39 protein-coding genes are annotated in these 54,001 nt (G+C 70.2%); 26 read left to right on the forward strand and 13 right to left on the reverse strand.

The genetic code is table 11. The features are described from left to right. Together KF737_RS18905 and KF737_RS18910 are read left to right on the forward strand one after the other, a co-directional pair. The coding region (locus tag KF737_RS18905; protein WP_296458698.1) for an FAD-dependent oxidoreductase at positions 1 to 933 on the forward strand (933 nt) is incomplete at its 5' end. Between the two features lie 54 nt (positions 934 to 987). Beyond that, positions 988 to 1,407, forward strand: a complete 420-nt coding sequence (locus KF737_RS18910; RefSeq protein WP_296458701.1) for a DUF6491 family protein — start codon at positions 988 to 990, stop codon at positions 1,405 to 1,407. A gap of 57 nt (positions 1,408 to 1,464) precedes the next feature. Here the strand turns inward: KF737_RS18910 and KF737_RS18915 are convergent, their stop codons facing one another. From KF737_RS18915 to KF737_RS18930, 4 genes are all read right to left on the reverse strand, one after another. Then, positions 1,465 to 4,482: a TonB-dependent receptor gene (locus tag KF737_RS18915; RefSeq protein WP_296458704.1), complete on the reverse strand. Its 3,018-nt coding sequence runs from the start codon at positions 4,480 to 4,482 to the stop codon at positions 1,465 to 1,467. Positions 4,483 to 4,841: 359 nt separating this feature from the next. Beyond that, a complete protein-coding gene (locus tag KF737_RS18920; RefSeq protein WP_296458706.1) occupies positions 4,842 to 7,265 on the reverse strand; it encodes a TonB-dependent receptor in 2,424 nt (807 codons plus the stop codon). Next, complete coding sequence (locus tag KF737_RS18925) at positions 7,262 to 7,807, reverse strand: TonB-dependent siderophore receptor (protein WP_296458709.1); 546 nt, start codon at positions 7,805 to 7,807, stop codon at positions 7,262 to 7,264. Before KF737_RS18925 ends, KF737_RS18920 begins: the two co-directional genes overlap by 4 nt. A 216-nt stretch (positions 7,808 to 8,023) precedes the next feature. After that, positions 8,024 to 11,056: a TonB-dependent receptor gene (locus KF737_RS18930; protein ID WP_296458712.1), complete on the reverse strand. Its 3,033-nt coding sequence runs from the start codon at positions 11,054 to 11,056 to the stop codon at positions 8,024 to 8,026. 512 nt (positions 11,057 to 11,568) lie between these two features. On the opposite strand from KF737_RS18930, the gene KF737_RS18935 reads away from it, so the two are divergent. From KF737_RS18935 to KF737_RS18945, 3 genes are all read left to right on the forward strand, one after another. Continuing rightward, positions 11,569 to 11,898 (forward strand): STAS domain-containing protein, encoded by a 330-nt coding sequence (locus KF737_RS18935; RefSeq protein ID WP_296458714.1) that lies wholly within the window; start codon positions 11,569 to 11,571, stop codon positions 11,896 to 11,898. A 71-nt stretch (positions 11,899 to 11,969) separates the two neighbouring features. Beyond that, the gene (locus tag KF737_RS18940; protein ID WP_296458717.1) at positions 11,970 to 12,893 is read left to right on the forward strand and encodes an MBL fold metallo-hydrolase; all 924 of its coding nucleotides are present in this window, start codon (positions 11,970 to 11,972) and stop codon (positions 12,891 to 12,893) included. A gap of 46 nt (positions 12,894 to 12,939) precedes the next feature. Beyond that, positions 12,940 to 15,084: a CHASE2 domain-containing protein gene (locus KF737_RS18945; protein WP_296458719.1), complete on the forward strand. Its 2,145-nt coding sequence runs from the start codon at positions 12,940 to 12,942 to the stop codon at positions 15,082 to 15,084. 281 nt (positions 15,085 to 15,365) lie between these two features. Here the strand turns inward: KF737_RS18945 and KF737_RS18950 are convergent, their stop codons facing one another. Both KF737_RS18950 and KF737_RS18955 read right to left on the reverse strand, forming a co-directional pair. Then, complete coding sequence (locus tag KF737_RS18950) at positions 15,366 to 15,965, reverse strand: OmpA family protein (protein ID WP_296458723.1); 600 nt, start codon at positions 15,963 to 15,965, stop codon at positions 15,366 to 15,368. After that, on the reverse strand, positions 15,962 to 16,372 hold the full coding sequence (locus tag KF737_RS18955; protein ID WP_296458726.1) for a FecR family protein: 411 nt from the start codon (positions 16,370 to 16,372) through the stop codon (positions 15,962 to 15,964). The genes KF737_RS18950 and KF737_RS18955 overlap by 4 nt, the downstream gene beginning before the upstream one ends. A gap of 28 nt (positions 16,373 to 16,400) precedes the next feature. On the opposite strand from KF737_RS18955, the gene KF737_RS18960 reads away from it, so the two are divergent. The 5 genes from KF737_RS18960 (at position 16,401) to KF737_RS18980 (ending at position 22,216) form a co-directional block, all read left to right on the forward strand. Continuing rightward, entirely contained in the window at positions 16,401 to 16,850 is a 450-nt protein-coding gene (locus KF737_RS18960) for an ATP-binding protein (RefSeq protein WP_296458728.1), read from the forward strand. Beyond that, positions 16,847 to 17,545, forward strand: a complete 699-nt coding sequence (locus KF737_RS18965; protein WP_296458731.1) for a DUF1345 domain-containing protein — start codon at positions 16,847 to 16,849, stop codon at positions 17,543 to 17,545. Before KF737_RS18960 ends, KF737_RS18965 begins: the two co-directional genes overlap by 4 nt. Positions 17,546 to 17,842: 297 nt before the next feature. Next, the gene (locus tag KF737_RS18970; RefSeq protein WP_296458734.1) at positions 17,843 to 18,946 is read left to right on the forward strand and encodes a PEPxxWA-CTERM sorting domain-containing protein; all 1,104 of its coding nucleotides are present in this window, start codon (positions 17,843 to 17,845) and stop codon (positions 18,944 to 18,946) included. Positions 18,947 to 19,138: 192 nt separating this feature from the next. Beyond that, entirely contained in the window at positions 19,139 to 20,257 is a 1,119-nt protein-coding gene (locus tag KF737_RS18975; protein WP_296458735.1) for a PEPxxWA-CTERM sorting domain-containing protein, read from the forward strand. A gap of 6 nt (positions 20,258 to 20,263) precedes the next feature. After that, on the forward strand, positions 20,264 to 22,216 hold the full coding sequence (locus KF737_RS18980) for a toll/interleukin-1 receptor domain-containing protein (protein ID WP_296458740.1): 1,953 nt from the start codon (positions 20,264 to 20,266) through the stop codon (positions 22,214 to 22,216). Positions 22,217 to 22,514: 298 nt separating this feature from the next. On the opposite strand, the gene KF737_RS18985 is transcribed toward KF737_RS18980, so the two are convergent. Further along, the gene (locus KF737_RS18985; RefSeq protein WP_296458745.1) at positions 22,515 to 22,988 is read right to left on the reverse strand and encodes a helix-turn-helix domain-containing protein; all 474 of its coding nucleotides are present in this window, start codon (positions 22,986 to 22,988) and stop codon (positions 22,515 to 22,517) included. Between the two features lie 118 nt (positions 22,989 to 23,106). Here KF737_RS18985 and KF737_RS18990 point away from each other — a divergent pair, with 118 nt between their 5' ends. Continuing rightward, a complete protein-coding gene (locus KF737_RS18990) occupies positions 23,107 to 24,984 on the forward strand; it encodes an FAD-dependent oxidoreductase (RefSeq protein ID WP_296458748.1) in 1,878 nt (625 codons plus the stop codon). A gap of 71 nt (positions 24,985 to 25,055) precedes the next feature. Then, positions 25,056 to 25,544 (forward strand): globin, encoded by a 489-nt coding sequence (locus KF737_RS18995; RefSeq protein WP_296458751.1) that lies wholly within the window; start codon positions 25,056 to 25,058, stop codon positions 25,542 to 25,544. A 299-nt stretch (positions 25,545 to 25,843) separates the two neighbouring features. On the opposite strand, the gene KF737_RS19000 is transcribed toward KF737_RS18995, so the two are convergent. Beyond that, positions 25,844 to 27,637, reverse strand: a complete 1,794-nt coding sequence (locus tag KF737_RS19000) for an adenylate/guanylate cyclase domain-containing protein (RefSeq protein ID WP_296458754.1) — start codon at positions 27,635 to 27,637, stop codon at positions 25,844 to 25,846. A 237-nt stretch (positions 27,638 to 27,874) separates the two neighbouring features. On the opposite strand from KF737_RS19000, the gene KF737_RS19005 reads away from it, so the two are divergent. The 5 genes from KF737_RS19005 (at position 27,875) to KF737_RS19025 (ending at position 37,032) form a co-directional block, all read left to right on the forward strand. Further along, positions 27,875 to 28,417 (forward strand): RNA polymerase sigma factor, encoded by a 543-nt coding sequence (locus KF737_RS19005; protein WP_296458758.1) that lies wholly within the window; start codon positions 27,875 to 27,877, stop codon positions 28,415 to 28,417. Between the two features lie 94 nt (positions 28,418 to 28,511). After that, complete coding sequence (locus tag KF737_RS19010; protein ID WP_296458761.1) at positions 28,512 to 29,489, forward strand: FecR domain-containing protein; 978 nt, start codon at positions 28,512 to 28,514, stop codon at positions 29,487 to 29,489. Positions 29,490 to 29,521: 32 nt separating this feature from the next. Then, positions 29,522 to 31,903 (forward strand): TonB-dependent receptor, encoded by a 2,382-nt coding sequence (locus tag KF737_RS19015; RefSeq protein ID WP_296458763.1) that lies wholly within the window; start codon positions 29,522 to 29,524, stop codon positions 31,901 to 31,903. Positions 31,904 to 32,940: 1,037 nt separating this feature from the next. Further along, on the forward strand, positions 32,941 to 35,262 hold the full coding sequence (locus KF737_RS19020; RefSeq protein WP_296458767.1) for a TonB-dependent receptor: 2,322 nt from the start codon (positions 32,941 to 32,943) through the stop codon (positions 35,260 to 35,262). A 78-nt stretch (positions 35,263 to 35,340) separates the two neighbouring features. Beyond that, positions 35,341 to 37,032: a sulfatase-like hydrolase/transferase gene (locus tag KF737_RS19025; RefSeq protein ID WP_296458770.1), complete on the forward strand. Its 1,692-nt coding sequence runs from the start codon at positions 35,341 to 35,343 to the stop codon at positions 37,030 to 37,032. 366 nt (positions 37,033 to 37,398) lie between these two features. On the opposite strand, the gene KF737_RS19030 is transcribed toward KF737_RS19025, so the two are convergent. Continuing rightward, positions 37,399 to 38,664, reverse strand: a complete 1,266-nt coding sequence (locus KF737_RS19030; protein ID WP_296458774.1) for an MFS transporter — start codon at positions 38,662 to 38,664, stop codon at positions 37,399 to 37,401. Positions 38,665 to 38,854: 190 nt separating this feature from the next. Between KF737_RS19030 and KF737_RS19035 the strand changes: the two genes are divergently transcribed. From KF737_RS19035 to KF737_RS19055, 5 genes are all read left to right on the forward strand, one after another. Next, positions 38,855 to 39,535 carry a TetR/AcrR family transcriptional regulator gene (locus tag KF737_RS19035; RefSeq protein ID WP_296458779.1) on the forward strand — a complete coding sequence of 227 codons (681 nt, stop codon included), beginning with the start codon at positions 38,855 to 38,857 and terminating at the stop codon, positions 39,533 to 39,535. Between the two features lie 85 nt (positions 39,536 to 39,620). Further along, positions 39,621 to 40,799: a glutathione S-transferase family protein gene (locus tag KF737_RS19040; RefSeq protein ID WP_296458782.1), complete on the forward strand. Its 1,179-nt coding sequence runs from the start codon at positions 39,621 to 39,623 to the stop codon at positions 40,797 to 40,799. A 10-nt stretch (positions 40,800 to 40,809) separates the two neighbouring features. Beyond that, positions 40,810 to 41,475, forward strand: coding sequence for a glutathione S-transferase N-terminal domain-containing protein (locus KF737_RS19045; protein WP_296458785.1), 666 nt, complete (start codon positions 40,810 to 40,812; stop codon positions 41,473 to 41,475). Continuing rightward, positions 41,472 to 42,467 (forward strand): glutathione S-transferase family protein, encoded by a 996-nt coding sequence (locus KF737_RS19050; protein WP_296458788.1) that lies wholly within the window; start codon positions 41,472 to 41,474, stop codon positions 42,465 to 42,467. Before KF737_RS19045 ends, KF737_RS19050 begins: the two co-directional genes overlap by 4 nt. Before the next feature lie 5 nt (positions 42,468 to 42,472). Continuing rightward, positions 42,473 to 44,044 (forward strand): long-chain-fatty-acid--CoA ligase, encoded by a 1,572-nt coding sequence (locus KF737_RS19055; RefSeq protein WP_296458790.1) that lies wholly within the window; start codon positions 42,473 to 42,475, stop codon positions 44,042 to 44,044. A gap of 170 nt (positions 44,045 to 44,214) precedes the next feature. On the opposite strand, the gene KF737_RS19060 is transcribed toward KF737_RS19055, so the two are convergent. Beyond that, positions 44,215 to 45,240 (reverse strand): glutathione S-transferase N-terminal domain-containing protein, encoded by a 1,026-nt coding sequence (locus tag KF737_RS19060; RefSeq protein ID WP_296458793.1) that lies wholly within the window; start codon positions 45,238 to 45,240, stop codon positions 44,215 to 44,217. Between the two features lie 136 nt (positions 45,241 to 45,376). Between KF737_RS19060 and KF737_RS19065 the strand changes: the two genes are divergently transcribed. The 4 genes from KF737_RS19065 to KF737_RS19080 all read left to right on the forward strand — a co-directional run bounded on the left by KF737_RS19065 (position 45,377) and on the right by KF737_RS19080 (position 49,986). Next, the gene (locus KF737_RS19065) at positions 45,377 to 46,279 is read left to right on the forward strand and encodes a peptidylprolyl isomerase (RefSeq protein WP_296458796.1); all 903 of its coding nucleotides are present in this window, start codon (positions 45,377 to 45,379) and stop codon (positions 46,277 to 46,279) included. After that, complete coding sequence (locus KF737_RS19070; RefSeq protein ID WP_296458798.1) at positions 46,276 to 47,292, forward strand: HupE/UreJ family protein; 1,017 nt, start codon at positions 46,276 to 46,278, stop codon at positions 47,290 to 47,292. The genes KF737_RS19065 and KF737_RS19070 overlap by 4 nt, the downstream gene beginning before the upstream one ends. 20 nt (positions 47,293 to 47,312) lie before the next feature. Continuing rightward, positions 47,313 to 49,262 carry a DUF3604 domain-containing protein gene (locus tag KF737_RS19075; RefSeq protein WP_296458800.1) on the forward strand — a complete coding sequence of 650 codons (1,950 nt, stop codon included), beginning with the start codon at positions 47,313 to 47,315 and terminating at the stop codon, positions 49,260 to 49,262. A 70-nt stretch (positions 49,263 to 49,332) separates the two neighbouring features. After that, positions 49,333 to 49,986 carry a TetR/AcrR family transcriptional regulator gene (locus KF737_RS19080; protein ID WP_296458805.1) on the forward strand — a complete coding sequence of 218 codons (654 nt, stop codon included), beginning with the start codon at positions 49,333 to 49,335 and terminating at the stop codon, positions 49,984 to 49,986. A 174-nt stretch (positions 49,987 to 50,160) separates the two neighbouring features. Here KF737_RS19080 and KF737_RS19085 read toward each other — a convergent pair whose 3' ends face one another. The 3 genes from KF737_RS19085 to KF737_RS19095 form a co-directional block, all read right to left on the reverse strand. Next, positions 50,161 to 51,144 (reverse strand): nitronate monooxygenase family protein, encoded by a 984-nt coding sequence (locus tag KF737_RS19085; protein ID WP_296458807.1) that lies wholly within the window; start codon positions 51,142 to 51,144, stop codon positions 50,161 to 50,163. A gap of 135 nt (positions 51,145 to 51,279) precedes the next feature. Further along, the gene (locus tag KF737_RS19090) at positions 51,280 to 52,317 is read right to left on the reverse strand and encodes a phytanoyl-CoA dioxygenase family protein (RefSeq protein ID WP_296458810.1); all 1,038 of its coding nucleotides are present in this window, start codon (positions 52,315 to 52,317) and stop codon (positions 51,280 to 51,282) included. 68 nt (positions 52,318 to 52,385) lie between these two features. Next, positions 52,386 to 54,001: ShlB/FhaC/HecB family hemolysin secretion/activation protein (locus tag KF737_RS19095; RefSeq protein ID WP_296458813.1), on the reverse strand; the 1,616-nt coding region annotated here is incomplete at its 5' end.

Consider the following 54,001-nt stretch of genomic DNA (forward strand, 5'->3'; position numbering starts at 1 on the left):
GCGGCGCTGGTGACGCCGCGGCTGGACGCCGGGCTCGGCGAGGCGGCGCGGCTGTTCGCCCAGGCCTTCGGGCGGGCGACGGGGCTCTATGCCGACATCGGGGGCGCGGTCGTCGCCCGCGGCGTCCTGCAACTCGCGCCCGAGGCCCGCGACGCCGAGCGCTTCGGCAGGATCGTCGCGTCCGACGTCTTCGAGCCGGGAAGCCTTGCGATGCTGGACCCGGAAGCCGTCGCCGCCCGTCTGGGCGAGCCGGCGCCGGCGGCGCTCGACCAGGCCGGGGCCCTGGTGGTCGATCCCGCGCCGATCCTGGCCGCCTGGGCGGGCGAGCCGATCCGCGCCCGTGTCGCCTGCCTGGAGTGCGACGGGGAGAGCTGGCGGCTGCTGGACGCCGGGGGCGGTGAGATCGCCCGCGCCGACGCGGTGATCCTGGCCGCCGCGCTGGCCTCGCGCGACCTCGTCCCCGGCCTGCCGCTGCGGCCGGTGCGGGGCCAGGCGACGTTCGCGCCCGGCCTCTGGGCGCCGGCCGCGGCCTGGGGCGGCTACGTGCTGCCGACCCGCGACGGGATCCTGTTCGGCGCCACCCACGACCGCGACGACGCCGGCGCGGACCTCCGCGCCGGCGACCACGCCCGCAACCTCGACACCCTGGCCGGGGCGCTGCCGGCGCTGGCCGCCCGCGCCGCCGCCCTGCCGCTCGACGGCCGAGCCTCGGTGCGCGCGACGACGCCCGACCGGCTGCCCGTCGCGGGCGCGCTCGGCCCCGGCCTCTTCGCCCTGACCGGCTTCGGTTCGCGGGGCTTCTCGCTGGCCCCGCTGCTGGCCGAGCACGTGGCGGCGCTGGCGCTGGGCGCGCCGTCGCCCATCGGCGCGGCGGCCGCGGACCTCGTCGATCCCGGCCGTTTCGCCCGCCGCGCCGCGCGGCGCGGTTCCTAGGGTGCACGGGCGCGCCTATATTGCCGGGGTCGGGGGACGGCCCGAGGACCGAAGATGACCCTGAAGCTGCTTGCCCTGCCCCTCGCCGCCGCCGGCGTGGTGGCGCTCACCGTCGCGCCCGCGGCGCTCGCCAGGTCGCCGGCCGAACCCGCCGCTGCGGCCAAGGCCCCGGCCAGGACGCAGTGCTTCTGGACGCGCCAGATCAACAACTTCGCCTCGGACGACGACCGCGTCGTCAACGTCCGGGTCGGCGTGAAGGACGTCTACCAGTTCGAGATGTTCGGCCGCTGCGACGAGGTGGACTGGGCGCAGGGCATCGCCGTGCGCTCGCGCGGCTCCAGCTACATCTGCTCGGGCCTGGACGCCGAGATCATCGCACCGTCGACGCTGGGCCCGCACCGCTGCCCGGTCCGCACCGTGCGCAAGCTGAGCGACGACGAGATCAAGGCGCTGCCCAAGCGGGCGCGGCCCTGACGGAAAGGGCCCCGGAAACGCTCCGGGGCCCCATCCACGCCCTCTCCCGGGTCGGGATCAGAAGCGCTTCTTCACGCCGAACTGGAAGGTCCGGCCGAGGAAGTAGGCGTTCGTATAGTCGTAGTTGTACTGGCTGCGCGTGAAGGGCGGGTCCTTGTCGAAGACGTTCACGACGCCCGCCGTCACCTGCACGTCGCCCCACGGGATCGTGCCCGTGTAGATCAGGTCGTGGGTGACCTCGTCCTTGGTCTTCAGGAGCGAGGCGCCGACGATGTTGGTCGTGCCGCTCTTGAAGTGGGTGGTCCAGCGCAGGTTGTGGCCGTTGCGGTTGAACTGCACGTAGCCGTTCGAGCGCCACCGCGGATACGAGTAGAAGGCGCTGAGCAGCTCGGACTTGCCGGCCCGGTCCAGCGCCGCGGCGATGGTGAAGCCGTCCAGGGTGACGAGCGCGCCGCGCTTGTACTCGATCGTATAGGTGCCCTCGACGCCCAGGGTCAGGTCGCCGTCCCAGAAGAGTTCGGGGAAGACGTAGGTCGCCTGGAAGTCGACGCCGGAGGTGTCGACGCTGGGCCCGTTGATCAGGTTCGTGGTCACGGCCAGCAGCTTGGCCGGCGTGCAGTCGTCGGTGGCGGGATTGCCGTCGTCGGCGAACTGGAAGCGGGCGCGGAACGTGGCGTTCGCGCACTGCCAGGTCGACGCCGTGGCCGACGGGAACATGGTCGACACCAGGGCGGCGGCCGTCTCGTTGGTCAGCTCGTCCTTGAACTTGAACTTGAAGTAGTCGACCGTGGCCCGGAAGTTCCCGACGGTGACGATGGCGCCGACGTTGTAGGTGTCGGCCGTCTCGGGCTTCAGGTTCGGGTTGTTGTTGGTCAGCACCGGCCGGTAGAGCGAGCCCACGCCCGGCAGGTTGAACTGGGCCAGGTTCTTGGTGAAGCCCGGCGTCACGTCGCGTTGCAGCGGGGCGCGGAAGGTTGTGCCGGCCGAGCCGCGCAGGGCCAGGAAGTCGAACGGCTGGAAGCGCACCGAGATGCGCGGATTGGTGGTCGAGCCCACCGAGCCGCCGTAGTCCTCGAAGCGGATGGCGCCGTTGATCTCGAGGTTGTCGAGGATCGGCACCTTCACTTCGGCGAACAGCGACTTCACGTTGCGGTCGATGTCGAGCTCCTGGAGCGCCGAGTAGAAGGTGTAGGCGCCGGTGCCGCCCGAGCAGGTCGGCAGGCCGTCGCCGTAGGGCAGGCTGTCGACGCAGGGCGCGCTGTTGATGTCGTAGAAGTCGGGCGCGTTCACCTGCAGCCGGTCGTAGCGCCACTGCGCGCCGGCCGCCCAGCCGATCTTGCCGCCGGGCAGCTCGAGGGGAAGCTGGCCGTTGAACACCACCTCGCCGACCGCCAGCTCGGTGTAGGTGTCGGCCACGAGCTGGATGTGCATCCAGTCGAGCACTTCGGTGCTGTTCTGGACGTTGGCGTTGAAGAACGGGTTGGTCAGGCCCAGCGCCGGGTTGCCCGGATAGGCGTTGGCGAAGGGGTTGAACCACAGGCAGCCGCCCTGGCCGGGCGTGCCCGTCACGGGATTGCAGCGCGGGCCGCCCAGGCCGCGCAGGGCGAGTTGCAGCCGGGTGACCGAGATGTCCGGGCCCGCGCCGCCCTCGCCGTGGTTGCGCTGGTAGGTGGCCGACACCGTCATGCCGATGTCTTCGAAGATCTTGCCGCGCAGCGAGCCGCCGACGCGGAAGGCGGTGGCCTGCCGGCGCTGGTGGTCCGCGCCGTCCTCGAACAGCGGGTTGCCGCCGTAGCCTTCGGGACGCCACAGGGTCTGCGAGGTGATCGCCCCGTTGGCCGCCGCGTTGGCGCAGATGGCCGCGTTGGCCCCGGCGCAGTTGGCGGGCACGGCCAGATAGGCGAGCAGGCCAGGGTTGTTGGCCGGGATGTAGAAGCGCGACTGCTGGTTCAGGCCCACCGCCGGATAGGGCGACGTGCCGCCGCCCGGCGAGCCGCCGGACGCCAGGATCGGTGTCGGGAACTGGGTCGTCGACTGCGCCGGAGACACCCGCTCGGCGTCGACGGCGTGGCGGGCCCACAGGACCTCGCCGTGGAACAGCCAGTTGTCGGTCAGCTCGAAGTTCAGGTGGCCGAAGACGGCGTAGTGGTCCTCGTCGTTCACCAGGTTGTCGAACTGGGTGAACTGGAAGCGGCAGCCCGAGGTGGGCGCCGCGGCGTTGGCCAGCACGCCGCCCAGCTCGGTGCAGCCGTTGTCGAGGAAGCTCTGCGTGAAGCCGCCCGTGGCCTGCGGGTTGGCGAGCTGGGCCGCCGTGCCAGTCTGGAAGACGCCGGGGTTCGCGGCCGTGGACCAGCCGCCGAAGTTGTTCTCGGCGAACGGGCGCAGGGCCCAGTCGCGGTCGGTGGTGCGCAGCTCGCTGCGGCGGCGATAGGTGCCCGTGATCAGGGCGTCGCCACGGTCGAACTTCCAGCCGTGCGCGAGGTTGAAGTCGTAGTCGCCCTTCGAGCCGTCGATCAGCGTGTAGTTGCCGGCGACCTCGAAGCCCACGAGGTCGCGTCGGGTGATGAAATTGACCACGCCGCCCACCGCGTCCGAGCCGTAGGTCGCCGCGGCGCCGTCCTTGAGGATCTCGATCCGGCCGATGGCGATGCTGGGGATGAAGTTGATGTCGACCGCCTCGATGGCGATCGCCGCCGGCGAGTTGGCCATCCGCTGGCCGTTGAACAGCACCAGCGTCCGCGCCGAGCCGAAGCCCCGCAGGTTGACCGTAGCCGCGCCCGCGGCCGTGCCGAGGAAGCGGTTCGACTCACCGATGGAGCTCTGGGCCGCGGTGATGTTCTTGACCAGGTTCACCGTGGTCGGCGAGCCCTGCTTCTGCAGGTCCTGGGCGCCGATGACGTCGACCGGCTGGGCCGCGTCCTCGGGCGTGCCGGCGATGTAGGAGCCGGTCACGATCACTTCCTCGACCTCGGCCGGAGCCGATGCGGCCGTCTGGGCCGCTGCTGGATTGAAAAGTCCGAATGAAAGAGCCACGGCCAGCACGGAGCCGCCGCAGAAATAGCTGCGCTTGATCATGAATGTTTCCTCCCCCGTGGGCCGTCCGCGTCTAACGCGCGGAATTGCCTGGCCCTCCGGCGGGAGGATGATTGGCGCAAATTTGGGATTGCGCCAGAGAAATTACCGTTGCGGCAACATACCCGACTTCTGAATTTCAGGGGAAGACCCATCGTGGGAATCTTCGAGTGGATGCCGAGGAGAGGCGGTTAAAACCGCACCGGACCTTCGAAAAATGCCTTTTGAGCATCGATCATTTTGAGGGTGTCCGGGATGCGGCAAACACCGGTCTGTGGGAATTGTTGGGAAGGACAAAAAGAAGGGGACGCCGGTCGCCCGGCGTCCCCGATATTCGAAAATGCGCCCGTGGCGCGGTGTCGTCAGAACTTCTTGCGCACCCCGACCTTGAAGCTGCGGCCGTAGGGGTTGCCGATGAAGGGGTCGTAGTCCGCCTCGAGGCGCGCCGCGGACGGGTCGCGATCGAAGATGTTGAACACCGACGCGCTGACCGTCGTGTCCCAGGGCAACTGGAGACGATAGGTCATGTCGAGGGTGTAGAAGTCCTTCACCCGCAGGCCGGACGTGGTCAGCAGGCAGTTGGTGGCCGTGCCCGCCTGCGCATTGGCCACGTTGCAGTTCGCGGACGAACCGGTCTGCACCGTGGTCGGGCCGCGGTTGTCCGTGGCGCCGCCGACATAGGTCAGGTCGAAGCGCAGGTCGTGGTTCTCACGGCTCCATTCGGCATAGGCCGCGCCCCGCAGCTTCGACACGGTGCCGGGGAACCGGTCGTAGTTGGTGAAGCCCAGCGCGCTGTAGGCCGTCGACACCAGGACGCCGTTCAGCTTGAACTCGCCGATGTCGTACTTCACCAGCCGGCTGAACGAGAGGCCGGTGGTGATGTCGCCGCCGAACACGTCGCGCCAGCGGTAGTCGATGCTGCCGTCGATGCCGGTCACCTTGATCCGCGGACCGTTCACGGTGTCGGACCGGACGCGCTGGATGTCGTTGCCGACCGTCACGCCCTGGGTGCAGGTGTTGTTGTTGTTGAAGGTGATGAGGTCGCGCAGCGGGCTGCCGCAGTTGGCGAACTGGGTGCCGTTGCCGACCCCGCCCACCGCCGTGGCCACGATCTGCGCCGGCACGGTCGTGATCTGGTCCTCGACGTTGAAGTGCCAGTAGTCGACGATCACCCGCAGGCCGGACCGCTCGAAGATGCCGCCCACGTTGTAGGTGAACGCCTTCTCGGGGCCGATCGCCGGGTTGCCGGTGAAGTCGACCGACTTGAAGTTGTTGCCCGCCGCCTGGATGCCGCTGAGGCCGGTGACGGCGTTCGACGAGCGGTTGCCCGGGGTGGGCCCACGGAAGGTGGTGCCGACCGAGCCGCGCAGGGCGAACTCGTCGATCAACTGCCACTTCATGGCCAGCTTCGGGTTCACGGTCGAGCCGGTCTGGCCGCCGTAGTCCTCATAGCGGATCGCCGCCTGGGCGTTGATCTTGTCGGTGATCGGCAGGCTGGTTTCGGCGAACACGGCGTAGACCGAGTCGTCGAGCTGCTGCGGCGTGCCCTGGCCCAGGAAGATGTAGGGGCCGGTCGGGAAGGCGCAGTTGGTCTGGCCGGCCACCGGACAGGGCGCGACGCGCGAGTCCTGGAACGGGCTGCGCAGCGAGGACTGGAAGTCGGTGGCGCGGTACTGCGCCCCGGCCGCCCAGCCGACGGCGCCGCCGGGCAGGCTGATGCCCAACTCGCCGTTGAAGACCAGGTCGACGACCATCAGGTCCTGCCGCTGCTGGGTCTGCGAATTGAGCTCGTAGATCCAGCGGATCAGCTCGGGGCTGTTGGCGTTGGCCGAGACGTAGCCGGGGTTCGTCAGGCCCAGCGCCGGGTTGCCGGCGTAGCCGTTCGAGAACGGGTTGAAGTAGAGGCAGCCGTTGGCGCCGGGCGTGTTGCCGGTGCAGTTCGGGCCGCCGAGGCCGTTCAGCGCGCGCTGGAGGCGGTCGATGAAGATGTCCGGCGTGGACTGGCGGTTCTGGGTGCGCGAGTAGCTGACGCCCAGGTCGTAGCCGATGTCGCCGAACGGCAGCACGCCGGTCAGCGCCGCCGACACCCGGTAGACGTTGTAGTTGCGGTAGCCGATCTGGCCGCCGTCGTCGAAGATCGGGTTGCCGCCCGCCCCCAGCGGGCGGAACAGGGTCAGCGAAACGCGGCTGGTGGCGGCGATCTGGGCCGGCGTCAGGCCCGCCTGCTGCAGGGCGGTGAGCGCCCCGGGGTTGGTGATCGGCGTCGAGAAGACGCCCACGCTGCCCGGGCCCGTCGGGCCCTGGATCGGCGGGAACGCCGGCGAGAAGCGCATCCGCGGCAGGTCGGTCTTGGCCCAGTAGGCGTCGATGTGGAACTTGGTGTCCGCGTTGAGGTCGACGTTGACCTGGCCGTACACGTGGTAGCGGTTCTCGGTCTCGATCAGGTTGTCGAACGGGATGTAGCTGAAGTAGCAGGCCGCCGTCGTGCCGCTGAAGCCGGCGTAGCCGCCCACGGCCTCGCAGTTGGCGTCGCGCGTCACGCCCGCCGTCGGCGCCCCGGCCGCGGTCACCGGCAGGAACGCCGGCGGCTGCCCCAGGACCGACCAGCCCGACGGGTTCTCGAGATAGGGCCGGAACGCCCAGTCACGTTCGCTCGCCTGCAACTGCGAGCGGTGCTGGTAGCCCGCCGAGACCATGAAGTCGGCGTTGTCGAAGCTCTTCCCGTAGATGGCGTTGGCGGTGTAGTCGCCGTTCGAGCCGTCGACGAGGCGATAGTCGCCGCTCACCTCCAGGCCGTTGAAGCGGTTGCGGGTGATGAGTTCACCACCCCGGCGATGGCGTCGGAGCCGTAGGTCGCCGCGGCGCCGTCCTTGAGCACCTCGACGCGGCCGATGGCCGAGACGGGCAGCAGGTTGGTGTCGACGCCGCCGCTGCCGGCGCCCGCCGACGAGACGACCCGGCGGCCGTTCACCAGCACGAGCGTCCGCAGGCTGCCGAGGCTGCGCAGGTTGATGGAACCCGCCCCGACCTGGCCCTGGGCCGCGGTGGAGAACTGGTTGGAGTCGCCCAGCACCGGCCCGCTGACCGGCAGGCTCTTGATCAGCTCGATGGTGTTGGGGGAACCGCGCTTCTGGAGTTCCTCGACGCCGATCACTTCGACCGGCAGCGCGGCGTCTTCCGCCGTCCCGCGGATGAACGACCCGGTGACGACCACTTCCTGCACGGCCGCCGGCTCGGCGGCGGTCTGGGCGACCGCAGGCGCGGCGAGACCCAGGGCGGTGGCGACGGCAAACGCCGACCCACCGCAGAATTGACTGCGTTTGTTCATGTGATTTTGTCCTTCCCTCCCCGTGTCAGCGGCCCGCGTCTTTTGCGCGGATCCACCCCCGGGACCGTTGTGATCTTGTCCGGCTTTCGGAAACTTGGATACCCGTGTTTGGAAAAACGCGGGTCCGTCAATATGGCGTCGATCCCAGGCCCCATAAAGGATTGAGCGCCGCCGGGTGGCCGGCGGCGCTCAAGGTCGGATGCGGTTCGTCCCGGATCAGAAGCGCTTCTTCGCCGAGATCTTGAAGACCCGGCCCAGCGGGTTGCCCGTGAAGGGGTCGTAGTTCAGGTCGAGGCGGGCGAACGACGGGTCGCGGTCGAAGAGGTTGTCGACCGAGAGCACGATCGTCGTGTCCCAGGGCGCCTTCCAGCGGTAGTCGAGGTCGACCAGGACGGTCGACTTGATGTTCGAGCCCTTGGTCACGACCTGGCCGGTCTGGGCGTTGGGCACGAGGATGCCGGCGCCGGGCACGTCGGCCCGCTGGTCGTGGTAGGAGTCGATATAGCTGGCCGTCAGCCGGATGTTGTGGGCGCCCAGCGTGTATTCGGCGAAGGCCTGGCCCTTCCACTCCGGCAGCGGCGTGGCCGAAAGCTGGTAGTTCAGCAGGCCGACGGCGTTGTACCCGCGCTGCACGACCACGCCGCCGACCGAGAAGTCGTCCAGCTTGTAGTTGATCGTGTAGGTGGCCGAGACGCCTACCCGCGCGCTGCCGCCCGCGAACACCTCGCCGAAGTCGTAGTCGGCCAGGAAGTCGATGCCCGAGGTCTTCAGGTCGGGCCCGTTGACCACGAAGCTCGCCACCCGCGAGATGTTGGCCTGGCCGCAGGTCCCGCCCGAGAAGGTGAAGCGCGCCTGCAGCCCGGCGAAGGCCGGGTTGTTGCAGTTCGTCGCCGCGCCGCCCGGGAACATGGCCGCGACCATGGCGCCCGAGGGTTCGGCCACGATCGGCTTGCGGAAGTCGAAGCGCCAGTAGTCGATCGTCGCCTTCAGGCCGCCGGTGTTGAAGATCAGGCCGGCCGTGTAGTTGTCGGCCTTCTCCGGATTCAGGTTCGGGTTGCCCGTGAAGTCGATGGCGCGGAAGGCGCCGCCGATGAACGAGAAGCCCGTGCCGGTCGAGGGGTTCAGCGACGCCAGCGGCGGGCCGCGGAACGTGGTGCCCGCGCCGCCGCGGACGGCCAGCCAGGGCGTGATCTGCCAGCGCAGCGAGGCCTTCGGGTTGAAGGTCGATCCGACCTGGCCGTTGTAGTCCTCGTAGCGGGCGGCGAGCTGGAGCTGGATGGCCTCGCTGAACGGCACGGAGACTTCCGCGAAGCCGGCGTAGACCTGCTGGTCCAGGTCGGCCTTGCTGGCGGTGGCCAGGAACAGGAAGGCGCCCGCCTTGCCGCCGCAGTTGGTCGAGCCGTTGACGACGGTGTCGATGCAGGGCGTGACGTCGGCGTCGCCGAAGCCGTTGTACTTGCTCTCGAAGACGTCGTTGCGGAACTGCACGCCGGCCGCCCAGGCCACCGGCCCGCCGCCGAGCTCGATGCCGGTCTCGCCCGTCACCACCGCGTCCACCACGAACAGGCGCTGGGCCTGCTTGGTCGAGAGCTGCTGGAAGAACCAGCGGATCACGTCGGGGTTGTTGGCCGCGGAGGCCACGTAGCCGGGGTTCGCCTGGCCGGTGATCGCGTTGGCCTGGATGGCGTTGGAGAACGGGTTGAAGTAGTAGCAGCCTAGCGCGGTGTTGCCGGCGTTGGTGGTGAAGTTGTTGGTCTCGGCCGCCGTGCAGCCGCCGGCCGCGCCGCTGGCCGTCGAGCCGAAGCCGCGAAGGGCGAGCTGGAGGCGCGACACCAGGGTGTCGTAGCCGGTCCGGCGCGCCACCTCCTGGCCGTAGGTGACCGCGAGGTCGTAGCCCAGGCCGCCGAAGGGCAGGTCGCCCTTGAGGTTCGCCGAGACGCGGTAGGCCTCGTACTGGCGCAGGCCTTCCGAGGGCCGGCCGTCGTCACCGAAGATCGGGTTGCCCTGGAACGACAGCGGCCGGTAGCGCACGCCGGGAATATGGACGCCGGTCGCCGCGGCCGGGATCGCCGTCGGGTTGGCCGCCCGATACGCGATGAGGCCCGGGTTGTCGGCCGGCACGAAGTAGCCCTGCAGCAGGGCCGGCGTCAGCGTGCTGACCGTCGGGTTGGTGAGCGCGGTCGGGGATTGCAGCGCGAGGTACGACGGCGAGGTCTTCCAGCGCGGCATGTCCGTCTTGGAGTAGAGCGCCTCGACGTGGAGATGGTGGTTCTCGGAGAGGTCGGCGTTGATCTCGCTGTAGATCTGGAACCGGTTCTCATGCTCGATGAGGTTGTCGTACTCCGAGAAGTGGAAGTTGCAGGCCGGCAGCGCGCCGCCGACGGCCGCGCCGCCCAGGGGCGTACAGCCGTTGTCGAGCTGGAAGCCGGCCAGCGGCGTCCAGGCCCCGGTGGCCGTCTGGGTGATCGGCGCGAAGGCCGTCACGCTGGAGCCGCCCGACCAGCCGCCGACGTCGTTCTCGGCGAAGGAGCGCACCGCGAAGTCGCGGTCGATCACCTTCAGCTCCGAGCGGTGCTGGTAGCCGGCGGTGAGCAGGATGTTGCCGTTGTCCCAGGCGTGCCCCCAGATCGCCGAGGCGTCCCAGTCGCCCTTCGAGCCGTCGATGTACTTGTAGCTGCCGCCGACCTCGAGGCCGTTGAAGTTGGTGCGGGTGATGAAGTTGACCACGCCGCCGATGGCGTCCGAGCCGTAGGTCGCCGCAGCGCCTTCCTTCAGGATCTCGACCCGGCCGATGGCGGCCGTGGGCAGGATGTTGGTGTCGACGATGCCCGAGGCGCCCTGGCCGAACGGGTTGGGCGCCATGCGGCGGCCGTTCAGCAGCACCAGGGTCCGCGCGGCGCCGAGGCCGCGCAGGTTGATCGAGCCCGAGCCCTCGGAGCCCTGGGCGCGCGTGTCGAACTGGTTGGTGTCGCCCAGCACGCCCGAACTGACCGACATGCCCTTGATGAGTTCGAGGGTCGAGGGTGCGCCCTGCTTCTCGAGGTCTTCCTGGCTGATGACGTCGACCGGAAGCGCCGCGTCCTCCGGCGTCCCGCGGATGAACGAGCCGGTGACGACCACTTCCCCGATCTCGGTGGAGCTGGCCTGACCGGCGGCCTGGGCGGCCTGAGCCTGGGCCTGGCCCGAAACGCCCAGCGTCGCCAGAGCGGCAAGCACCGACGCACTGCAGAAGAATCTGCCCTTCGACATGGTTTTCCTCCCCTCGGAAGCCTCGTGTGTGGGCCCGCCTGAGTGGGAGGATTAAGAGGGTGATTATTGCAGCCCTGCCACAGAAATTCCGACGTTCGCACAACGATGTCCGTCGAACGCGGCGCCGACGCAACAGGTTATGACGTAGGGAAATGCTTCAATCTGCCGCAGGGGAAACGCCGAGATACCTGACGTTACCGATCGGGTGATCGCGGTTCAGGCTTCCGCATCGAAATCTGCGGTCGGCTCTTCCCCGGTTCCCAACGGGAAGCCGAGTTCGCGAGGCGCCGCCGGCTTGACCGGGAACCCGGTCCGCGGCGCCTGCCCGCACCGACAGGCCGCCGGGTTCGACGCCCTGTGGCCAAGGCTGTCCCGATCGGAGATCGACGCGCCTGTCGGGCGAATATTGTTGCGCGGGCTCGGCGGGCGCGCTCAGTCTGGCGGCGATTGGGGGATGTGCGACGGGCGCGGCCGCCGCCGAGGCGGCGCCTGTCGGGGCGGGGATCTTGCGCATGGGCTTGAGTTGGCAGCTTCGGAATGCGGGCGACAGGCTCGTCGGCGCGCCGGAGGGCCGCGTGGACGAGACGACCTGGGAAGCGTTCTGCGGCCACCTGACCGCGGCGGTGCGCGACGCCGCGGCCGCGGGCCTCCCGCTGGTCGTCGACCTCAGCAAGCTCGAATACATGTCGTCGCGCGGCCTGCGGGCGCTGACCATCGGCCGGCGCGAGGCGGGCGAGGCGGTGAAGATCACGCTGGCCGCGCCCAACGACCGGATGCGCGAGATCCTGGCCATCAGCCGTTACGACAAGCTGTTCACCATCGCCGACAGCGTCGACTCTTGAGCACCCGATCGGGGACGGAGGGGATTTCTTCGATGCTGGTACGCTTCTGGGGCACCCGTGGGTCACTTCCGGTGGCCCGCCCTGCGCTGGCGATCCAGGGCAAGATCGCTCGCGCGCTGGTCGCCGCCGGCGGGCGCAGGTTCGTCGGTGAGCTCGAAGCCGACACGTGGGCGCGCAACAACCTCGAGTTCTCGACCTACGGCAGCTACGGCGGCGCCAGCTCCTGCGTCGAGATCGAGGCCGGCGAGGACTGCTTCTTCATCTGCGACATGGGCTCGGGCCTGCGCGAGTTCGGCATCGACGCCTTCCGCCGCTGCGCCGAGGGCCACCCCCGCGTCTATCATTTCTTCCTCTCCCACCTGCATTGGGACCACATCATGGGCTTCCCGTTCTTCGGGCCGGCCTTCGATCCGGGGGCGCACATCTACGTGCATTCGGGGCACCCCGACGCCGAGGAGGCGCTGCGCCGCCAGCAGGAGGAGATCAGCTTCCCGGTGCCGTTCGACTGGCTGAAGGCCAGGATCGAATTCATCGTCCACAAGCCGGGCGAGACCTTCGAGGTCGCGGGCGTGACGGTCAGCCTGGCCACCCAGTACCACAGCCACGACTCGTACGGCTTCCGGTTCGAGAAGGGCGGCAAGGCGGTGATCTACTCCACCGACTCCGAGCACAAGATCGACAACATGGAGGCCGAGGCCGCCTTCGAGGCCTTCTTCAGGGACGGCGACCTGGTGATCTGCGACACCATGTACTCGCTGGGCGACACCGTCAGCCTGAAGCAGGACTGGGGCCACTCCTCCAACGTGGTGGCGGTCGACCTCTGCCACGCGGCGCACGCCAGGCGGCTGGTCCTGTTCCACCACGAACCCACCTATTCGGATCGCGATATCCAGCGCATGCACGGCGAGACGATCCGCTATGAAGAGCTGGTGCGCGCCGACCGGCCGCCGCTGGAAGTGCTGTGCGCCTATGACGGACTCGAAATCAGGGTCTGACGCCGACGGGCCTGCAAGGGCGCGGGCCGGCCGCTTCGGACTCAGCATGCCGCGCGGCGGCGCCCTGACGGAACTGGACCGCGGGGCGCGGGCGCGGGTGCGCTCGGCCGGGCTGATCGCGGCGATCCTGGTCGCGCTGCTGCTGGCGGCCGCCGGCGCGCTCCTGCGCCAGCCGCTGTTCGACCTGGCGCAGAACCTCGCCCCGCCGCCGCGGCCGACCCAGCAGGTGGTGGTCGTGGCCATCGACGCGCCCAGCCTCGCCGCCGTCGGCGGCTGGCCCTGGTCGCGCTACACCATGGCGCGGCTGACCGAGCAGATCGCCGGCCGCGGCGCCAGGGCGATCGGCTTCGACTTCCTGTTCCCCGAGCCCGACCGCCAGGCGCCCGCCGACTTCGTCAAGCTCTATCCCGAGCTGTCGGGCGGCGCGGCCGGCGAGGTTGCAAGGCTGCCGTCCATGGACGCGGTCTTCGCCCGGGTGATCGGGCGCAGCCCCGTGGTGCTGGCGCGCGCCGGCGTGGGCGACGAGACCTTCGACAGGCTGGACGACGACGAGGAGGCCGCCGCCCCCGCGCCCTTGCCGCCCGACGTCGAGTTCCAGGGCCCGGCCGCCCGCGCGATCCCGGTCTATCCGACCGTCGTCGCCAACCTCGACATCCTGGACGGCGCCGCCCTGGGCCATGGCCTCGCGAACGGGCCGCCCGACACCGACGGGGTGATCCGCCGCGTGCCGCTGCTGGGCCGGGCGGCGGGCGCGCTCACCCCCAGCCTCGCCCTGGACCTGGTCCGCGTCGGCGAAGGCGAGAGCATCATCCGGCTCGAGGGGACGCGGGACGCGCTCTCCGCCATCCGCCTGGGCCGCCACCGCGTCCCGGTCGACGCAGGCGGCCGCGTCGAGCTGCGCTTCGCTGCGCAACCGCAGGCCAGGGAGAAGGGCCTCGCCGACTTCATGACCTATTCGGCGGCCGACCTGCTGCGCCAGGGCGTGCCGGCCAACGCCTTCGAGGGCAAGCTCGTGCTGGTCGGCCTGACCGCCGCCGGCACCTCCGACGTGGTGACCACGCCGCGGGCGCCCGAGACCTACGGCGTCTTCGTGCAGGCCCAGGCGGTCGATGCGATCCTGCGCAGCGCCGCCCTCGAGCGGCCGGCCTGGGCGCCCCTGGTGGAATGGGGCGTCGGCCTGGCCCTGGTGCTCCTGGCCTGGTTCGCGGTGCCGCGGTTGTCGCTGGGGCAGATCTCGGCCATCGCGGCCGTGGAGATCGGGGCCGCCTTCGCCGCCGGCGCGATCGCCTTCCAGCAGAACCTGATCCTCGATCCGCTGCCGATGCTGGTCCCGGGCGCGGCGACCTCGGGCGTGATGATCGTGCTGCTGTTCGTCGAGGGCCGGCGCGTGCAGACGCGCCTGCGCGGCCAGCTCGAGGACGAGCGGCTGTCGGCCGCGCGCATCTCGGGCGAGCTCGCCGCCGCCAGCGAGATCCAGTCGGGGATGCTGATGCCGCGGGCCGAGCTCGCCCGCGTGTCGCCCGCCGTCGAGATCGACGCGGCGCTGCAGTCGGCCAAGACGGTCGGCGGCGACCTCTACGACGCCTTCCCGTTTGACGACGGCCGGGTCTGCTTCCTGGTGGGCGACGTCACCGGCAAGGGCGTGCCGGCCTCGCTCTTCATGGCGCTGTCCAAGGCGCTGTCGCGCAGCCTGTTGATGCGCCCTGCCACGCCCCTCGACACGGCCATCGAGGAGATCAACCGCGAGCTCAGCCGGGACAACCGCCAGGCCATGGCCGTCTCGCTGCTCGTCGGCGTCCTGCATCCCGGGGACGGGCGCCTCGACCTGGTGAGCGCCGGCCACGAGAACCCGCTGGTCGTCGGCCCCGACCGGAGCGTGCGCGAACTGCGGCTGGACGGCGGGCCGGCGCTCTGCGTCGCCGACGACTTCCCCTATCCGGTCGAGACCCACACGCTGGCGCCGGGGGAGACCCTGGTGTTCTTCACCGACGGCCTGACCGAGGCCCAGGCCCCCGACGGCAGCCTCTTCGACCGTGACCAGATGCTGGCCGCCGTCTCCGAGAGCGCCCGGGTCGGGACGCTCACCGGCATGGTCGACGGCATCGTCTCGCAGGTGCGCCTCTTCGAGGCCGGCAGCGAACCCACCGACGACCTCACCGTGCTGGCCGTGCGGCTGAAACCGGCCGCCTAGGCCGATCGGCGGCGCGTCGGCGCCGTGTCGATTCAACCACGAAGAGCACGAAGAGCACCAAGGCGCCGCGGATGGGCTGGGTGCAGCGCACTTCTCCGACTCTTCGTGATCTTCGTGTCCTTCGTGGTTGAAATAGCGCGCCTGCGGCGCATGCCGCGCCGACAGGTTGCGCGCCCCTCGGTCGTCAGCTTGCGGACGACACTCGGGATCGGGTCCGGGGCAGGCGCTTCTCCCGCAAGGGGCGGAAGCTCGCGCAGGGCGCTCTGCCGATATCGGCCGGCCTAGTAGCGGAGCACGACCTCGACGCGGCGGTTGGCCGGCTCGGCGGTGTTGTCGGGCGTCTTGACCAGCGGCTCGCGCTCGCCGCGGCCGGCGACCTTGCTGTTCTCGACCGGCAGGCCTTCCTTCACGAGCAACGCGCGGATGTCCTCGGCGCGCTTCAGCGAGAGCCGGTCGTTGGCGTCCGACGAGCCCACGGTGTCGGTGTGCCCGGTGATCTGCACGTCGGAGTTGGCGTTCACCGCCTTCTTCAGCGCCTCGAGGATCGGCGCGGACTCCGTCGTGATGTCGCTGGTGCCTTCGTAGAAATAGAGGACGTAGGTCTGCGGCGGGTACGGCATGCGGGCGGCCAGGTCGCCGAACCACGGCTTCCTGGCGTCCACCGCCTTGGTCTTGAGCGCGCCCTTGCCGGCGAGGCTGGCCTCGGTATCGGCCATGGCGATCTCGCCGCGCTCGGCCCCGGTCTGGGGATCCAGGACCGCCACGGCGCCCGCGCCCTTGCCGTCCTCGTTGGACAGCAGCGCCACCCTCTGCGAGGCGCAGCCGGCGGTCAGCAGCGTGGCGACCGCCAGCGCGGCCGCCAGGCGGGGCGCCAGCCTCACTGCTTCACCTCGACGGCGAACCGGGTGCCCCGCGCGGCCAGGAGCGAGGTGGGCGTGCGCACCCGCATCGCGTCCTTGTTCTCCTTGGCGATCTGGCCCGAGACCACGGCCAGCGAGCCGCGGTCGATCGTGGTCAGCGACGAGCCCTTGTGCGTCGTGTCGTCGAACTCGAACTGGGTCAGCGCGATCCGGCTGTTCGGGCCGACCGAGAAGCGGGAGTTGTCGACGAAGGTGAGCCCGATGCGTCCGTCCTTCCCGGTCTGCAGTACATCCGAAACCTGCAGAAGGACGCCCGGCGCCGCCGGCGTGACCGCCTTGCCCCGCACCACCGACGCCGATCCGACCACGGTCTTGATGCGTCCGATCTCGGCCCAGGCCATGCCCGGCGTCGACAGGGCCGCGGCCATCAGCAATCCTGCAAGCCATGCTTCGCGCATGCGACACTCCCCTTTTGAGGCCCCAGTCATAACCTACCTGAGCGCCCATCCGAAAGCCGTCGTCGCACGGTTGCCCGGCGACCGCACCGCCGTGGCCCGCGCCCTGGGCGTGGCGCGGCGGTTCTGCGAGGGCGCGGGCGTGGGGCCCGACTGCGCCGACAAGCTGTCGATCGTCGTCGAGGAATGGATGGTCAACGTGGTCGAGCACGGCCGTCCGGCCCCTGGCAGCCGCATCGCGCTGCGCCTCGTGCGCGAGCCCGCCTGCGTGCGCCTGGTCGTCACCGACGCCGGGACCTTCTTCGACCCGCGCGAGGCGGTGTTCGAGGGACCGAACCTCGACCGGGGCGGCGGCGCCGGCCTGGAGCTGATCCGCGCCTGGACCCGGATCGCCGGCTACGGACGCCGCTCGGGCCGCAACCGGCTCGTGCTGGAGATGCCGGTCGGGTGAGCGCCCGGGGCGGACAGCCTCGCCCTGAGGCGCGGTGGCGACTCAGCCACCGTCTGTTCACGACGCGGCCGAAGCTGGCCGCCTCGGCCACCCTCGGCATCGCCGCGGGCGTCGGCGCGACCCTGCTCGGCCACTGGCCCGCCATGAGCGTCATCGTGGGCTGGGACAGCTTCTGCCTCGCCTACCTGACGCTGGTCGCCGTGCTCGCCCTCGGCCAGGGGCCCGACGAGATCCGCGCCCGCGCGGCGGTGGAGGACGAGGGCCAGGCGGTGATCCTGCTGCTCATCGTGGCGGCGCTGCTCGCCAGCCTGGGGGCCGTGGGCCTCGAACTCGGCCTCGCCAAGCACCAGCACGGCCAGGCCCGCACGTGGCACGTGGCCGGCGCGGTCGCCACGGTCGCGGCCTCCTGGCTCACCATGCAGGTGATCCTGGCGATCCACTACGCCCACGAGTTCTACACCGCCGACGAGACGGGCCAGGACGCGGGCGGCCTCGCCTTCCCCGGCGACGAGCCGCCCGACTACTGGGATTTCATCCACTTCTCGATCGTGATCGGCGTGGCCGCCCAGACCGCCGACATCGCCATCACCGCCAAGCGCCTGCGCCGGCTCGCCACCTGGCACAGCCTGATGGCCTTCGGCTTCAACGCCCTCATCGTGGCGCTGGCCATCAACCTCGTCGCCGGCCTCTTCTGAGGACGGGAGATCGCCTTCGGAACCCTCCCGGCGGCGCGCGGGCCGCTCCCGAGTCGAGCCGAAGATCGGCGCAAGCGCCGGCCAGGTTGTGAAAATAGTGCGGATGACCTGAAGGTGTGCCCGTCGAGGGGAAACGCCCTCATTCCGCGCCAGGCCCCACCGCGGGCCCGGCCGGTCCACTCAACTCTCAGAAGAATCGAATCCCCTTGTTCGGTGAGTTTGTTACGGTTGACGAAGGGTGAATGCCGGCGCCGTGCAACCGGGTGCGGGACGGCGAGTCTGTAGATGGGGGTTCGCATGCGTGTAGTCGCGTTGGCCGTGGCGTCTTTCGGGCTCCTCTGGGGCTCGTCGGCGATGGCCCAGATCAGCAACATCCACGCCAATGCCGGGTCGTCCTATACCGAGCCCGCGTTCGCCTGCGACTATTCGCCATGCACGCGCACGGTCGACCTGGGCGACGGCGCCGGCCAGTTCCCGCCGCCCGGCGGCGAAACCCTGCCCACGGGCGGCGCCAGCTTCAACTCGTTCGTCGACATCGGCGCCAGCGCGATCACCTTCGAGAGCTCGCACGCGATCTCGCAGGGGCCGTTCACGAGCTTCTCGTCGTCGTCGACGGTGGTCTTCGACTTCTACACCGACAGCTCGAGCGCGGATTTCCACTCCGAGATCACGCCGCAGGGCCTGGGCTTCTACCTGGCCGACACCAGCGGCGGCTGCCTCTTCACCAATAGCTGCGTGCAGGTCTCGGACGAGCTGCACAACTTCGGTGAGCTCAATATCGCCGGATCGGGGCACTTCCTGGGCGGGGTCGGCTTCACCTTCGAGATCCTCGACAACGAATCCTCCATCTACACGCTGAGCGGCCTGCTGATCCTGGAGAAGAACCCGGACTGCTATTCCGGCTACTGCTTCATCGACGGCCTGACGATGTCGGAGGGCCTCGTGCCGGCCGACGTCCTGGCCGGCTTCTCGCAGCAGACCGACCCGTTCGACCTGTCCGCCCGGGCCTACGGCTGGGGCGCGACCGACGTGAATCTGGTCCTAGATTCGGGCTATCACACGATCCAGTACAGGACGAGCGTCTTCAGCTTCACCAACGCCGACTGCATCGACGGGTCGATCTGCCTGATCGCCTACTCCGGCTTCGGCGATCCCATCGGCCGCGGCGGGGCGATCGACGCGCTGGCGGCGCGCGGCGACGTGGGCGTCTTCACGCACCAGGACGGCGAACTGATCCAGGGCCTGAACTTCTCGCCCCAGACGTTCCGCCTCAGCGTCCGCGACGGCCAACTGGACTACTCGCCGGGCGGCGTTCCCGAGCCGGGGACCTGGGCGCTGATGATCCTGGGCTTCGGGGCCGTCGGCGCGATGGTCCGCCGCCGTCGCACCGCCCTGGCCTGATCGCAGGTCTGACGGCTGGACATCATTCAGGGCGGTCGTCTCGGCGGCCGCCCTCTGTCGTCGGGCTTACGTCGACCACTCAACCCTCAGAAGAATCGAGTCCCGCCCTCCGGAGCGCGTGTTATGGATTAAGGAAGGGTGAATGCCGGTTCCGCTGTCGCTGGGACGGACCGGCGGTCGATGGGGGTTTTCATGCGTAAGGTCGCGTTGGCTGTCGTGTCGATGGCGCTCTTCGGAGCCGGGTCGGCGGCGGCGCAGGACATCAGCAACATCACCGCGTCGGCAGGATCGTCGTACTTCACGCCCAACTTCTACTGCGACCTGGCCGACTGCGGGCCGCGGGAGACGACGCTGGGCGGCGGCGCGGGCCAGTTTCCGCCGGCCGGCGGCGAGGTTCCGCCCACGGGCGGCGCGAACTACAACTCGTTCGTCGATGTCGGCGCCAACGCGATCACGTTCGAAAGCTCGCACTCGGTGGCGCAGGGGCCGTTCGACAGCTTCTCGTCGTACTCGGAAGTCGGCTTCACGTTCGAGAACTACAACCCCTACGAGCCGGTCAACTTCCACTCCGAGATCACGCCGCAGGGCCTGGGCCTGTACCTGGCCGACACCAGCAACGGCTGCCTGTTCACCAATAGCTGCGCGCAGGTCTCGGACCAGCTCTACACCTTCGCCGACCTCGCCGACGCGAACAGCGGCATCCTGGGCGCCGTCGGCTTCAGCTTCGAGATTATGGACAACGACGTGGTCCTCTACTCGCTGAGCGGCTTCCTCGCGCTGCAGGCCAATCCGGACTGCCCGGACGGCTACTGCTTCGTCCAGACCCTGACGGGCGAGGGGGACGCCGGGAACTACCTGAACGGTTTCGCGCAGCAGACCGACGACTTCGACCTCTCGGCCCGCGCCTACGGCTGGGGCGCGACCGACGTCTACATCGACCTGGGCTACGGGACCCACAACATCACCTACAAGACCTCGGTCTTCAGCACCTCGGGCGGCAACTGCATCGGCGACACGGGGAACATCTGCCTGGTGGCCTACTCGGGCTTCGGCGATCCCATCGGCCGCGGCGGCGCCATCGACGCGCTGAGCCTGGCCGCCTTCGACGTGGGCCTGTTCACCCACCAGGACGAGGACCTGATCGGCGGCCTGAACTTCTCGCCGCAGACCTTCCGGCTGTACTACGCGAACGGCGAGCTGACCTACGCGACGGCTGGCGTTCCCGAGCCCGGGACGTGGGCCCTGATGATCGCCGGCTTCGGAATTCTGGGAGCGGCGTTGCGGCGTCGTCATATTCCGGCGCATATCTAGCCCTGCATGGCAGGAACAACGGCGCCCGGGGGCGGTCCGTCGGAAGACGGTCGCGCCTACCGGGCTTTCATCAGCTATAGCCACCGCGACAAGGAACACGCGGCGTGGCTCCACCGTACGGTGGAGGGCTACCGCATTCCGAAGAAGCTGGTCGGCAAGGTGACGTCCGTGGGCCCGGTGCCGAACCGGCCCTCGCCGATCTTCCGCGACCGCGACGAACTGCCGGCCTCGGCCGACCTGGGCGGCGAGCTGACCGCGGCCCTGCAGCGCTCGATGTTCCTGATCGTGATCTGCAGCCGCGCCTCGGCCAAGTCGCACTGGGTGATGCAGGAGATCCTGCGCTTCAAGCAGATGCACGGCGAGGCGCGCATCCTGGCGCTGATCGTCGACGGCACGCCCTACGGCTCGAACACGCCGGGGCAGGAGGACGAGGAGTGCTTCCCGCTCAGCCTCCGCTACAAGCTGGGGCCGGACGGCGAGCTCTCGGACGTGCCCGCCGAGCCGATCGCGGCCGACCTGCGCCCCGAAGCCGACGGCAAGCGCCTGGCGCAGATGAAGCTGATCGCGGGCCTGACCGGCCTGCGGCTCGACGAACTGGTCCAGCGCGAGGCCCAGCGGCGCAACCAGCGCCTGATGATGGTGGCCTCGGGCGCCATGGCCGGCATGGTCATCACCGGGGGCCTGGCCGTCTACGCCAACTTCCAGCGCATCGAGGCCGACCGGCAGCGGATGATCGCCGAGAAGGAATCGGCCGCCGCCCGCGCCGCCTCGGACTACCTGGTCTCGACCTTCGAGCTGTCGAACCCGGCGACGGAGAACCCCGAGACGATCACGGCGCGCACCATCCTCGGGCGAAGCGTCGAGCGGGCGTCCACCGAGCTCAGGGACCAGCCCGAGATCCAGGTGCGCCTCGTGGCCACCCTGGGCCGCGCCTACAACAACCTCGGCCTGCTGGACGAGGCCAAGGGGGCGGTGGAGTCGTCGCTGTCGGCGATCCAGAGGTCGGGCGCGGACGGCGCCGAGGCGCTGCTGGTGCTGGCGGCGACCTATGTGCGGCAGGGCGCGCTGGACAAGGCCGACGCCACCGTCAACCGGGCGCTGGCGCAGCTCGGGACCGACCCCAAGAGCCACCCCGAGATCCGCGCCCAGGCGGCGCTGACCCAGGGGCGCATCGCCATCGCCAGGTCGGACCCCAAGGCCGGCGTCGCGGCCTTCGACCGGGCGCTGGCCTTCTATCGCGCCGAGCCGGACTCGCCGCCCAAGGCCATGGCGCTGGCGCTGAACAACCGCGGCATCCTGCTGTCCGACGCCGGGCGGTTCGACGAGGCGAACGCGTCGCTGACGGAGTCGCTGGCGATCTACCGGCGCACGCTGGGCGAGACGCACCTGTCGACGGGGCGCGCCTGGTTCGCCCTGGCGCAGAACTCGTTCAACGCCGGCAAGCTGCCCGACGCCGAGCGCGAGATCGCCCGCGCGCTGGATATCCAGCGGGTGGTGCTGGACAACGACAACCCGATCCTGGCCGACACGCTCTCGATGCAGGGCCAGATCCTGCAGGGGCGCGGCAAGCTGGCCGACGCGGAGATCTCGCTGCGCGAGGCGGTGGCCATCTATCGCAAGGCGTTCAAGGACCGGCCGCACTACCTGATCGGCATCGCCGACGTGTACCTGGCGCTGATCGAGGCCGATGCGGGGCGCACCGACGCGGCGCTCGCCACGCTCGACGACGCCAAGCGGAACTACGACGGCAGCTACGGCGGCCTGCACCCCAACCACGGCGACCTGCTGGTCAACCGCGCCAAGATCCTGGCGAAGGCCGGGCGGATGGCGCAGGCGAAGTCGGACTGCGCCGCCGGCATCGAGATCCTGAAGAAGACCCTGGGCGCCGACGCCAGCTTCACCAAGCACATGGCCGGCGAATGCGCCGCGCTGGGCCAGGCCAAGCAGGCGAAGCTGTAGCGTCCTGTCGTGCGGGTCTTCCGGATCTGGTGGCGCGTCGGCGCCGCTTTGATTGAACCACGAACCCACACGAAGACACACGAACGCGTCGGAGATGGCCTCGGCGTCGCGCGCCCCTGCGGCCGGTTCGTGTGTCTTCGTGTGGGTTCGTGGTTCCGAATGACGGACCCAGGCTTTGCTTTGGGGAGGCGCAGAATCTCGCGAGCTCGTGCGAAAACTGAGCCAGCAAGAGAAGTCTGGGTCCCCGCATCCGCGGGGATGAGCGGTGTTTTGGGGTGAGCACCCCTCGGAACGCGCCCTAAGCGCGACGCGCGCGATCCGCCTGCATCTGCGGCGACTGGGTCGCGGTGACGGTGCGCGGTTCGAGACGCTCGCCGCAGGCTTCGCAGGCCAGGTGCGGGTGGGCGTCGGCGACGCCGCAGGCGACGCAGCCGTAGGTCAGGGGCGGGGTCTCGCGGCCCTGCCAGCGGTCGCCCCAGGTGGTCAGGGCCACGAGCACCGGCCACAGGCCCTCGCCCTTCGCCGTGAGGCGGTATTCGTAGCGGACCGGGCGTTCCTGGTAGGTCCTTCGCTCGACGATGCCGAGGCCTTCCAGCCGCTTGAGCCGGCCGGCGAGCGAGCTGTCGGACACGCCCATCTGGGCGGCGAGGCCGTCGAAGCGACGGTTGCGGAGCATCAGCTCCTTCACGATCAGCAGGCTCCAGGCGTCGCCCACCTCGGCGAGGGCGCCGGCGAGGGCGCAGGTCAGGCCGCCCAGTTCGCTGCGTTTCATGCCGCCCAGCCCAGCCTGCCCGAAAAGGTGACGCCTCCGTCACTTTTTGAGTCACTTCGAATTTGAAAGTTGATATCGTGCCGGCGCGCCCGGGGCAACCGGGCGGAAGGGAGCCGCCATGAGCCAGACCGCATCGCCGACCGGGATCCTGATCGAGGCGGAGGATTTCGCCAGCTACGGCGGCTGGGTGCTGGACTCCCAGTTCGAGACGCAGATGGGCTCGCCCTACCTGCTGGCGCGCGGGCTGGGGCGGCCGGTGGCGGACGCGACGACGACGGTCGCGGTGGCCGAGGCTGGCGGCTACCAGGTCTGGGTGCGCACGCGCGACTGGGCCGCGCCGCATGCGCCGGGCCGGTTCAGGCTGTCGATCGGCGGCGTGGCGCTGGCCGCCGAGTTCGGCGCGAACGGCGAGGCCTGGGCGTGGCAGCCGGCCGGGACCGTGTCGCTGCCCGCGGGCGAGGTCGCCCTGGCGCTGCACGACCTGACCGGCTTCGACGGGCGGTGCGACGCGATCTATCTCGGCCGCGACGGAACGGTCCCGCCGAACGCCGTGGACGACGCGAGCCGGCGGTGGCGCCGCGCGCTGCGCGGGCTGCCGGACCAGCCGGAGGCCGCGGGCGACTTCGACGTGGTGGTGGTCGGCGGCGGCGTCTCCGGCTGCGCGGCGGCGCTGACGGCGGCGCGGCTGGGCCAGCGGGTGGCGCTGATCCACGACCGGCCGGTGCTGGGCGGCAACGCCAGCAAGGAGATCGGGCTGATGCCGCGCGGGGCCCAGGGCCGGCTGCTGCACGAGCTCGCGCAGCGCACGCCGGACGGCGACCTCGCGGCGCTGTCGCTGCTGGAGGCCGAGCCGACGGCCAGCGTCTTCCTGGAGCACCGGATCGTCGCGGCGGCCCGCGAGGGCGACAGGATCGTTTCGGTCGACGCCGTCGAGGCGAAGGGCGGGCGCGAGCGGCGCTTCACGGGGCGCATGTTCATCGACACCTCGGGCGTGGCGATGGCGGGCGTGCTGGCCGGCGCCGAGACGATGTTCGGCCGCGAGGCGCGTTCGGAGTTCGACGAGGGCTACGCCCCCGAGGCCGCCGACGCGATGCACCACGGCAACACGCTCTTCTTCCGCACGCGGATGGCCGACCACCCGGTCCCGTTCCCCGACGTGCCGTGGGCGACGGAGATCTCGAAGGACTACGCGAACCTCAGCGGGCAACTGGTGAAGTCGGGGCAGGAGAACGGGCCCGGGCCGATGGCCGGCGCGAACCCGGACAACCCGACCTTCCAGTTCAGCGCCGATCCGACACAGGCCTGGATGAACCAGTTCCCGGCGACGCACTACTGGGAATACGGCCAGTGGCTCGATCCCTACACCTCGGGCGAGCGGGTCCGGGACTATCTGATGCGGGCGCTCTACGGGACGTTCTCGAACGTGAAGAAGCTGGAGCCCGAGGCCTACGCCAACCTGGAGTTCGACTGGATGGCGTTCGTGGCGGCCCAGGGGGAGTTCCGGCGCTATCGCGGCGACCATGTGCTGACCGAGAACGACGTGCGCAACCAGACGCGGTTCAACGACCTGCTGGTGGCCAACGACGGCTTCTTCTGCATCCACTGCGCCTGGGCGCCCGAGGAGCTGGCGAGGGGCGAGGGGAGGTACGACTTCCGCCTGAAGGACTGGATCATGGACGTGCGCGACCAGCAGCCCTACGGCATCCCGTTCCGCTGCCTCTACTCGGCCAACATCGACAACCTGATGATGGCGGGCAAGCACATCAGCGTGACGCACGTGGCGGGCTCGTCGGTGAAGCTGATGGGCAACGGCGCCCAGCACGGGATCGCGGTGGCGGCCGCGGCCTTCCTCTGCAACCAGCATGGGACGACCCCGCGCGGCCTGCTGGACGACCGCTTCGAGACGCTGCGGACGCTGGTGGACGGCCTCACCGGCCACGACCACGACACGACGAGCCATCCGCCGACCCGGAAGTTCGTGGCCGTGCCGGGCTAGGCGCATCGGCGGCGACTTCTGCTAGGATGTGCGGGAAATCCGGCCCGGGCCGGACCGATGGAGGAGTTCCGATGGCCGACATCCCCGCCTTTGCCCGCGCCGCCGACGTCGAGGCCTCGCTGGAGCGGCTGGCCGAGGTCTGCGAGGACCCGACGCCCGTCGTCTACAGGCATATGTTCGCCGCGCATCCGACGATGCAGCCCTACTTCTGGCGGGACACCAACGGGGCCATCAAGGGCGAGATGCTGTCGCGGACGTTCGAGGCGATCCTCGATTTCGTGGGCGAGCGCCGCTACGCCCAGCACATGATTGGGACCGAGATGGTCACCCACGAGGGCTACGAGGTGCCGCGGGAGGTGTTCGTCACCTTCTTCGGGATCATCCGCGACGCGGTGCGCGAGCTGCTGGCCGCGGACTGGACGCCGGCGTTCGAGACGGCGTGGACGGAGATGCTGGCCGAGATCGACGCCTACGCCCAGGCGACCCCGCGCTCGGACGCGGCCAACGCCTATTTCGCGGCGAGGCTGGAGGAGTTCACGGCGCCCTACGCGAAGGCATGAGCGGCGGGCGGAAGGCGTTGTTCGCTTTCGACCTTGAGCGCGCCCGGACACTCGCCCACGGTTGTCATCCCGGTTTCGCCGAAGGCGAAGACCGGGACCCAACCGTCGGGTGCGTCGATGGTTGGGGGCGGCCCCAGCGGTCGGGCCATCCTGGCCAGCTCAGAGCACCGGACGGTTGGGTCCCGGTCTTGGGCTGCGCCCAAACCGGGATGACAACTGGGGGAGACGAAGGTCCGCTCCCCATTTCTCGCTGACGTTGAACGCCTTCTCCCGCTGCCGCGCCTGGGAGAGGTGACGCGTCAGGCCGAGCGCGCCTTGCGGATGCGGCGGGCGGGTTCGGTGGCGGCCTTGGCGGCGGCGGGGCGGGCCAGGCGGTAGAGCGGGTAGACGCCGTAGCCCTTGGCCAGCGGGGTCTTGCCCACGTAGTTGCAGTCGAACGGGTGGTCGGCCTCCATCTCCAGGACGGCGGCGAAGGGCTCGGTGACGTAGACGCTGCCCGAGGGCGTGACCGGCTCGATGCGGGCGGTCCGCGAGACCTCGGTGCCGTAGAAGGTCATCCGCCGGCTGACGGGATCATGGCCGGCGTAGGTGGTGCCGTAGTGGAGCGCGATGCGCATGCTGGCGCCTTCGGGCACGCCGAGCGCCTCGCAGTCGACCTTGGCGAACTGGTCCGAGAGGTCGAGGGCGGCGGCGGCGGCCGAGCGGGCGTCTTCGAACACCACGTAGAGCGCGTCGCCCCAGGTGTTGCCCACCTTGATGCGGTCGGCGTAGCCCTCCAGCGTGACCGCGGCGCGGTGCATCACCTCTTCCCAGAACGTCGGCAGGACCCGCTCGTCCAGAGTGGTGAAGCCCGGGAAGTCGGTGAACATGATGCCGTAGGTGCCGCGCTCGACCTGCGACCGCGGCGGGGGCGGCGGCATGACCGGGCGCACGATGGGGCCGGCCTCGATCACCGCCGAGCGGCCGCCCCCCTGCTGCCAGGCGCCGATGTCGGAGCCGGAGAGGGTCTTGGCGCCGATCTGCTCGACGATGGCGAGCTGGATCGCCTCGCCGTTGAGGTGGCGGGCGCGCAGCCGCGCCATGCCCATGGTCACCTTCGAGCCATAGGCGAACTGCATCATCTCGCCGACGTAGCTCATGTTGCTGGCGATGGTCATCGAGGCCGCGCGGCTCTTGCAGCGGGCGTAGCGGCGCACCCAGTCGTCACCGCCGGGGGCGACGGACTGGGCCATGAAGTCGGCCTCGGTGAAGGGCAGCACGACGTCGAGCTCGCAGCCCTCGTCCAGAAGCTGCTCGGCGATGAGGATGTCGCTGCCGGCGGCGAGCGCGCCGTAGGCGAAGCCGATCTTCTCCTTGCGGACCACCTGGCGGATCTCGGCGGCCAGGCGGGCCTCGAGCTCGGCGTCGGGCACGAAGATGTTGCCGCAGAACATGGCGACCTTGGGCGGGCGCACGTGATGCAGCAGGCCCTGCAGGCCGTCGGCGTCGTCGCTGACCGCCATGAGGCGCTGGAGCTGCAGGTAGGTGGTGGAGCGCGAGCCCACGTCGGCGTCGGGCGAGCCGGTGGCGCGCTGCAGCACCTGATCGGCGCCGTCGAGGTCGCCCAGGATCACCATGGCCTCGGCGAGGGTGGCGAGCGTGTAGTAGTCTTGGCCGCCCTCGGCGAGCACCTGCTGGACCACGGCCTTGGCGAGGCGCTGGGCGATGCGCGGGCGGCCGGCGATCTGGGCCAGGGTGGCGGCGTTGATGGCGGGGTAGCTGGAGCGGGTCTTGCCGTAGACCTCGGCATAGAGGCGGCAGGCCTGCAGCAGCTTGGCGCGGTGGGGTTCGTGGGGGGTGGCGAACGCCTGGTCCTTGAGGAGCCGGGCCTTCAGCGAGAGCGCATCGACGTCGTTCTTCGCCGCCAGCCGGTATTCGTCGTAGAGGCGCAGGCCGCGCTCGGTGTCGCCGAGGCGGGCGAGCGTCAGGACTTCGAGATAGCCGAGGCCCTGGTGACCCAGCTTCTTGCCGCGCGTGACTTCGTCGTAGGCCGCGAGAAGATCGCCGCGGGCGAGCGCGGAACGGATCGAGTCAGTGGTTTCGTCCCCGACCATCACGCGGCCTCGCGACAGGCTTGCAGCAAGTCCTGCCCCCCTTGTTCGGCGTAACGGCGTATTTGGATGCAGGCAAGGGCTCTCGCCTCTCGCGGGCGCAGGGGCCGCGAAGCCATTCCATCAAGGGTTTGCGCGACTCGCGGCGATCGGGCCATGGGACAAGAAACGGCGAACCGGCCTAACGTTAACTGAACGACGACGGCCGGTCAGGCCGCGTCCAGCGCATGAGGGAGTGGCGTGGCGCCTGCGAGGGGGTTCGAACGGCCGGGCGACGAGAGCCCGCTTGTCCGCGCCTTCTTCGAGAAGCGCGAGAACCTCGTGCTGTTCCTGGCGGCGCGCACCCGCGACATGGCGACGGCGGAGGACCTGGCGCAGGACCTCTACCTGAAGATCGCCGCCCAGCCGCCTGGGGACGTGAAGTCGCCGAGCGCGCTGCTCTACCGGATGGCCGGGAACCTGCTGATCGACCACGTCCGCAGCCGCCAGCGCGCCTCGCGCCGCGAGGGCCAGTGGCGCATGGACACCCGCGTCGCCGGCGCCGAGGAGGAGGTGGCGCAGGAGCCGGCCGCCGACGACGTGGTGATCGGACGCGAGCGGGCGCGGATGCTGGCCGAGGCGGTCGCGGCGCTGCCGCCGAAGATGGGCCAGGCGTTCCGCCTGCACAAGCTGGAGGGCCGGAGCCAGGCCGAGACGGCGCAGGCGATGGGCGTCTCGGTGAAGATGGTCGAGCAGCATATTTCGGCGGCGCTCAAGAACCTGACGCAGAAGCTGCGGACATGAGGCTCGCAATGTCGGTTCTGCGACCTAGGGGCGCTCGGGGACGGCGCCGTCTTACCATCGGTTCGGCGCAGTGTGCGTCGTACGAGGCGGACGCATGACCAGCTTGGCGGCCATAGCCGGAGGGGGCGACAGGGACGGGCCGGCGGCGCAGGCCGGCGCCTGGCTCGCGCGCCTGCAGGCCGACGACGTGGGCGAGGCCGAAATGCTGGCCTTCGACGCGTGGCTGGACGCCGCGGCGGGCCACCGCGAGGCCTATGCGGCGGCGCTGAGCGTCTGGCACGAGTTCGGGGCGGGCGCCGAGGCGGTGGGCGAGGAGCTGGCGCGGCCGGCGGCGCGGAAGCCCGCCCAGAGCCTGACCCGGCGCTGGATGGCCGGCGTGGGCGGCCTGGCGGTCGCGGCGACCGTGACGCTGGCGCTGCTGCCGGCGCTGACCACGACGACGGCGACCTACGCCACCGGCAAGGGCCAGCACCGGCAGGTGAAGCTGACGGACGGCTCCACGGTGGACCTGAACGCCGAGACGAGGCTCTCGGTGAAGATCAGCCTCTTCCGGCGCCAGGTGGCGCTGAGCGACGGCGAGGCGATCTTCGACGTGGCGCACGACACGCGCCGGCCGTTCACGGTGCAGGCCGACGGGCGGATGGTCCGCGTGGTCGGCACCCAGTTCGACGTGCGCAACCGCTCGGGCGACGTCACCGTGACCGTGGCGCGCGGCAAGGTCGAGGTGCGGCCCAGCGCCGCATCGGACCAGGCCTTCATGCTGACCCGCGGCCAGCGGCTGCAGGTGGGGCGCACCGGCCGGGCGCAGCTCGCGGCGGTGGATCCGTCCGAGACCTTCAGTTGGCGCGCGGGCCGCCTCGTCTACCGCAACCAGCCGCTGTCGGAAGTCGTGGCCGATCTGAACCGGCAGTTCGTCCAGCAGATCGAGATCGGCGACCCGGCGCTGGCCCAGACCCCCATCACCGGGGTGATCGTGCTCGACGATCCGGCCACGGTGGTCGAGCGTCTGAGCTTGATGCTCCCCATAAGATCGGTACCTTCGGAGCGGGGGCTGCTTCTTCTTCGGAAGTAAGGCCGAAGAACCAGTCGGAGCTGACCATCCTCGTGCGTCGGGACCTGGCAGCCGTCGCCACGTGCGTCGTGGCGGCGTGGGGCAGTGGCGGCCTCGCCGAAGCCGCGCCCGCGCGAATCCAGTTCCGCATCGAGCCCAAGGCCTATTCCGAGGCGCTGCTGGACCTGGCCCAGCAGGCCAACGTCACCCTGATCGGCGCGGCGGCGTGCAGCGGGACCTCGCGCGGGGTTTCGGGCCTGCTGACGGTGGAGGAGGCGCTGGACCAGGTGCTGGCCGGCGCGTCCTGCACGGCGCGGGTCGTGGCCGCAGGCACGGTCGAGGTGCAGGCCGCGCCACGGGCCGATTCGGCGCGCGCTTCGCCGCCGGTGACGGTCTCCGAGGTGCTGGTCACGGCCACCAGGCGCGTGCGCGACCCGCGCCAGCTCGCGGTGGCGGTGACGGCGCTGCCCCGCGCCCAGCTCCTGGCCACCGGATCGGCCGACGCCGGCGAGGCGGCGGGCCAGCTCGCCGGCGTGCTCGCGACCAACCTGGGGCCGGGGCGCAACAAGCTGCTGCTGCGCGGGCTCTCGGACGGGGCCTACACCGGGCGCGCGCGCTCGATCGTGGCGACCTACCTCGACGACCTGCCGGTCAACTACAACGCCCCCGATCCCGACCTGCGCCTGGTCGACGTGGATCGGGTGGAGGTCGCGCGGGGGCCGCAGGGGGCGCTCTACGGCGCAGGATCGCTCTCGGGCGTCTACCGCATCGTCACCCGCAAGCCCGACCTGACCCGGTTCTCGGCCGAGCTGCGCACCACCGGCGCGCTCACCCAGGACGGCGACCCCAGCTATGCGGTCGAAGGCTACGCCAACTATCCGCTGCGCCTGTTCGGCCAGACCGTCGGCCTGCGCCTGTCGGCCTACCAGGAGGAGCAGGGCGGCTATCTCGACAACGTCCGCCTGGCCCGCAACAACGCCGACCGGACCGAGCGGCGCGGCGCGCGGCTGATCGTGTCGTACGCCCCGACGGACGACTGGAGTTTCAACCTGACCCTGGCCGGCCAGCACCTGCGCTCGGACGACACGCACTACACGAGCCCGGGCCTCAAGCTGAAGCGGGACGTGCGGATTCCCGAGCCGCACGTGAACGACATCGAACTGGCCACGGCGACGATCCGGCGCTCGTGGGGATGGGGCGAGCTGACCTCGTCCACCGGCGCGATCCGCCACCGCTACGGCAGCCTGTTCGACGCCACTTCGAGCCAGCGACTCTACACCCAGTTCGCCACGACCTCGGCCTACGCCGAGCGGACGCGGACCACCATGCTGGTCGAGGACCTGGTGCTCACCTCGCGCGGCGCGGGGCGGCTGGAGTGGCTGGCCGGGCTCTACGGCTCGTACACGCGGGTGAACTCGCCGACCGAGTTCCTGGCGCAGGTGTCGTTCGCGCCGGAGGTCCTGGCCAAGGTCTACGGCGACGACCGGCGCGACCGCGTCGGTGAACTCGCGGCCTACGGCGAGATCAGCTACGCCTTCGGCGACGGCTGGACCGTGGCGCTGGGCGCGCGCGGCTTCACGATCCAGACCCGGACGCGCTCGTCGGTCGTGTCGGAAGCGTTCCCGCCGCGCGACTTCGACCGCGAGCGGGCGTTCAGCGGCGTCTCGCCGAAGCTCTCGATCCAGAAGGCGTTCAGCGACGGCACGCTGGCCTACGCGGTGATCTCGGAGGGCTACCGTTCGGGCGGGCTGAATTCCGGCGGCGCGCAGCCGCTGCCCGCCGCCAACCAGACCTTCGGCGCCGACCGGCTGATCAACTACGAGCTCGGGATGAAGACCGAGATGCTCGAGCGCCGGCTCGCGGTGAACGCGGCGGCCTTCTACAGCCAGTGGGACGACATCCAGACCGACCAGTTCCGCAACTCGGGCATCCCGTTCACCACCAACGCCGGGGACGCGCAGGTGATGGGGCTGGAGACCGAGGTGTCCTACCGCACCGACTTCGGACTGCTGGCCCAGTTGAACGGGCGGGTCACGCGCACCCGCACGGGCCGGCCCAACCCTTCGTCGCTCATCCTCGGCAAGCTGGCCGACGGCCTGCCGGGCGCGCCGCCGGTCTCGGCGGGGGCGGTCGTGAGCTACGAGCACGACCTCGGCGACGACATGACGTTCCGGCTGGTCGGGCAGGCGACCTACGTCGGCCGCTCGCGGGTGAGCTTCGAGGCGGCCGAGCCGCGCACGCGCGCCTACACCCGCATGAAGCTGTCGGCGGAGGTCGCGAAGGGCCCCTACAGCGCCCAGGTGTTCCTGGTGAACCCCCTCAACAGCTACAGCGACACCTTCGCCTTCGGCAATCCGTTCAACCTGGAGAGGTCGCGCCAGGTCACGCCGCAGCGGCCCCGCACCATCGGCGTCACGCTTTCGGCGGCGCTCTAGGGCCAATCCCCATTCAGCGCGCGCTCCGGCGGCCCATCTCCGGTCCCGGGATGGCGCGTCAGCGCCGCGAATTCGACACCAAGCCCACCAAGGTCACGAAGAGGCTGGCGTCGCCCTTGGCGCTCTTGGTGGCCTTGGTGGTTCGAAACGACAGCGCCTGCGGCGCGCAGGGAGCCGCCGGCTCATCCCTCGGAGACCGGGCCTTCGGTCGAATGTGGATTCGTCCTGGACCATTGGGCGCTGAGGCAGGTCCGAGGTCGGGAAGCCGAATGGTCTACTCTTGAGCAAAGGTCCTGAGCCTTCGACGGTTCAGGCGAACCGCCGAAGGCTCCAGGAAAACAGCCGCCAGAAAAGTGGCAGGGCCGACCTAGGGGGAGCGGAATCCGGCGCCGTCTCCACCGCGACTTGCGATTTCTGGAGAGCGTGGGTCGGAATGCCGGCGGCCCTGTGACGAGGGGCGCCAACGGTCAGACGCGGCGCGTGATCCCGAGCCCAAACGATCGCGCCACGACCGGATGAGCGCGGCCCCGACGAAGGAGAGCGTCCGGGGCCGCGTCTCTCACTTCGCGCGACAAGAGAACACATTTGGCCCTTTGCGGTGGAGGTGCTAACTTAAGCACGTTGACCGCAGTCGGCTCGGGCTGCGTCGACACGCGTCGGCTCTCCAGTCGCTGACACGAGACCACCGCCCCGGTCTGAGGACGTCACACCTCGGCCGGGGCTCCTCGTTTCCGGACCGACGTTTCCCAGCCCATCGAAAAGCGCCGCGAGCCATGATCGGCGGCCGCGCCGGCGATCACGGTGATCGCCATCGAGATGGCGGCCGACAGGCTTTCCGGACCCCCGCGCCGCCGTCAGCGCCACGCCTGGGCGCCCCCGCGCACACCTCAGAACGCGTAACCGCGCCGGCTCGGCGCGATTGACCACGATTGACAACGCCTTCGCTTAAACAGAGATTGAACCGGAATTCTCGTTCACCTATATAATCCTACTAGATTAGACGGGATTGAGCGCAAAAAGGAAAGAGGGGGAGTGAAATGTCCAATCGGAAGTCACGTCTGCTGTCGGGCGCCGGGATCGCGTTGGCCCTTGCCTGCGCTGCGCCTGCCGCCACCGCCTGGGCCGCCGCCGACGATGGGTCGGCCGAGGTCGAGACCCTGATCGTCACGGCCAACAAGCGGGCCGAGAACATCCAGGACGTGCCGATGTCGGTCACGGCCGTCAGCGGCGACCACCTGGAGCGGGTGGGCATCAACAACGCGACCGAACTGGCGCGATTCATCCCCTCGGTCGCCATCACCCAGTCGAACAACAACCGCAACACGACCCTGTTCGTGCGCGGCATCGGCACCTCGGGCACCAACCCGGGCATCGAGTCGAGCGTCGGCATCTTCATCGACGGGGTCTACATCCTTGCAGCCGGCCCGCTGCAGGCGAACCTGCAGGACGTGCAGACCATCGAGGTCCTGCGCGGCCCGCAGGGGACGCTCTACGGCCGCAACACGCCCGTCGGCGCGATGAACATCACCTCGCGCGAGCCCACGGCCGAGCCCCAGGTCCAGCTCAACGCCCGCCTCGGCAACTACGCCGACCACGCCCTGTCGGGCTACGTGGGCGGGGGCAGCGACACCCTGGCCGGGCGCCTGTCGTTCTGGATCAACGACCGCAAGGGCTACGAGACCAACCTGTTCGACGGCAAGGACGTGAACGGGTCCGAGCAGTACGGCTTCCGCGGCCGGCTGAAGTGGCAGCCGACGGATAGCATCAAGGGCAACTTCGTCGCCTACTACGCCCACATCGACGCCAACTGCTGCACGCCCGAGACGCTGGCGCCGAGCTCGCCGACAGGCATCGCCACGGCCGGCTTCCTGACGGCGGCGGCGGCCACGGGCTTCCCGTTCCGCAACTTCGACGACCGCGACCACAAGGTCGACGACAACTTCGAAGGCGACAACGAGACCAAGGTCTACGGCACGTCGATGACCTTCGACGTCGAGCTGCCGATGAACCTGACGCTGACCTCGATCACGGCGTTCAACGGCTACAAGGACAACATCAAGCAACTCGCCGCCGACGGCCTGCCGCAGGCGACGGCCACGGGCGGCCAGACGCTGCGCGCCGAGGGCTACTCCCAGGAGTTCCGGATCACCTCGCCGGCGGACCAGAAGCTGTCGTACCTCGGCGGCCTCTACCTGTTCTCCGAGAGCCTGACCTACACCTCGGCCACGACGCTCGGGCCGAACGCCAACCGCGTGCTGCCGAACGGCCGCACCTTCGTCGCCGGCGACAGCAGCAAGTTCTACTACACCCAGGACACCGAGAGCTGGGCGCTGTTCGGGCAGGCCACGCTGCACGTCACCGACGCGTTCCGGGTGACCGGCGGCCTGCGCTATTCGTACGACCGCAAGAACGCCTACATCGACTCCGACGTGAACCCGACGGCTTCGCTCGCGGCGCGCGCGGTCTTCTCGGTGAACCACCTGGGCAAGCTGAAGCGCAACGAGGACAAGATCACCTGGTCGGCGACCGTCCAGTACGACCTGACCGACGACGTCATGGGCTATGTGCTGGCGGCCACCGGCTACAAGACCGGCGGCTACAACGCCCGTTCCGCGGCGGCCGGCGTGCCGGTCGAGTTCGGCGCCGAGACGTCCGAGACCGTCGAGGTGGGCGTGAAGTCGGTGCTGTTCGACCGCAAGCTGGTGCTGAACGTCGACGCCTACAACATGAAGCTGAAGGCGTTCCAGGACTCGATCCTCAACCCGCTGACCGGCTCGGGCTTCATCGTCGCCAACGCCGGCGACCGCCGCGTGCGCGGCGTCGAGGCCGACGCCCAGTTCCGCCCGATCCGGGAGCTGAGCATCCAGGGCACCCTGGCCTACATGGACGCCGAGTTCACCGACTATCCGGACGGCCAGTGCTACAGCGGCAAGGCGGCGAACGGGACCAAGCCCGGCACCTGCAACTACAACGGCCTCACGCCTTCGCAGAGCCCGAAGTGGGCCTGGAGCCTGGCGGCCCAGTACCAGGCGCCGATCCCCGGAACGGACTTCGAGTGGTTCGCCGGCGGCGACATCACCCACTCGGGCAAGAAGTTCCTGGAGCCCACGCTCGACCCGCGCGGCCTCCAGGAGGCGGTGACGGTCTACGGCCTGCGCGCCGGCGTGACCGGCGACAACGGCCGCTGGCGCGTCTCGGCCTACGGCAAGAACCTGGGCGACAAGTCCTACTTCGTCCAGAAGACGCTGCAGCCGCTGAACGCCTTCATCTCGGCCGGCGGCTCGGCCCAGGCCCAGGGCTTCGTCGGCTGGTACGCCCCGCCGCGCACCTACGGCGTCGAGGCCACCGTGAGGTTCTGATCCTTCCTCCAGCAGGACTGGAAGGCCGCGGGGACCGCGCGGCCTTCCATCTTTTTCAGTCGAGTGGAGTGTTCCCCCATGCGTCGCAGGCTCCTGAAATCCGCCCTCATGGCCGCGGCGGCCTGCGCCGTCGTCGCCGCGCCCCCGGCGCAACAGGCCAACGCGCAGCAGGCGAACGCACCGCCGGCAGGGGATTCGAACCTCCCGCCGGGCATCCTGCTGAACCGGCCCAAGTTCGAGATCGGGCCGCCGCGCGACGTGACCTGGCAGCAGGGCCCGGCGACGCCGCCGAAGGGCCGCAGGCAGCCCAACATCATCGTCATCCTCGCCGACGACATGGGCTACAACGACATCACCTTCAACGGCGGCGGCGTGGCCGGCGGCGCGGTTCCCACGCCCAACATCGATTCCATCGGCCGCGAGGGCGTGAGCTTCGCCCAGGGCTATGCCGGGCACGGCACCTGCGCGCCGTCGCGCGCGGCGCTGCTCACCGGGCGCTATCCCACGCGGTTCGGATTCGAGTTCACGCCGACGCCGCTGGCCTTCGCGCGCAGCACGCGGGCCTTCCACTACGGGCTCTACAATCCGGTCTATTTCCCGGAGCGCGAGGCGGAGCTCATCCCTTACACCGAGATGGGCGTGGCCACCGACCAGGTGATGCTGCCGGAGGTGCTCAAGGCCGCGGGGTACCACACCCTGCAGTTCGGCAAGTGGCACCTGGGTGAGACGCCGAAGTTCCAGCCGCAGAACCGCGGGTTCGACGAGACCCTGGGCTTCACCGGCGGCGGCTCGATGTTCCTGCCGCGCGACGACCCGCGGGTGGTCAACTCGTTCCAGGGGTTCGACCCGATCGACCTCAACCTGTGGGCCAGCCTGCAGTTCTATGTGCGCAAGGACGGCGGGCCGGCGTTCCAGCCCAAGCGGCACATGACCGACTACCTGACGGACGAGGCCCTGGCGGCCATCGACGCCAACAAGAACCGGCCGTTCTTCATGTACCTGGCCTACAATGCGCCGCACACGCCGCTGCAGGCGACGAAGGAAGACTACGACGCCCTCCCGCAGATCGCCGACCACCGGATGCGGGTCTACGCCGCGATGATCCGGCAACTCGACCGCAACATCGGGCGCGTGCTGGAGAAGCTGCAGGAGGAGGGGCTGGAGAAGGACACGCTGGTCGTCTTCACCAGCGACAACGGCGGCGCCTACTACCTCGGCCTCCCCGAGATCAACCGGCCGTTCCGCGGCTGGAAGCAGACCTTCTTCGAGGGCGGCATCCGCGAGCCCTTCTTCATCCGCTGGCCGGGCGTGGTCCAGGCCGGATCGACCTATCGCGCGCCGGTCTCGCACTTCGACATCTTCGCGACCGCCGTCGCGGCGGCCCGCGGCGCCATGCCCAAGGACCGGCCGATGGACGGCGTCGACCTCCTGCCCTACGTGCAGGGCAAGAAGACCGGCCGCCCGCACGAGGCGCTGTTCTGGCGCACGGGCGGCTACAAGGTGGTGCGCGCCGGCGACTGGAAGCTGCAGGTGACCCAGATCCCGGCCAAGGACTGGCTCTACGACCTTTCGGCGGACCCCACCGAGCGCAACAACCTGGCGGCGTCGCGCCCGGAGAAGCTGGCCGAACTGAAGGCGCTCCTGGCGAAGCACGACGCCGAGCAGGTCAAGCCGCTGTGGCCCGAGCTGGGCATGGGCGCGGTCATGCTCGACCACTCCCTCATCGATCCCCAGCGCCCGAACGACGAATACGTCTACTGGGGGAACTAGGGTCCAGGCCTCATCGTATAGATCGTCATCCCGGCCGGAGAGCCGAATACGGCCCTCCGGCCGGGATGACGCGGTGTCTTGGGGCGACTCCATCGAGTCCTGACCCCAGCCGGGCCAGCGGCAAGGCCGCGAAGCGGCGTTTTCCGATTCAAATGAACCGCGGAACACGCGGAAGGACGCGGAAGGGGTCTGGGCTGGCTTCCGCGTCATTCCGCGTATTCCGCGGTTCCGAACGACTGCGCCTCCGCGTGCGGAGGCCGACTAGACCATTCGGCGCTTAGGTAGGTCCGAGGTCGGGAAGCCGAATGGTCCATTCTTAAGCAAAGGTCTTGAGCCTTCGACGGTTCAAGCGAACCGCCGAATGCTCTAGGCCCGCGCCGCGGCGGCTTTCAGGTCGGCTTCGAGGAGGCGGCCGGCGCGCCAGAACTGGAAGGTGGCGGCGAGCTTGGTGAGCACGATCACCGACATCGCCCAGCGCAGGGAATCGGCCCCCGCCTGCGGCTTGAAGAGGTCGCTCATCAGGCCCACGGCCTGCGGGCCCAGCGACTGGCCGACCACGGCGATGATGAAGAGCAGCACCGCGGCCGCCATTGCCCGCATGTGCGGCGGGGCCAGGGACTGGATGGTGCCGAAGATGGGGCCGGTGAAGGCGTTGGTCAGCAGCGACGGGATGATCAGGAAGAGCAGCGCGACCTCGAAGGTCGGGGCGGAGTAGGCGAAGAAGTAGAAGGGGACGGTGACGAGGATCTCGACGGCCGGCAGCCAGGCGTACCAGGCCGCCCGGCGGCGCCCGAGCAGGTCGCCCAGCCAGCCGCCCAGGAAGGTGCCGATCCCGCTGGTGATCCCCACCACGAGGCCCAGGTAGAGGCCCACCTGGGCGGTGCCCACGTGGAAGGTGCGGATCATGAAGGCCGGATGCCACTGGGTCAGCGCATAGGCGGCGAAGACGTGCAGCGCGGTGGCGGCGAGCAGGCTGCGGAAGGCGCGGATCGACAGGATCGTCTTCAGCACCTCGCCCAGCGACGGGTGGACGCCGTCGGCGGGCGGGGCGGTCTCGCGCGCCGGCTCCTTCACGGTGAAGAACATGACGAGCGCCAGCAGGATCCCCGGTGCGCCCACGACCATGAAGGCGACGCGCCAGTCGAACGCCTGGTTGATCGCCCCGCCGACGGCGAGGCCGAACAGGATGCCGATCGGCACGCCGCACGAATAGATCGCCAGCGCCGTCGCCCGGCGGCCGTGCTGGAAGTAGTCCGACAGCATCGAGTGCGCGGGCGGTCCGCCGCCGGCCTCGCCGGCCGCCACCCCCGTGCGCAGGACGAGGAGCTGCCAGAAGTTCTGCGCCATGCCGCACAGGGCGGTGAGGCCGCTCCAGACGGCGAGCGAGGCCACGATGATGTTGCGCCGGCTCGTGCGGTCGGCAAGGCGCGCGATCGGGATGCCGGCGACGGCGAACGCCAGGCCGAAGGTGCCCGAGAGCAGGCCGAGCTGGGTGTCGGTGAGGTGGAGCGAGTGCTTGATCGGCTCCAGCAGGATCGAGAGGATCTGCCGGTCGATCATGTTCACGACGTAGACCAGGAACAGGATCGCCAGCGCCCAGCGCGCGCCCGACTTGCCCACCGCCGTATCCATGAGTCCCGTCCCCCCGCCCGGCCCGATTATTGAACCGGAATTTCTATTCCGGACTGTTCCTCAACGCGCCCGTGTGGTCAAGTGAGTCGCGGCCGGTCCCGGCGCAGCCGGCGGCCGGCGCGCATGGGTGTCGGCGCGCGCGCGTCCGTGTAAGTGTCGTTCTTCGAAACCGGTAGGGAGAGGCGCCGGCGTGGAGCCCAGCATCGAGGACATCGACGGCGTCATACCGGCGAACCAGGCGCGCAGCCGCGAGGCGCAGGCGCGGCTGATCAAGGCGGGCGAGCAGGTCTTCGCGAAGAAGGGCTACGACGAGGCGCACGTCACCGACATCGCCGCGGCGGCCGGCTGTTCGATCGGCAGCTTCTACCGGCGTTTCCGCGACAAGGAGGCGCTGTTCCGGGCGCTGGCGCTGCAGTTCGGCGAGCGGACGCACGAGAACTTCGACCGCTTCTTCGCGATGCCGCAGTGGCGGGGCGTCCCGAGCGCCGAGGTGATCCGGGTGCTCGTGGAGAACACCGCCCGGCGGATCCAGCGCCACCCCGGATTCTTCCGCGCGCTCTTCCAGCGGAGCCTGGCCGGGGCGGGCCAGCTCTACCGCCCGGGCCTGCTGGCGGCGGACGAATACTCCGGGCGCAAGCTGGCGGACTTCCTGCGGGCGCGGGGCGAGGGCGGCGAAGACCTCGAGGAGGCCTGCATCCTGGGCCTGCGCACGGTGCAGGCGGCGCTGATCCACCGCGTCCTGCACGAACAGAACCCCGCCTACAGCATACCGACCTTCACCGTCAGCTCCCTGGCGCGGATGCTGACGCTGTACCTGGGAGTCGACGCCTCTCCGCCGAACGAAGCGGCGGAGGGAGAGGGGGTCTTGTAGCGAACCGTAATTCCGGTTTACGTTAGCGGCCAACGACGAAAGATGAGGGGAGGCGGGGCTGCTGCTGGCGCTCGATATCGGTGACGTGCATGCGGCGGCCGAGCGGTTCGCGGGCCCCGGCGACGGGCCGTTCGTGCTCTACGGCGCCTACGCCTCGTTCTACACCGGCAAGACCCGCAGCTACCTGCGCAAGAAGGGCATACCGTTCGTCGAGCGGCTGCCCAGCCACCCGCGGTTCCGCCAGGAGGTGAGCCCGGCGGCGCGCTCGAAGCGCATCCCGATCCTGGAGACGCCCGAGGGGCACGTGATCCAGGACACCACGGCGATCTTCGAATACCTGGAGCGCCGCTTCCCCGACCCGCCGGCGCTGCCGCCGGGTCCGCGCCAGCGGCTGGCGGCCTACCTCGTCGACCTGTTCGCGAGCGAAGGCCTGAAGGTGGCCTGGCACTACCGTTGGAACTTCCCCGCCCCCAACCGCCACTTCGTGGTCCGTGAGTTCGGGCGCAGCTTCAAGCCGCAGGGCTCGGACGAGCTGCTCGACCATTACGGCGAGGTGGTCGCCGCGCGGATGGACGGCCACCGGCCCAGGCTCGGCATCACGCCCGAGCTGTTCCCGGTCATGGAGGCGATCTACTTCGAGATCCTGGACACGCTGGAGGCGCACTTCACGACGACGCCCTACCTGTTCGGCGGGCTGCCCAGCGTGGGCGACCATGGGCTGATGGGGCCGCTCTTCGCGCACCTGGGCCGCGACCCGTGGCCGCTGCACGTGATGCAGCAGCGCGCGCCGCGCGTGTTCCGCTGGGTCGAGCACATGAACGCGCCCGAGATCGTGTCGCCCGAGTTCTGGGACACGCCCGAGGCGTACCTGCCGGACGACGAGGTCCCGGAGACGGTGAAGCGGCTGATCCGGATGTTCTGCGTCGACAACACGCCGATCTACCACGCCACGGCCACGCTCTACCGCGACTGGGTGGAGGCGCGGCCCTACCTCCTGAGCGGCTCGGTCATCTCGGACGATGACGAGGACCAGCCGAACCTGGGCCCGATCACCACGCCGCTCCGGGGCCACAGCATCACCGCCGGCTCGCCCGCGCACGCGCTCTGGGTGCTGCAGCGGACGCTGGATTGGCTGCGCGCGCTGCCGCCGGCCGAGCGCGCCGCCGCCGATGCGCTTGCCGCCGAGGTCGGCGCGACGGAGCTGTTGTCGCTGGACCTGGTCCGGCCGCTGACCCGCGTCGGCAACCGCCTGGCCGTGGCCTGAGGAGACACCGATGATCGACCTGCATTTCTGGCCCACGCCCAACGGCTGGAAGATCACCATCATGCTGGAGGAGACCGGCCTGCCGTACCGGCTGGTCCCGGTCGACATCGGCCACGGCGGGCAGGACACGCCCGAGTTCCGGGCGCTCTCGCCGAACGGGCGGATGCCGGCGATCGTCGACCACGAGGGGCCGGGCGGCGAGCCCATCGCCATCTTCGAGTCGGGCGCGATCCTGCAGTACCTCGGCGACAAGGCCGGGCGGTTCTATCCGGCCGAGCGCCGGGCGCGGACGAAGGTCGAGGCGTGGCTGTTCTGGCAGTGCGCGGGGCTGGGGCCGATGGCGGGGCAGGCGGCGCATTTCCGCTATCGCGAGGAGCGCGACGAGTACGCGCTGAACCGGTACGTCAACGAGACCCGGCGGCTCTACGGCGTGCTCGACAAGCGCCTCGGCGAGGCCGAGCACGTGGCGGGCGACTATTCCATCGCCGACATGGCCATCTGGCCGTGGACGCGCGGCTACAAGGGCCTGGGCGTCGACTCGGCCGAGTTCCCCAACTTCTACCGCTGGTTCAAGCAGGTCGGCGCGCGCGAGGCGGTCCAGAAGGGCTCCGCCATCGGCAAGGACGCCTTCGCCGAGAGCCAGCGCCAGATGATCAAGCAGGAGGTCGCCCGATGAGCGCCGTCTACCGCATCTTCGGCTCGGAGATGTCGCCCTACTCGGTGAAGGTCCGCTCCTACTTCCGGTACAAGGGCGTCCCGCACCGGTGGATCCCGCGGACGCCGGCGGTCGAGGAGGAGTACAAGCGCTTCGCCAAGCTGCCGATCGTACCCACCGTGGCGACGCCGGCCGACGAGGGCCTGCAGGACTCCACACCGATCATGGAGCGCGTCGAGGCCGAGCATCCGGAGCCGTCGGTGCATCCGGCCGATCCGGCGCTGAGGTTCCTTTCCGAGCTCTTCGAGGAGTTCGGCGACGAGTGGGGCAACAAGCTGATGTTCCACCATCGCTGGTGGGACGAGGTCGATATCGCCGCCTCGGCCCAGACGCTGGCGCGGCTCTCGGCGCCCAAGGCCGGCGAGGCGGAGATCGCCCAGCGCACCGCGATGATCCGCGAGCGCATGACCGGCCGCGGCCACTTCGTGGGCTCCAGCGCGGCGACGGCGGACCTGATCCGCGCCTACCTCAACGAGCTGCTCGACCTGCTGGAGCCGCACTTCGAGAGCCGGAAATGCCTGTTCGGCGGACGGCCGTCGTTCGGCGACTTCGGGCTCTCGGCGCAGCTCTACGAGGCCTCGGTCGACCCGACCTGCGGCAGCATCCTGAAGAGCCGCGGGCCGAACACCCTGGCCTGGTGCCACCGCATGCTGGAGCCGCGCGACGACGGCCCGTTCGAGAGCTGGGAGAGCCTGGCGCCGACGCTGAAGCCCGTGCTGGCCTACATCGGCCGCTACTTCCTGCCGTGGACCGCGGCGAACGCCAAGGCGCTGGCGGAGGGCGCGGCCGAGTTCTCGGTGGACCTGGCCGGCAAGGCCTATGTCCAGCCGCCGCAGAAGTACCACGCCAAGTCGCTGGCCGTGATCCGCGCCAAGCGGGCGGCGGTGGGCGATCCCGGGTTGGCGGCCATCCTGGCCGAGACGGGCTGCGAGCCCTTCCTCGCGGGAGCGTAGACGCCATGTCCGACGTCGCGCGCCTGACCTGCGTGGCCGACATCAGCCGCCTGCACGGGCGCGAGCGGCCGGACGCCATCGCCATCGACTTCAAGGACCGCACCACCACCTTCGGCGAGCTCGACCGGCGGGCGAGCCAGGTGGCGAACGGGCTGATCGGCCTGGGCCTCGCGCCCGGCGACCGCGTCGGCTACGTCGGCAAGAACCAGGACCGGTTCTGGGACGTGGTGCTGGGGACGTTCAAGTCGCGCACCGTGATCGCGGCGCTGAACTGGCGCCTGGCGCCGCCCGAGATCCGGTTCGTGGTGGACGACGCCGAGTGCCGGGTCCTGTTCGTGGGCCGCGACTTCTATCCCCTGATCGAGAAGATCCGCGGCGAGCTGCCGGGCGTGGAGACGATCGTCGCGATGGACGGCGGTCATCCCGAGTGGCCCGCCTACGAGGACTGGCGAGACGCGCAGACCGACGCCGACCCGATGCTGCCGTCGCAGCCGGACGACGACGTGCTGCAGATCTACACCTCGGGCACGACGGGCCTGCCGAAGGGCGTCTGCATCACCAACGCCAACTACCTGTCGCTCTTCCTGAACCCGCCGCCCGACGTGCCGGCCTACGGCCACGACGACGTGGTGCTGGTGGCGATGCCGTTCTTCCACGTGGCCGGCGTCAACATGGGGATGAACGCGCTGGCGCACGGGGCCAAGGCGATCGTGCTGCAGGAGCCCGACCCGCGCGAGATCCTGCGGGTGATCCACGTGAAGGGCATCACCCAGGGCATGGCGGTGCCGGCGGTGATCCTGGCGATCATCCAGCTTCCGGAGGCGGCGACGGCCGACTTCTCGAGCCTGAAGCGCTGGACCTATGGCGGCTCGCCGATCCCGCAGGACGTGCTGTCCAGGGCCACGCAGGTCATGGGCTGCGGCTTCATGCAGGCCTATGGCCTGACCGAGACGACCGGCGGGCCGGTGACCTACCTGCCGCCGGCCGACCACGATCCGGCCCGCGGCAAGCTCCGCTCGTGCGGTCTCGCCGCGCCTGGGCGGGAGGTGCGCGTGGTCAACGCCGAAGGCCGGGACGTACCGGTCGGTTCGGTGGGGGAGATCGTCGTGCGCGCGCCCTGCGTGATGAAAGGCTACTGGAAGCGGCCCGAGGCCAACGCCGAGGCGATCGACGCCGACGGCTTCTTCCACTCGGGCGACGCCGGCTACTTCGACGACGAGGGCTATCTCTACATCCACGACCGGGTGAAGGAGATGATCGTCTCGGGGGGCGAGAACATCTATCCGGCCGAGGTGGAGAACGCGATCGCCGGCCACCCGGCGGTGCAGGACGTGGCCGTCATCGGCGTGCCCGATCCCAGGTGGGGCGAGGCGGTGAAGGCGATCGTCGCCACCCATGCCGGCCACACCGTCGAGCCCTCCGAGATCATCGCCTTCGCCCGCGAGCGGATCGCCGGCTACAAGCTGCCCAAGTCGGTGGACTTCGCCGACGCCATCCCGCGCAACCCCTCCGGCAAGATCCTCCGCCGCGACCTGCGCAAGCCCTACTGGGAAGGCTACGAGCGCCAAGTGAACTAGGGGGCGCCCATCCCTTCCGAACGTCATCCCCCGGCTTGTCCGGGGGACCCATTGGGCTCTGAGTTTCCCATGGAAGCGCGGCGGCGCCGCCGCGGATCGCCACCGGCTCACAGCCCAATGGGTGGCCCGGACAAGCCGGGCCATGACGAGTTTTGGGTTGGGCGGGAGGGCTACTTGAACAGCACTTCCAGCCCCGAGCCGGCGAGGGCGGCGTCGGCCGTGGCGCGGTTCGCGGCGTCCAACGCCGCGTATTCCTCGCGGAGCCATTGCAGGCACTTGGCCTGGTAGGGGAAGGGCTGCTGGACCCACGGCTGGCCGTCGATCTCGACTTCAACCTCGGCCGCGCCGGACTGGACCGCCCTGGCGTTGGCGATCAGGAGCGGGGCGTAGACGCGGCCGACCTCGGCCAGCAGGGCCTTCACCGTCGCCGGCAGGTCGGCGGGGTCGAACCAGTCGGAGTCCTTGGGCTCGACGCCCGTCTGGTCCTCCATGGCGGCGGTCCAGGCGTAGACCCGCGGCGCGCGTTCCAGCGTCAGCGCCATGGACGTGGGATCGAACGCGGCGAGCTGGGTGAGCTGGCCGAAGACCCCGAAGTCGCAGGCGCCCGGCCGGGCGCCCAGCAGGAACGGATGGCCGCGCAGGTGCGCCTCCATGGCGTCGAGGAAGCGCACGTAGCTGTTCTCGATGACGGCCCAGGTCTTCTCGTTGGAACCGACGTAGCGCAGGCGCGGGATCTGGCGGCCGGCCACGCCCTCGCCCGCGGCCTTGAGGTCGGCGTCGTTCTTCCAGACGCCGCGCCAGGCCGGAAGCACGGCCGAGGCGCGGGCGATGTCGGCCTCGAAGTGCCAGCGGTAGTGGAACATCGCCTTGGTCAGCCACTCGTCGCCGTAGTCCTCGAGGATGGCGTCGATCAGCGCCAGCGCCGGGTCGGACGGGCGCGCCGAGCGTCCGGCGAACATGCCTTCCAGTCGCCGGATGATCGGCGTGGAGTCGGTGACCGCCTGAATCTCGCCCGCGGCGTCGGGGAAGTAGAAGGTCGGCAGCAGGCTGACCTTCGGGCGGGGCAGGCCCTCGGGGCTGTGCGAGGCGAGGATCAGCCGGTAGGGGATGCGCCGGTAGCGCAACACCGCCAGCATCTTGCGGGTATAGGGCGAGCCCGGAACCCCACTCAGCGTCACCAGATCCGAACCGCTCATCGCATGTGCCCCAAAAATCGAAACCCAGGAATATTCTAAAACCGTAATTCCGGTTCGCAAATAGGGAAACGGCGCCCTTGTGACAATCGGAATTCAGGTTCACATTGTTGGCCGAGTAACTCTTTCGGGGGAGCCGTTGGCGATAGCCGACCCTGTCCAGGCCGCGACGGCCGTCACGCCGCCCAGCGCGCGCGGGCGCGTGAGGGCCTGGCTGCGCGAGCCGCTGCTGCATTTCGTCGTCCTCGGCGTGGCGCTCTTCGTGGGCGCCCAGGCGTGGCGTGCGGCGCATGACCAGCATCGGATCGTCGTCACGCCCGAGCGCGCGGCGGAGCTGACCCGCAAGTATCAACTGCAGTTCGGCGCGCCGCCGTCGCCGGCCGAGGCCGAGCGGTTCATCGACGCCTATGTGCGCGAGGAGGCGCTGTACCGCGAGGCGTCGGCCATGGGCCTGGGGCGCGACGACGAGATCGTGCGCCGCCGCCTGGCGCAGAAGATCGAATTCCTGCTCGCCGACCGCAGCCTGCCGCGCGAACCCGACGAGGCGACGCTGCGCCGCTGGTTCGACGCGCATGCCGCCGCCTACGCCACGCCGGCCCGCACCACCTTCCGCCACCTCTACTTCTCGGCCGACGGGGTCGGCGACGGGCCCAGCCGCGTCCGGGCCGAGCGGGCGCTGGCGGCGCTGCGGGCGGGCGGCGCCGAGGCCGACGCGGGCGCCGACCCGTTCCCCGACCAGGGCGCGTACACGCGGCTTTCCGACGAGGAGGCGCGCCGGCTGTTCGGCGCCACCGAGCTGACCCGCGAGCTGGGCGCGGCGCCCGTGGGGCGCTGGTCGGGGCCCTACCGGTCGGGCTACGGCTGGCACCTCGTACATGTGGACGTCCGCGACCTCGCGGGCCGGCCGCCGTTCGAGACGGTTCGCGAGCGCGTGCGCGAGGACTGGCTGCACGACGCCCAGGCCGCCGCGAACGCCGCGGCGATCCAGCGGCTGCGCGACCGCTACACCGTGGTCCGGCGGGACCTGGAGGCGGCGCGATGAGTGTCGCGACCCGGCTCTGGATGGTCGTCGCCCTGGTTCTGGGCCTGCTGGCGGCGACGCCGGCCGCCGCGCATGAGGTGCGGCCGGCGCTGATGCAGATCACCGAGACGGGGCCCGGTCACTGGAGCGTCTTCTGGAAGCAGCCGGCGATGGGCGACGTGGCCCTGAGGCTTTCGCCGCACCTCTCCGGCGGCTGGCTGGAGCAGCCGCCCGCCGACCAGTACGTGGCGCCCGGCTTCATGGTGAAGACCTGGGATATCCGGTCGCCGGCGCCGCTCGATGGCCAGACGCTCACCATCCAGGGGCTGGAGCAGAGCATCACCGACGTCCTGGTGCAGGTGAGCCTGGCCGACGGCCGCCGCGTCGAGACGATGGTCCGCCCCGAGGCGCCGCACGTGACGCTGGCGCTGGCGGCCAGGCCCGCGCCGGCGGTGCCGGCCTACCTGAAGCTGGGCGTCGAGCACATCCTGACCGGCGTCGACCACCTGATGTTCGTGCTGGGCCTGCTGCTGCTGGTGGGGATCAACTGGCGGATCGTGAAGGCGGTGACGGCGTTCACCGTGGCCCACAGCCTGACCCTGGCCGCCGCGGCGCTGGGGTGGGTGCATGCGCCCTCGGCCGTGGTGGAGGCGCTGGTCGCCCTCAGCATCGTCTTCGTGGCCCTGGAGCTGGTGCGCGATCCCGGCGGCGAGACCACGCTGACGCGCCGCCATCCCTGGCTGGTCGCCTTCGCGTTCGGCCTGCTGCACGGCTTGGCGTTCGCCGGCGCGCTGGCCGAGATCGGCCTGCCCCCGAAGGGCGTGGTGGCCTCGCTCTTCCTGTTCAACGTCGGCGTCGAGATCGGGCAACTGGTGTTCATCGCGGTCGCGATCGTCGTGATCCTGGCCCTGCGCCGGCTGCGTGGCCTGATCGCCTGGAATTCCGCGCCGCTGGCGCGGCTGGCGCCGCCCTATGCGATCGGCGCCTTCGCGACGTTCTGGTTCATCGAGCGCCTCGGCGTGGCGTTCCAATAAGGTGTGTCTGGGAGGGTCTCATGCGTAACCGTTGGCCGGTTCTGATGTCGGCGCTGATCGTGGCGGGGTGCAGCGCGGTGGCGAAGCCCACGGGCGAGGCCGCCGCCCCTGACGGGGCGCCGGAGGCGGCGTCCGGCGCGGCGTCGCCGGCGGCCCGCGTCGCCTACTTCGGCGAACTGCACCTGCACACCAGCTACTCGTTCGACGCCTGGGGCCTGATGGCGACCAAGACGACGCCCGACGACGCCTACCGGTTCGCAAAGGGCGAGGCCGTGAACTACAACGGCCAGATGATCCGCCGGGCGTGGCCGCTCGACTTCACGGCGGTGACGGACCACTCCGAGAACATGGGCCTGCTGAACGGGCTGGACGATCCGGACAGCGAGCTGTCGAGGAGCGCCATCGGCCAGGAGATCCGCAAGACCCCCTCGAAGAGCTTCTACATGCTCCGCGAGGCGGCGGCCGAGCACCGCGTGATCCCGGGGCTGGATCCCATGGCGGCGGCGAAGTCGTCCTGGGCGCGCCAGGTCGAGGCCGCCAACGCCAACTACAAGCCGGGCAGGTTCACGACCTTCATCGGCTACGAGTGGTCGCAGATGAACGAGGGCAAGTACAACCTGCACCGCAACGTGATCTTCGCGGGCGACAAGGCCCCGCTGCCGTTCACGTCGAATGACTCGTCGCGGCCCGAGGACCTCTGGACCTACCTGGAGAAGAACCGCGCCAACGGCATCGAGGCGCTGGCCATCCCGCACAACGGCAACGCCTCGAACGGCCTGATGTACGACTGGAACATGAGCGACGGCCGGCCGATCGACCAGGCCTACGCCGAGCGCCGGATCCGCAACGAGCCGGTGACCGAGATCGTCCAGAACAAGGGCCAGTCCGAGACCCTGCCGCAACTGTCGCCCAGCGACGAGTTCGCCAACTTCGAGATCTACGACGTGCTGCTGACCCAGCGCGACGTGCATGGCAAGATCGACGGCAGCTACATCCGCCAGGCGTTCGGCCGCGGGCTGGTGGTGCAGAAGAAGGTCGGCGGCAATCCGTTCAAGTACGGCGTCGTCGGCGGCAGCGACTGGCACAACGGCATCACCACCACCGACGAGAACGCCACGGCCGGCACGCCCGGCGGCATCGACCCGAAGGTGAACCTGCCCGACGGCGACCGGGCCAAGCAGCTCCTGGGCATCATCCAGACGCGCGCGATGATCGACGACGACGCGGCCAAGTCCGGCCGGCCGCCGGCGGTCGCCAACCTGATGATGACCGGCAGCGCCGGCCTGACCGGCGTCTGGGCCGAGCAGAACACGCGCGAAAGCATCTTCGCCGCGATCAAGCGCAAGGAGACCTTCGCCACGTCCGGGCCGCGGATGCGGGTGCGCTTCTTCGGGGGCTGGGATTTCGGGCCGAACATGCTCCAGCGGAAGGACTGGGTGGCGCAGGCCTACCGCACGGGCGTGCCGATGGGCGGCGACCTGCCGTTCCGCGCCGCGGGCGGCGGCGCGCCCAGCTTCGTCATCCAGGCGATGAAGGACCCGGACGGCGCCAATCTCGACCGCGTGCAGGTGGTGAAGGTCTGGCTCGACGGCGGCGACTACAAGGAGAAGGTGTTCGACGTGGCGCTCTCGGGCGGGCGCAAGGCCGATCCGAAGACCGGCAAGGCGCCGGCCGTGGGCTCCACGGTCGACCTCCGGACCGCCACCTACCGGAACACCATCGGCGCGGCGATCCTGCAGACGGTGTGGCGCGATCCCGAGTTCGATGCGGGCAAGCCGGCGGTCTACTACGTGCGCGCGCTCGAGATCCCGACGCCGCGGTGGACGACCTATCTCGCCGTGAAGCGCGGCCTGCCGATCCCGACGACGTCGCCGGCGACGCTGCAGGAGCGGGCCTATTCGTCGCCGATCTGGTTCACGCCGCCCGCCGGCCAGGCGTCGCGGGCGGCGATGCAGGTGGCGCGGCGGTGAGGATGCGCCCATTGGACCGCGCGCGGCGGATCGCGCTACGGTCGACGCGCAAGCGTTCAGGTTGGTGTTGATGGACAAGACGATCGAGGCCGGAGACTCGCCCGACAAGGGCTGGGCGCGGCCCGCCTACCAGGAGCGGAGCCGCCAGCAGCGCGACCGCCTGATGAAGGCGGGCGAGCGCGTGTTCGCCGAGCTGGGGTTCTGGCAGGCCCACGTGGCCGACATCGCCCGGCGCGCGGGCTGTTCGGTGGGCAGCTTCTATCGCCGCTTCCAGGACAAGGAGGCGTTCTTCTTCGCGCTGCAGGCCGACATGGCCGCGCACGCCGAGGTCAACATCGCCAAGTTCTTCGATGACCCGGCGTGCATGGAGGAGCCGCTGGTCGACGTCTTCCGCCGCCTCGTGCGCAACACGGCGCGCACGATGAAGGGCATCGAGGGCTACTATCGCGCCCTGTTCGAACTCTCGCTGCGCGGCCAGGACGTGTGGCCGATGATGCGCCGCATCGAGGTCATCGAGGCGGGCCACATGGTCGAACTGCTCAAGGCGCGCGGCGTCGCGGTGGACGACCACTTGCAGACCGCCGCGCACCTCGCCATCCGCATGCTCCACGGCCAGTTGATCTCGTGCATGCTGCACGGGCCGGGGCCGTTCACGGCCGACGACCCACGCCTGCACGAAGAGCTCGCGCACCTGCTGGTGCGCTACCTGCGGCTCGACGAGTAGGTCGAGAGCCCGATCAACTCACAGAACGTCATGGCCCGGCTTGTTCGGGCCACCATTGGGCTGTGCGTTGATAATGATCCGCAGCGTCGACGCTGCGGACCTCCTGAATCTCACAGCCCAATGGGTCCCCCGGACAAGCCGGGGGATGACGAGCGTTGGGTGGTGGCGCGTGGGCTACGCCGGCTCCATCGCGAAGCGGGCGAGGCGCCGGGTGATGATGTCCTCGGCCTCGGCCATGATGCCGTCGATGAGCTGCTTGCAGGTGGGGATGTCGTGGATCAGGCCCACGACCATGCCGCACGACCAGGCGCCGGCGTCCATCTCGCCGTCCTGCATGATCCGCGGGTAGACGCCGCCCACCTCCTTGATGATGTCCTCGAACTTGAGGTCCGGGCCGAGGTCCTTCTCCTTCTGGAGCAGGCGCTCGACGGCGGCGTTGTTCAGCACGCGCTCGGTGTTGCGCAGCGGGCGCATGACGAGGCGCGTGTCGAGCTCGCTGGCCGCGACGATGGCCTGCTTCACGTTCTCATGGACGGGCGCTTCCTTCGTGGCGATGAAGCGGGTGCCCAGGTTGACGCCCTCGGCGCCCATGGCCAGCGCGGCCACGAGCTGCTTGCCGTTGGCGACGCCGCCCGAGGCCACGAACGGGATCTTCAGCTCCTCGGCGGCGCGGGGCAGCAGGATCCAGTTCGGCACGTCGTCCTCGCCCGGGTGGCCGCCGCACTCGAAGCCGTCGACGCTGACCGCGTCGCAGCCGATGGCCTCGGCCTTCAGCGAGTGGCGGACCGAGGTGCATTTGTGGATCACCTTGATCCCGGCCTCCTTCAGCGCCGGGAGCCACTTCTGCGGGTTGTTGCCGGCGGTCTCCACCGCCTTCACGCCGCCGTCGATGATCGCCTTCACGTAGCCCGGGTAGTCGGGCGGGGTGATCGAGGGCAGGAAGGTCAGGTTCACGCCGAAGGGCTTGTCGGTCATCGTCCGGCACCTGGCGATCTCGGCGGCCAGCAACTCGGGCGTGCGCTGCGTCAGGCCGGTGATGATGCCCAGGCCGCCGGCGTTCGAGACGGCCGCCGCCATTTCGGCCAGGCCCACGAAGTGCATGCCGCCCTGGATGATCGGGTGCTGGATGCCGAAAAGGTCGGTGATCGCGGTCTTCATCTCGGGTGCTTCCCCCACTTGGTGTGTCGTTCGCCGCCAGTGACGCCGGGCGCCGCAGCGGCGGTCAAGGCCCTGCGCGCCGACGCAATTAACCGGAACTTGGATTCACATTCAAGGGCCTCGGCCCGCGAGGGGTCAGAACCCCGCCAGCCGCCGCTGGTCCTCGTCCAGTTCGGGCGGCCTCGGGCGCCTGAAGCGCTCGGGGTTCGGCTCGGCCAGGAGCTGCGGGAACTTGTCGGCGTTGATGAAGCGGTCGGTCCAGTTGGTGGTGGACGTCACCTGCCCCACCGCCGCGCGGCGCTTCTCCAGCACGTCGGGCGGGGTGAGCCGCCGCGGCATCATGCAGACGAGGCTGATGGCGCGCAGGAGGACGGGGTCGTCGGACGGCGTCTCCAGGCTGCCGCTGGAGCAGTGGATGGTGCGCGAGTCCCAGAGCAGCAGGTCGCCGGCCTCCAGATGGCACATGATCGGCGGCGTGCCGCTGAGCAGCGGGTCGTCGGCCGGGAAGCGGAAGTGGTCGACCGTCAGCGGCACGCGGCCGAGGCGCTCGGGGTAGACCTCGGGGATCTTCTCGAACGCCTTGTGCGAGCCGGGGATCAGCACGTTGCCGCCGGTGGCGGGCGAGGTGCGCAGGAGGCTCACGAGGCCCTGCACGCACTGCAGGCCGGGCCGGGTGATCGGGTGCTGGTCGATGTGCAGCCACGAGCCGCCGCGGTTGGTGCGCCAGGCCTCGTTCAGCGTCCAGGGCCGCCACAGCGCCATGCCGTCGAAGCTGACCAGCAGGTCGTCGTCGTCCCAGATCGCCGCGAAGGCGCGCTTCACGTTCGGCGCGCTGCGGATGAACCACTGGGCGGCGGAGTGGCCGATGCCGTGGCCGGGCAGGATGCCGCCATGCACCGCGGTGGGCCAGCGCTCGTCGCCCCAGGTGGTCCAGTCGGCGCGGTCGATGCCGGTGCCGAGCCCTTCCAGATAGTCCCAGGTCAGGCCGAGGGCCTCGTCGCACTGGGCCTGCGACAGCGCGCCGGCGATGACGACGTAGCCGTGCTCGCGCAGGTAGGCGATGCTCTCGGGCGACCCCGGCGCGAACCGCTCGACATGGACGTAGGTGGGCTCGATCCGGCCCGGGTCGGTGGGCTCCGCGGCGGCCGGCCGCGTCTGAACCTGCTCTGACATCGCGTTCCCCCTGATCTCGTTGGGGAGACGATAGCACGATGTTCGGCGAATGCGCGGCCTGCGCGCGCCTACCGCCAGATCAGCAGCGGGCGCAGGGTCACGCGGAAGGAGAAGCCATGGTCCTGCAGGTCGCGCCGGCCGGGCGCCTCGACCGCCTTGAGGTCCTCGGCCCAGGTGGCGCGGGCGAACAGCCAGTCGGACGGCGTCCAGGCCAGCGAGGCGCCCACGCTGTAGAGCTTGTCGTCGGTCAGCGGGCCGTCGGCGTTGCGCATGTAGGCGCCGTCGACGAAGGCGGAAGCCGTGAAGGCGCCCCAGTCGAACGCCCGCGTCGCGCCGGCCCGGCCGCCCAGGTGGAGGGGGCGCGCGATCTCGACCGAGCCCACGATCCCCTTGTCGGCCAGCAGCAGGGTCTCGCGGTAGCCGCGCACGGTGGTCTCGCCGCCGGCCGCGAACCGCTCGCCCGCGTAGAGCACCCCGTCGGACCACTGGCCGTAGAGGCGGGCGCGCAGCTCCATGCCGTCGGACGACAGCCGCCGGGCGTAGTTCACCTGCGCCAGCACGGCGCGGAAGTCCCGCTCGGGGACCTCGACGCCGGTGATGTCGGACTTCGTGCCGTCGAGCCCCTGCGTGGCGGTGAGCGAGACGGCGAACACCTGGTCGACGTTGCGCTCGACATAGTCGGCCACGAAGCGCAGCGCGTAGTACTGCGTGCGCCCGTCGACCGCGCCCGGCGCGAACGAGAACCGCTCGCCCAGCAGGTAGGCGGTGGACTCGCGCCACGCCAGCAGCACGCCGGCCGAGACGGTGCGGGCCGAGGTCCAGCGGCCGGGCTCGGCGGCGGGCAGCAGCGGCACGTCCACCAGCTTGCGCGTTATGCCGCCCTCGATGGCGCGATCCTTGGCGCTGATGTCGAGCGGGGCCAGCCGGGGGTCGACGACGGCGGCGTCGTTGTAGGTGGCGCGGATCGAGACGGTGGTCCGGGGCGAGATCAGCGGGAAGGCGTAGGCGACGGTCGCGTCCTCGACCCCGTCGGTGAAGCCGTATTCGGCGCTCAGCACGTCGCCCGCGCCCAGGACGTTGCGCGTGAGGCCGCCGACCGCCACGCGCTCGCCGCCGACGGAGGGCGAGCGGTTGTTGGCCACGGAGACGTAGAGGTCGTTGCGGTCCTGCGGGTAGATCGCCAGCACCAGGCTGGCCTCGCCGGGCCGCGCGCCGGGGCGCAGGTCGGCGTTGATGGTGCGGATCGCCGGATCCTCGGCCAGCAGGCGGAAGTCGCGCTCCAGTTCGCCGGCCGACAGCGGCCGGCGGGTGGTCGACGGCATGCGCGCGGTGACGTAGTCGGCGTCGAGGCCCTTGGCGTCGCCCCCGATCCACTCGACGGTGACCGGCGGCAGGTCGGCGACGGGCGAAGCCAGGCCGCCGTAGATGATCTCGACGGCCAGCACGCCGGGCTGGGGCGAGGGCCGCACCACGACGCCGGAGTTGATGTAGCCCGCCGACAGGAAGGCGCGGTTGGCCAGTTGCACGACCGCCAGCGCGTGCCCGACGCCGGCGCCCGGCACGCCGTTCTTCGCGAACTGGGCGCGCAGCCAGGCCTCGTCCAGCGGCTGGCCGGGGGCGTGGTCGAGGGCGAGGCCGGCGCCGGGCTCGGCGGGCGGCGTCCAGGCGCGGGGCGGGATCGCCT

Origin of the sequence: Phenylobacterium sp., from assembly GCF_019636135.1 — a bacterium.
Lineage (GTDB): Bacteria > Pseudomonadota > Alphaproteobacteria > Caulobacterales > Caulobacteraceae > Phenylobacterium.

Excerpts from the sequence above, each read along its gene's own strand:
- KF737_RS18925 (WP_296458709.1), bottom strand. The coding sequence starts at position 7,807 with ATGAACAAACGCAGTCAATTCTGCGGTGGGTCGGCGTTTGCCGTCGCC.
- KF737_RS19010 (WP_296458761.1), top strand. The coding sequence starts at position 28,512 with ATGACCAGCTTGGCGGCCATAGCCGGAGGGGGCGACAGGGACGGGCCG.
- KF737_RS19060 (WP_296458793.1), bottom strand. The coding sequence starts at position 45,240 with ATGAGCGGTTCGGATCTGGTGACGCTGAGTGGGGTTCCGGGCTCGCCC.
- KF737_RS18945 (WP_296458719.1), top strand. The coding sequence starts at position 12,940 with ATGCCGCGCGGCGGCGCCCTGACGGAACTGGACCGCGGGGCGCGGGCG.
- KF737_RS19025 (WP_296458770.1), top strand. The coding sequence starts at position 35,341 with ATGCGTCGCAGGCTCCTGAAATCCGCCCTCATGGCCGCGGCGGCCTGC.
- KF737_RS18970 (WP_296458734.1), top strand. The coding sequence starts at position 17,843 with ATGCGTGTAGTCGCGTTGGCCGTGGCGTCTTTCGGGCTCCTCTGGGGC.
- KF737_RS19020 (WP_296458767.1), top strand. The coding sequence starts at position 32,941 with ATGTCCAATCGGAAGTCACGTCTGCTGTCGGGCGCCGGGATCGCGTTG.
- KF737_RS18960 (WP_296458728.1), top strand. The coding sequence starts at position 16,401 with ATGCGACACTCCCCTTTTGAGGCCCCAGTCATAACCTACCTGAGCGCC.
- KF737_RS18985 (WP_296458745.1), bottom strand. The coding sequence starts at position 22,988 with ATGAAACGCAGCGAACTGGGCGGCCTGACCTGCGCCCTCGCCGGCGCC.
- KF737_RS19090 (WP_296458810.1), bottom strand. The coding sequence starts at position 52,317 with ATGTCAGAGCAGGTTCAGACGCGGCCGGCCGCCGCGGAGCCCACCGAC.
- KF737_RS19050 (WP_296458788.1), top strand. The coding sequence starts at position 41,472 with ATGAGCGCCGTCTACCGCATCTTCGGCTCGGAGATGTCGCCCTACTCG.
- KF737_RS19000 (WP_296458754.1), bottom strand. The coding sequence starts at position 27,637 with ATGGTCGGGGACGAAACCACTGACTCGATCCGTTCCGCGCTCGCCCGC.
- KF737_RS19030 (WP_296458774.1), bottom strand. The coding sequence starts at position 38,664 with ATGGATACGGCGGTGGGCAAGTCGGGCGCGCGCTGGGCGCTGGCGATC.
- KF737_RS19055 (WP_296458790.1), top strand. The coding sequence starts at position 42,473 with ATGTCCGACGTCGCGCGCCTGACCTGCGTGGCCGACATCAGCCGCCTG.
- KF737_RS18955 (WP_296458726.1), bottom strand. The coding sequence starts at position 16,372 with ATGGCCGCGGCCCTGTCGACGCCGGGCATGGCCTGGGCCGAGATCGGA.
- KF737_RS18980 (WP_296458740.1), top strand. The coding sequence starts at position 20,264 with ATGGCAGGAACAACGGCGCCCGGGGGCGGTCCGTCGGAAGACGGTCGC.
- KF737_RS18935 (WP_296458714.1), top strand. The coding sequence starts at position 11,569 with ATGGGCTTGAGTTGGCAGCTTCGGAATGCGGGCGACAGGCTCGTCGGC.
- KF737_RS19085 (WP_296458807.1), bottom strand. The coding sequence starts at position 51,144 with ATGAAGACCGCGATCACCGACCTTTTCGGCATCCAGCACCCGATCATC.
- KF737_RS18990 (WP_296458748.1), top strand. The coding sequence starts at position 23,107 with ATGAGCCAGACCGCATCGCCGACCGGGATCCTGATCGAGGCGGAGGAT.
- KF737_RS19080 (WP_296458805.1), top strand. The coding sequence starts at position 49,333 with ATGGACAAGACGATCGAGGCCGGAGACTCGCCCGACAAGGGCTGGGCG.
- KF737_RS18910 (WP_296458701.1), top strand. The coding sequence starts at position 988 with ATGACCCTGAAGCTGCTTGCCCTGCCCCTCGCCGCCGCCGGCGTGGTG.
- KF737_RS18915 (WP_296458704.1), bottom strand. The coding sequence starts at position 4,482 with ATGATCAAGCGCAGCTATTTCTGCGGCGGCTCCGTGCTGGCCGTGGCT.
- KF737_RS18930 (WP_296458712.1), bottom strand. The coding sequence starts at position 11,056 with ATGTCGAAGGGCAGATTCTTCTGCAGTGCGTCGGTGCTTGCCGCTCTG.
- KF737_RS19045 (WP_296458785.1), top strand. The coding sequence starts at position 40,810 with ATGATCGACCTGCATTTCTGGCCCACGCCCAACGGCTGGAAGATCACC.
- KF737_RS19075 (WP_296458800.1), top strand. The coding sequence starts at position 47,313 with ATGCGTAACCGTTGGCCGGTTCTGATGTCGGCGCTGATCGTGGCGGGG.
- KF737_RS18995 (WP_296458751.1), top strand. The coding sequence starts at position 25,056 with ATGGCCGACATCCCCGCCTTTGCCCGCGCCGCCGACGTCGAGGCCTCG.
- KF737_RS19070 (WP_296458798.1), top strand. The coding sequence starts at position 46,276 with ATGAGTGTCGCGACCCGGCTCTGGATGGTCGTCGCCCTGGTTCTGGGC.
- KF737_RS18975 (WP_296458735.1), top strand. The coding sequence starts at position 19,139 with ATGCGTAAGGTCGCGTTGGCTGTCGTGTCGATGGCGCTCTTCGGAGCC.